The organism is Thalassospira mesophila (assembly GCF_002115755.1).
Taxonomy (GTDB): Bacteria; Pseudomonadota; Alphaproteobacteria; order Rhodospirillales; family Thalassospiraceae; genus Thalassospira; species Thalassospira mesophila.
This window is the reverse complement of record NZ_JFKA01000008.1, coordinates 1-57,671: the sequence shown is the minus strand read 5'-3', so window position 1 is coordinate 57,671 and position 57,671 is coordinate 1. Positions and strand designations below refer to the sequence as shown.

Here is a 57,671-nt window from a genome sequence, read left to right as displayed (position 1 = left end):
GCCCGGTGTTAAGGCCGCAGCGGCCTTTTCATTGGCCAAAAGTGCGCCGACCGGAAAGCCCCCGCCAAGCCCCTTGGCCGAAGAAATAATGTCGGGCAGCATATTGGACCATTCATAGGCAAACAGCTTGCCAGTCCGGCCAATGCCGGTTTGCACTTCGTCAAACATCACCAGCAGGCCATATTCGTCAGCCGCCTTGCGCAACCCTTCCAGATACCCTTCCGGGGCAGGCATAATGCCGCCTTCACCCTGAATGGGTTCCACCAGGATACCGGCGGTTTTTTCGGTAATGGCATTGCGCAATTCATTTAAATTGCCAAACGCCACCCGGTCAAACCCTTCGGGCATCGGCCCAAAACCTTCGCGGTATTTGTCACTGGCCCCGGCGGTTAATGTGCCAATGGTCCGGCCATGAAAAGCATTGCTGGCAACCAGAATGCGATTCTTTTCAGAATGACCGTTCACATACTGATAGCGGCGCAGCATTTTCAAGCCCGCTTCGTTGGCTTCAGCCCCGGAATTGCAGAAAAACACGGTATCGGCAAATGTATGCTCGACAAAGCGCTGCGCCAGTTTTTCCTGGCCCGGTACGCGGTACAGGTTCGAGGTATGCCAAACCTTTTTGGCCTGTTCGGTAATCGCTTCCACCAGATGCGGATGCGCATGGCCCAAACAGTTTACGGCCACACCCGACCCGAAATCGAGGAATCGTCGCCCATCCTGCGCATAGAGATAAGGTCCTTCACCTTTCTCAAAGGCCAAATCGGCCCGCGCATAGGTCGGCATGACGGGTGTAATCACGGTTTATTTCCTCGATTAGGGTAAAATTCCATTCCTGACCAGATGGTCAGCACCGGCAGAATACCGGAAAGCTGCGGAGTATCAAGAGATTCCCGGCCTCTGTCAATGCGGCAAAATACGCTTTTCGATGCGGCGCACAAATAAGTTGGGCAGCATCCGATGCCGAATGCTGCCCAAAAACGGAATTTAATGCTGAAAAAGGCGCTATCCCGCCCGCGTCAGGCCTTCAGTTTGTAGCCTGTTTTGATCATGCGATAACACAGGATCGACAGAAAGATATTTACGCACAAAAGCACGATGACGCCGGTTGTGATCGATCCGTCCGACACGCCGATAAAGCCATAGCGAAAACCATCGATCATGTAGAAAAACGGATTAAAATGGGCCAGCATCCGGCCCGCTTCGGGCAAATGTTCGGCACTGTAAAAAGTACCGGACAAAAACGACAGCGGCGTAATGACAAAGTTGGTGACAACGGCGATGTGGTCAAACTTTTCCGACCACACACCCCCGGCAATCCCCAAAAGCGACAGCATCAGCGATGCCGAAATGCCAAAATACAGGATCGCCCAGATATTATGAATTTGCAGATCAACAAAAAATGCCATGGCAATAATCGTGACCGTACCCACGATAATACCACGGGTGACAGCGCCAAGGGCAAAACCGGCAACCAGTTCAAATGCCGACAATGGCGGCATCAAAACATCGACAATATTGCCCTGTACCTTTGAAATCAGGATAGAACTTGAGGTATTGGCAAACGAGTTTTGCGCCATGGTCATCATCACCAGACCCGGGGCAAGAAAGGTCGCAAACGGAACGCCATTAACGGTTTCAACCGCCCGGCCAAGGGCCAGAAGGAAGACCGCCAGAAACAGAAGACTGGTGACCACAGGCGCGCCAACGGTTTGAAGATGCACGTTCAAAAAACGGCGCACTTCCTTCGCATACAGCGTCCACAGGCCGAGCCAGTTAATCGCGCCCAATTGACGCGGTGCAAGCTCTTGCATTGGTTTTCCTCGAAATTCACAGACAATTGCCGGTAAAATAGGGATAGTTGCACCCCAAACGCAAGGGCAGCCCGCAAAGAGTTATGTCAGAACGCAAAATTTCATCATTCCGTACCCCCGGCCAAGCGGACCTTGACGCCCACGGCGACAGCCCCGATGACCGGCACAACACCACGCGACCCACCGCGCGCCGCGACCGGCAAACCCCGGCCGAGAAAAAGCCGCGCCGGGTGACCCGTGACTATTTAATGAATTATGCCACCTGGTATCTCGAACGCTTTACCGCATCGCGGGCGCGGCTGGAAAAACTGATGCGCGGCAAAATCCGCCTGTCGATTGCCCAATACGACACCGACCCCCAAGAAGCCGAAGACTGGATGAAAAGCGTTTTAAATACCTGCGAAACAGCGGGCTTCCTCGACGATCAGGCCTATGCGCTGGGCCGGGCGCGATCCATGTTGCGCAAGGGCAAGGCGATTCGCGTGATCGGGGCTGATTTGAACGCACGCGGCATTGCATCCACCCTGGTCGATCAAACCATCACCGATTTGCGCGACGAGGCCGATGATGCCGCCCACACCGACATGCGCGGTACCGACCCCAACCTGGCCGCCGCAGCCGCCTATGCGCGTCGCCGCCGCCTTGGCCCGTTTCGCCGCCCCGACCAGCGCGAAGAAAAACACGACAAGGATCTGGCCGCCCTGGCCCGGCAGGGGTTTTCCTATGATATCGCCACCCGCATCATTAATAGCGACACCGGGGACCTTGAAAACCTTTTGCAAATTATTGATGGCCTTTAAGCGGGCATGATATTTTATACATCCCCTCACTTCATCACCCTTTGATGACAGGAACCAAACATGACCGTCACCATTTACCATAACCCGCGCTGTACCAAATCGCGCCAGGCACTGGCCCTGATCGAGGAACACGGCATTACGCCCACCGTGGTGGATTATTTAACCACCCCGCCCAGTGTCGCCGAGCTGAGCGCCATTCTGGCAAAACTGGGCAAAGGCCCGGAACAGATTATGCGCAAAAAAGAAGCCCGCGAAGAAGGCATTGCCGATTTAACCGGTGATGAACTGATTGCCGCCCTGGTGACCCATCCGCGCGCGATTGAACGCCCGATTGTTGTGAACGGCGACAAGGCCGCCCTTGGCCGCCCGCTCGAAAATGTGCTGGCAATTTTATAAGCGGCGCTTCACACGCAAACAGATTTCGCCTGTTACCAACGCCTGTGCCAAAAATGCACGGGCGTTTTTCGTTATTAATAAAAGTTATCGGCAGCAAAGCAGGTTATGTCACAGTGAGTGATGTAAAAACGTGACCGCGATTACAATAAACGCACCATCGGGAGGCCAAAGATGATTGCCGCATTTGCCCTGATCCTTGTTTGCCAGCTTTTTGGCGAAGTCTTGTCCGAACTTTTCAGCCTGCCGGTGCCCGGCCCGGTGATTGGCTTGGGGCTGTTGTTTATTGGCCTGCTGATCAAACGCAAACCGCCCAAGGAACTGACCGATGCGGCCGATAATTTGCTGATGCATTTTTCGTTGCTGTTTGTGCCTGCCGGTGTGGGCGTTATCACCCAGATTGACCGGTTAAAAAGCGACTGGTTGCCGATTGCGGCATCGCTGGTGATTTCCACCTTGCTGACCATCGCGGCCACCGCGTTTTTAATGTCAAAATTACTGCCCAAGGCACCCGCCACGCCAGACGCCGCCATCCCCGCCACCAGCGATAAAGGGGCCAAATGATGGAACCGGCTGATCTGACACAATTATGGGTCTATCTTTCGACCAAACCGCTGACCGGGCTGACGATTACGCTGGTCGCCTATGCCATCGGTTTCTGGCTGTATCAAAAAAGCAACCGTAATCCGGTTTGCAACCCGGTGGTCATCGCCATTGCCATCATTGCCGCCATATTGCATTTCACCGGCACCCCTTATTCGGTGTATTTTGACGGCGCACAGTTTGTTCACTTCCTGCTTGGCCCCGCCACAGTGGCGCTTGCCGTGCCGCTGTTTCGCCAGATGGAAACGTTAAAACGGGCCTTGCCTGTTATTATCTTTGGCGTGCTGTTCGGGTCCTTAATGGCAACGGCCAGCACCGTTGCCATCGCCCATTTACTGGGTGCCAGCATGGAAACACTGGCGTCCCTTGCCCCCAAATCGGTTACCACCCCGGTTGCCATGGGCATTGCCAAGGAAATTGGCGGGGTGCCCGCGCTGACCGCTGTGTGTGTGATTGTTACCGGCATTGTCGGGGCCACATTGGGCCCGGCGGTGATGAATATGATTGGCCTGACCGACTGGCGCGCCCGTGGTTTTGCCATGGGGGTGGCGGCACACGGCATTGGCACCGCGCGCGCCTTTCAGGTTAACCAGACCGCCGGGGCATTTTCGGGGCTGTCGATGGGGTTAAACACCATCGCCACCGCCCTGACCGTTCCGTTTTTATGGCATTGGCTGTTTGGGTAAGGCGGCGGGGGATGCAGCGATTGCAGGGGTCTCAGCGGTTACTTTGAAACCGCTTCACCCTGCAAAACCGTCCCCTTAATTCCGGTTATCCGTACCTGATCGCCTGTTTTTAACAATTGGCCGACATATAACCGCCAGGTGGTACCATCCAGCACGACGCGGGTTTCGCCGTCGATCATGTCGTGGGGCAGGGTAATGACCCGGCCGCGAAATTGCAGTTCGCGCTGGTTCAACCCCGGCGCGTTGGCATTGTCATCGTCACCTTTGGCATTGATACGGCGCATCACCCAGCGCCGCCCGGCAAACGTCGCCACCACACCGCACAGGGCAAACACCAGCAACTGGATTTCAAGGCCCATACCGCCAAACAAAAGTTTGGCAATACCGGTTACGACAGCGGCAAAAGCCACCCATAAAAAGAAGACCCCCGGTGCCAGCATTTCGAACACCAGCAAAATGGCGGCCAGACTCCACCAGTGCCAATAGGTCACCCCCACCGAAATCAGAAAATCCACCTTGGTTGACCTTTCATGGTTAACGCAATGACGGGGCATCAGGCCGCGCCAAAAGCCGCCTGATGCCCGCATCATCAATCCGTGGCTGTGTGCCTTCGCACATCACAGTCCGAACGTGACGAGCCGAGCCGAGCCGAAAACAAAACCGTGCCGGGTGGTTATTTACCACCCCACGGGCCGGGATGGGCGTTTGCGGCACCGCCAGCACCAGCAGCACCACCACTGTCACTGCCCAGGTTGCGGATCAGTTCGGTCACGCCGCCAATGGACCCGACAACGCCGGACGCATCAAGTGGCATAAACACCAGTTTGCTGTTGGGGCTGGACGCAATTTGCGACAGGGATTCAACATATTTCTGGGCAACGAAATAATTGATCGCATTAAGATCGCCCTCGGCAATGGCCTTCGACACCACCAGTGTGGCTTCTGCTTCGGCCTGGGCGGCACGTTCGCGGGCTTCGGCATCGCGAAAGGCGGCTTCGCGGCGGCCTTCGGCTTCCAGAATTTTGGACTGTTTTTCACCTTCGGCCCGCAAAATTGCGGCTTCGCGTGATCCTTGCGCCTCAAGGATTTGTGCGCGTTTTTCACGTTCCGCCTTCATCTGGCGGCCCATTGCATCGACCAGGTCACGCGGCGGGGTAATGTCTTTAATTTCGACACGGGTAATTTTAAGGCCCCACGGGTCGGTCGCGCTATCAACCACGGAGAGCAGCCGTTCATTGATCTGGTCCCGCTGGGACAACAACTGGTCCAAATCCATCGAGCCCACCACGGTGCGCACATTGGTCATCGACAGGTTCAGGATCGCCACTTCCAGCCGGTTGACCTCATAGGCGGCACGGGCAGCGTCAATCACCTGATAAAACACCACGCCATCAACCGTGACCATCGCATTATCCGACGTGATCACTTCCTGGGATGGCACATCAAGCACACTTTCCATCATGTTCATTTTGCGGCCGATGCGGTCGATTAATGGCACAATGATGTGCAGGCCCGGTCTCATGCTACGGGTAAAACGGCCAAACCGTTCCAGTGTGTATTGATAGCCCTGCGGTACGATTTTGACACTTTGCAGAATAATAAAAACCGCCAGCACAGCAACGACGCCAGCAAAAATCGGAAAATCGAATGACATTTGGGTATTCCCTGAAATGTTTACGGCAAAAGCCAAAAAAAGGAATAGAACCGGCACCCGGTATCCACAACTGTTATTCGATCATATTATTGTTAGTGCGACTTTTCGTTAGACAAACAGTGAACCGGGCCACAGCAAAAAGCTGGCAACGTTTTTGCTGCCAGCTTTTCAAGATCAACAGTCCGATCATTTTATTCGGCGCGCAACCGTCCCAGAAATTCACCAACCTTGGCTTGCAGGGTTTCAATCCGTGCCGACAGGTCGGACATGGAATGTTCCAGTTCGCCTGCCGCCGTGCCGCCGTCGCTGGCGGCATGTAAAACCGCATCAATCGTATCGACCACTTCGGTCGAACCGATCGAGGCACTGTGCGCACTTGAGGCGATTTCATTAACCGCCGTATTTTGTTCGGCCACGGCCGATGAAATACCATCGGTAATCCCGCTGATCGAGGCAATGGTCCGGGTGACCTTTTCAATCGCCTCCACCGTCATGCGGGTTTCGTTCTGGATCGAGCCGATTTGCTGGGCAATTTCGTCGGTTGCCTTGGCGGTCTGATTGGCAAGGTTTTTAACCTCCTGTGCCACCACGGCAAACCCTTTGCCCGCTTCACCGGCCCGCGCAGCCTCGATTGTGGCGTTTAGCGCCAGCAAATTGGTCTGGGCCGCAATTTCGTTAATCAGGCTCACCACTTCGCCAATGCGTTCGGCGGCAACGGCAAGCCCGCTAACCATTTCATTGGCGCGCGAGGCTTCGTTAACCGCGTTTGTGGCAATCGCAGTCGATTCTTCCACCTGCCCGCCAATATTATTGATCGAGGCGGATAGTTCCTCGGTCGCGGCGGCCACCGTTTGCACATTGCGCGCGGCATCATTGGCGGCGTTGCTGACATTGTTGCTTTGCGCAATCGAATGATTGGCAGATTGGCTCATTTGCCGGGCCGAGTGCATCATACCTTCGGTTGCCTGTCGTACCGATGCAATAATTTCCCCCACCGATGCATCAAGCTCGGCTGCCAGCACATTGCGCTGGTCGCGACGTTCTCCTGTCGCTTTGCCTTCGGCAATCCGTTTGGCGTCCTCGGCCTCGCCAATGCGCTGGGCGGCTTCACGCCAGCGCAACAGGCCCTTGGCAATTACGCCAACCTCGTCATTTCTGTTGGTATGGGGCACCTCGGCCGAGAAATCACGGCCCACAAACTGTTCAATGGTTTCGCCCAATTCATGGAACGGCCCCAACTGGCGCCGCAGCAAAATTGCAAGCAGGATGGTGGCAATAATCGCAACGATAATACCGGCAATAATAATGCGCATGCCGATAGATCCCGACACCGCCGCCACCTTGGCCTTTTCAATGCCAACATACAAAATGCCCTGTACGACCCCGGCGGTATTAAAAATCGGGGTGTATTGGGTGACATATTCCTTGCCCAGAATAAGGGCTTCGCCGCGAAAGGTTTTACCAGACGTTACCGGGCCATAGGCCGCACTGCCATTGCCCAGAAAAGTGCCCACCGCACGCGTGCCATCGGGTTTGATGATGTTGGTTGAAACGCGGATGAAATCCTTTTTATCGGGAACCCATTGAAACACCGTGGCGGTTTCGCCGGTGGCGGTGCCAATTTTGTCGATCATGGCGTGGGATGATAAATCGGGAATTTCGGGCATCACCAGGCGGGTTGTTTCACCGGCCTTGTCGATGGTGACTTTTAAATCCGGGGTCTGGTCCTGAAAAATCAGGGCTGCGACACGCAAATTCAGTTTTTGGGATTGCAGGCTGGTATCGCTGACCTGTTGCGAAACACGCTGCATGATCACGCCCCCCAGCAGCATGATCCCCACAATCAGAATCACCACAGATGCCGCAGTGACTTTAAAGACAATGCTATTCTTCATCTCAGAGGTCTCTCCCGTTTACGCCCCTGACAGGAATTCGCACGGTAGGACGGCGAAACAAATTGCCGGGGTTTTCTTACCTGTTGGGAACAGGCATGAAAATCACAATACAGGAGAAAGAATTAATTTCACACACGCAAAAGACGAGACTGAAAAAAACTGCACCAATTTCAAATGATTACTATTCCAGTCTGGAAACAGACCAAGGCGCAACACCCGCAACCATGGGTGAAAATCAGTATTCGACCCGAACAAAATAAAGCCCGTCTGCCGGGGCAGTGGGGCCACCAGCGCTGCGGCGTTTTGCTTCAAGTGCCGTTTTCACGTCAAGCGGTTGCCAGCTTCCCTTGCCCACCAGCACAAGGGTGCCCACCATATTACGCACCTGATGATGCAAAAAGGACCGGCTTTCGGCATAGATGCGTATTTCATGCCCCTCGCCCGCGACCACTTCCAAACGTTCCAGCGTTTTGATCGGGCTGTTGGCTTGGCATTCGGTGGCGCGAAAACTGGTAAAATCAAACGTACCAATCAAATGTTGGGCGGCTTCGTTCATCGCGGGAATATCAAGGGATTTATAAACCCCCCATGCCAGCCCGGCTTCAAAGGTCAGCGGTTGGCGGCGGTTGATAATCCGGTACATGTAATAGCGTTTTTTCGACCCGAACCGGGCGTGAAAATCCTGATCGACCATTTCGGCACTGATCACGGCAACGGGGGCAGGTTGCAAATAATGGTTCAGGGCATTCATCACCGCCTCGGCGGGATAAACCTTTTCCAGATCAAAATGCACCACCTGGCCCAGCGCATGCACCCCGGCATCGGTCCGCCCCGAGACATGAACGCGGACAAAGGTTTTCACCAGCTTTTCAAGGGCTGCTTCAAACACCTTTTGTACGGAAATCACGTCATCCTGATACTGCCAGCCATGATAGGGGCGACCATCATATTCGACAGTGCATTTGTATCTTTGCATCGCAGTCTTGTATCTCGGGGGTTAAAACAGAACGAGGGGTGCCAAACACCCCTCGTCCCGAATAGCTGGTTCTTGTCGCAAGCCGCGTTTATTTAACGCTGTCGCGATCAAAACCAAGACGCAAACGCAGGGCGTTGAGCTTGATAAAGCCTTCGGCATCGCGCTGGTTGTAAACAGTGTCGGCTTCAAAGGTGACGTGGGCTTCGGAATAAATCGAGTTGGGCGATTTACGGCCGGTCACGGTGACATTACCCTTATACAGATCAAGGCGCACAACGCCGTTAACGGTTTTCTGGGTATCATCGATCAGGCGCTGAAGGGCCTGACGTTCCGGCGACCACCAATACCCATTATAGATCATTTCGGCGTAACGCGGCATCAGCTCGTCTTTAAGATGGCCTGCATTACGGTCCAGCGTGATCGATTCCATCGCACGGTGCGCGGTTGCCAGAATGGTGCCGCCCGGGGTTTCGTAAACGCCGCGCGACTTCATGCCAACATAGCGGTTTTCGACCAGATCCAGCCGGCCGATACCGTTTTTACCGGCAACATCGTTTAGCGCGGTCAGAAGGGTGGCCGGGCTCATGCGTTTGCCGTTAATGGCAACGGGGTCGCCCTGCTCAAATTCGATTTCGATGGTGGTGATGGCGTCAGGTGCGTTCTGCGGGGAAACGGTGCGCATGAACATGTTTTCGTCCGGCTTGCCCCACGGGTCTTCCAGCGCCTTGCCTTCATAGGAAATATGCAAAAGGTTGGCATCGGTCGAATAGGGGGGCTCATCGCCGCCAGCCTTGTCAGCCGAAATCGGAATCTGGTGCTTTTTGGCAAAATCGAGCAGCATGGTGCGCGAGTTCAGATCCCATTCACGCCACGGTGCAATCACCCGAACGTCAGGTTTCAGCGCGTAATAACCCAGTTCAAACCGAACCTGGTCATTGCCCTTGCCGGTTGCGCCGTGCGACACGGCATCAGCCCCGACCATTTCGGCGATTTCGATCTGGCGCTTGGCAATCAGGGGCCGTGCGATCGAGGTGCCAAGCAGATAAACGCCTTCGTAATGGGCATTGGCGCGGAACATCGGGAAGACATATTCACGCACGAATTCTTCGCGCAGATCCTCGATGAAAATTTCTTTCACGCCAAACATTTCGGCTTTTTTGCGGGCAGGTTCCAGTTCCTCGCCCTGGCCGAGGTCGGCGGTGAAAGTAACGACTTCGCAATTATATTCTTCGCGCAGCCATTTCAGGATAATGGAGGTATCCAGCCCGCCCGAATAGGCAAGCACCACCTTTTTAACCGGATTGCTCATGCTGTGACGCCTTTCTTCTTCCGATGTTGTGCCGGGGCAGCGTGGTTTCGCCGTCATCCCGTGTTATCACGGGGACCAAAACGAAACATTCACCAATCTGGACCCTGGACCTTGCGCGCGGAGTATAGGAAAACCCATGTGACGGGCAAGGGCCAAGATGCGCCTGCCCGTAAAAACGCGTAAATTTGACGTGCTTTTTTAACAGATTCGGCGATTATCCACACCAATATGGCAAATAACATCGAAGAAACCGAAATTGACCTGCCGCGTTTGGGCCCTGTGCCGGTGCGCCTGCGCAGCAGTGCGCGCGCGTCGCGGCTTAAATTGCGGATCGATCCGGGCTTCGATGGCGTGGAAGTCGTCGTTCCCAACGGTATATCGCGTAAAACCGCCCTGTCGATGCTGCGCCAGCATGTCGACTGGATCGAAGCGCACCTGTCACGCCTGCCCGACCGGGTCTTGTTTGTACCCGGCGCGTGGGTGCCATTTTTGGGCAATGAACATGCCATTCGCGCCGTTCCCGATGCCAAACGCGGGGTGTGGGCGGAATCCGGCGTGATCTGGGTTTCGGGCGCCATGGAACACAGCAACCGGCGAGTCGCCGACTGGCTGAAAAAACAGGCCAAACTGGAAATCGCCCCGCGCGCCCACGCCTATGCCGAGGAAATCGGCAAAAAAATCAACCGCATCTCGATCAAGGATACCCGCACGCGTTGGGGCAGTTGCTCGTCGGGCGGCAATTTATCCTTTAGCTGGCGGCTGATTTTGGCCCCCGAAGACGTGCTGGATTATGTCGTCGCCCACGAGGTTGCCCATTTGCAGGAACTTAACCACAGCTCGCGCTTCTGGAAGGTGGTTGACGACCTTTATGGATCCTCAGCCAAACAGCAACACTGGTTAAAACGCAACGGGTCCGGGCTACACCGGTTTGGCGCGGGCGAGTAATTTCTTTACCTGCGGCATTTTGAAATGCCATTACAGTTTATAAAAGCCGAGCGCCCTTTCACCCTTTTCGTCCCTGTCATGTCCAAGGTTTCTTATGCTGATCCCGCTTCAAACATTGCTGGTTTTTGTGCCCACCGCCCTTGCCCTTAATATGACGCCGGGCAACGACATGCTGTTTTGTCTGGGGCAGGGCATTAAATCCGGCCCGCGGGCGGGGCTGGCGGCCAGCTTTGGCATATCGACCGGCGCGCTTGTGCATACATTACTGGCCGGTTTGGGGCTGGCGGCTTTGTTGGCTTCCCACCCGGTTGCGTTTCAAATGCTACGCTGGGCGGGGATATCCTATCTGGTGTGGCTGGCATTCCAGGCATTTAGAAACCGCAACCAAACATTGAAGGCCGCCGAAACCCGCAAGGGATCGGCCATTCGGGCATGGCGGGACGGCATTGTGGTTAATTTGCTGAACCCGAAGATCATTGTTTTTGTGCTGGCGTTTTTACCGCAATTTGTTGACCCCAAACGCGGGTCGGTTTTGCTGCAATTCCTGCTTTTGGGGCTAATCCTGAATATCGGCGGCACCATCATTAACTGTCTGGTTGGCGGGTTCGCCGGCAAACTGGGGCAGTTTTTGGCCCGTTCCGCGCGCATCGCCCGTGCATTTCAGGTTTTTACCGGCTGCGTTTTTTTGGCCCTTGCTGCCAAGCTGGCCTTTGATCAGAAGGCATAAAACCCGAAACGGGCGATATTACAGCACACATCCGGCATCGCGCAGATGGGGCAGTTCATCGCGCAGAAACGCCAAAAAACTGCGTTGCACGTTCGATAATTCGCGGTTGGCATGAAACACCGCCACATCCCACGAAATTTCCGGGGTAAGGGGGCGCGCCACCACCCGGTCCTGATCGACCAGCAAAGCAGCAAACGGGTCACTGATCGCGATGCCAACATTGCGTTCCACCAGCCGTGAAATGGTGCGCACCGTGCGGGCCTCGACCGCGATGTGGCGCAGGCGCCCGGCAATTTGAAAAATATAGTCAACCTTGGTGCGCAGCGGGCTGCCGTTGCTTAGCTCGATAAATTTCTCGCCGCGCAGCAAATCAATATCAATGGTTTCAAACCCGGCCAGCCTGTGATCGCGCGGCATCAGGCAAACGGCACGGCATTTTGCCAGGCGCATCATCGCCACATCGCGGTCCATCAGATCAAGCGTAATGCCAATGCCCAAATCGCAATTTCTCGATGTGACCATTTCCAGTATGCCTTCCATGCCGGAATCGGTAATGCTGACCGACACATTGGGGTGTAACGCCTTGAATTTGGCGATAACATCCAAAAGATAGGTGTCGACATAAATCGGCTGGGCGGCAATGCGAATGCTGCCGAGCTGCTGGTTGGCAATGGCGCGCGCACTGCTTTCAAGGTCGCGAAAACCGTTCAGGGTCCGTAACACTGTGTGGTGGAACTGGGCGGCTTCCTCGGTCGCGACAAGCTGGTTGCGTTTACGGACAAACAACGCAAATCCCACCGATTTCTCCAGACTTGCCAACATCCGGCTGACCATCGGCTGGCTGATATTCATGGCCTCGGCCGCCTTGCTAACGGTGCCATAGGCCATGAAAGCATTAAAACTTTCCAGCTCGCGTAAATTCATGCCACCCCCTCCGCATAGGTTTCAGTATTTACATAAGTAATACTGAAATTAATTTTTTGCTTCAATAGTTATAGTTTGCCATGTTTCAGACACAAAACAAGAAGCATCAACTTGGCAATAACGCCATCACCTCCAGGGAGACATGAAAATGTTTCGTCATCTGAAGAAAGCTGCACTGGGTGTTGCAGCTCTTGCTTGCGCAACGGCATTTGCGTCGGCAGCACAGGCTGATTCCTACCCGGAAAAGGCCATTACCCTTGTTGTTCCTTACGGCGCCGGTGGCGCCTCTGATCTGGCTGGTCGTGCGCTTGCAGAAACTGCGCGCAACTACACCAACGAACAGCCGGTCATTGTTGTGAATAAAACCGGTAACGGCGGCATGAACGGCGCGCGTTTCGTAACCGAATCCGATCCCGATGGTTACACCCTGCTGCTGTCGCGTGTTGGCATGGCGCTTTATCCGGCGGTTTATTCCGACAGCCCCGTCGCATGGGATGACTACACCTTTTTGGGTATTCTCGAAGCAACCCCGATGATTTTGGCGGTTAATGCCGAGTCTGATATCAAAACCATTGATGACCTGATTGCCAAGATCAAGGAAAGCAACGGTGCCACCACCTATGCCGCATCCGGCCCCACCGCGATTGACGGCTTTTCGGTTCAGGCTTTGCTGTCTGATGCCGGTCTTGACCCGTTAAGCGCATCGACCCTGGTGCCTTACAAAGGCGGCGGCGCGTTGGCAGCAGCCCTTTTGGGTAACCATGTTGACTTCCTGGCCATTTCGGCCGGTTCGCTGATGCCCCATATCCAGGCTGGCAAAATGCGCGCCCTGATGGTGTATGCCCCCAAACGTATGGCTGATTTGCCCGACGTTCCGACCGCAAAAGAACTGGGTTATGCAACCGCAGCCCAGGTTGGCGGCTGGAGCGGCCTTTACGCCCCCAAAGGCCTGCCCGACGATGTTGTTGCCAAATGGAAAGACATCCTGGGTAAAGTTGCGACCAACGAACAGTGGCTTGATCTGGCCAAAAAACGTGGTTCCATCTCGGTTATCGGTGATGAAGATCCGTCAACCTATGTCAAATCCCAGTTCGACCTGTATCATGGTCTGGCTGTGAAATTTGGTTACATCCAGTAAGATTTTACCCCGTTTTTAGGATGCGAGGCGGAACCATGATCCCCAACCGCGATTTTTACACCGGACTGGTGGCAACGGCATTTTTTGCCCTTGTTCTGTTTGTTCTGATCCCGGTCTATGTTCGGGTTCCGTCCTTTATTCCGGGGTTTGCCCCGCCCCCTGACATGTGGCCCCGCGTTATTGGCTGGGTCGGCGTTGTCATGGGGGCGTTGGCCCTGGTTCTGGCGGTGCCTAAAATGCGCCGCCGCTCCAGCGACCAGATCACGCCGATTGGTGCCTATTTGTGTGCCAACCGCATTTTTGCCTACCGTTTTATCTGCATGATCGCGGGCTTTGCCGCCTTTGTGTATCTGATGCCGAAAATCGGCTTTCTGACCGCAACCATTGTGTTGCTGGCCTTCCTGTTCATCATGACCGGCGATTTTACCAAACGGGCATGGATGATCGGGCTCAGCATTATTTTTCCGATTTTCCTGTATGTGGTTTTCACCGAAATCACCCATACCCCTTTCCCGCACGGCAAATGGTTTTCCCTTGCCCGTCTGCTGCATTTGATCTGACGAGAAAACACCATGTGGAATGAATTGCTTGGCGCCTTTGTCGCTGTCGCGACACTGCCCAATTTTATCGTTATGGCTGCCGGGATCTGGGGTGGAGTCATTATTGGTGCTATCCCTGGCATGACCGGCACCATGGCCGTAACGCTGGCATTGCCCTTTACCTTTTATATGCCGCCCGTTACCAGCCTTTTGCTTTTGGTCGCCCTGTATAAAGGGTCAACCTATGGCGGGTCGATTTCGGCCATCCTGATCAAAACACCGGGCACTGCATCGGCGGCCTGTACGGTGCTGGACGGCTACCCGCTGGCCCGCGAAGGCAAAGGGGGCAAGGCGCTTAATATGGCGCTGGTCTCAAGCTGCATTGGCGATTTTATTTCCAACATTTCGCTGATCTTTCTGGCAGCCCCACTGGCGATTTTTGCCCTGCGTGTCGGCCCGCCGGAATATTTCATGCTGATGGCCTTTTCGTTGACGATTGTTGCCAGCATTTCCGGGCGTTCGTTGTTGCTGGGCATTGTTGCTGCCTGCCTTGGCCTGTTGCTTGCGACCGTTGGCGAGGACATGTACGGCTCGTTTCGCTTTGCCATGACCGAAGACATGAAAAGCGGCCTTGGTGTGGTGCCGGTGCTGATCGGTTTGTTTGCCCTGCCTGAAATGCTGAAACTTGCCATTTTCCGGCCCGAGGAAAACACCCAGGCCATGAAACTGGGCGATAACCGCCTGACCATGAAGGAATTTCGCGGCAGCCTGAAAACAATCATTCGGGGCAGCTTCATTGGCGTTATTTTAGGTGCTATTCCCGGTATTGGCCCGTCCACCGCGGCGTTCTTTTCCTATAGCGAAGCGCGGCGCACCTCGAAAAACGGCGACCGGTTTGGCGAAGGCGAACTTGAAGGTATTGCGGCATCTGAATCGGCCAATAACGGCTGCTGCGGTGCCACCATGATCCCGCTTTTGGCCCTTGGGGTGCCCGGTGACGTGATTACGGGTGTGATGCTCGGTGCTTTCATGATCCACGGCCTTACCCCCGGCCCGCTCTTGTTTCAAAACAATATCGGCGAAGTTTATTCGCTGTTTATCGGCATGCTGTTTAGCTCGGTCTTCCTGTTTATCGCAGGCAAACTAACCGCCAGCGGCTTTGCCAAAATCTCGCGTATTCCACAGCAATTGCTGCTGCCCTGTATCGTTATCCTGTGTGTTTTTGGCATCTATTCGGTTTCTTCAAGCCCGTTTGACGTTGCCGTGCTGCTGGTAATGGGGGTTGTCGGCTTTGCGATGATGGTGCTGAACGTTCCTGCGGCACCGTTCCTGATCGCCTTTATCCTTGGCCCGATGTTTGAAGACAATATGCGTCGTTCGCTCGCCATTTCGCGCGGTGACCTGAGCATCTTCTTCCAGTCATGGATTTCCTGGGGATTCTTTATCCTGACCATTCTGTTCGTGGCCCTGACCATTCGCCGCGAATGGCAAAAATGGCGCAGCAACGTGCGCGCCGCCAATTAATTCGAGACACAAGAAGCTGAAAAATGACCCAAACCAACATGTCCCGCCTGCACCTTGCCATCGATATTCTGGGCAAGCTGGTGGCGTTCGACACGACCAGCAAGAACTCGAATCTCGGCCTTATTCGGTATGTGCAGGATTATCTTGCCCAGTACGACATTGAAACCACGCTGTTCTATGATGAAACCGGTGAAAAGGCCAATCTGCTGGCCACCATCGGCCCCAAAGACGTGCCCGGTATTGTTCTGTCCGGCCATACCGATGTGGTGCCGGCGCTTGAAAAAGGCTGGGTAAGCCCGGCTTTTGACATGACCGAACGCGACGGCAAATTGTTTGGCCGCGGTACGGCCGATATGAAAGGCTTTGCCGCCTGCGCGCTGGCCCTGATCCCGGAACTGGTCAAACAGGACCTGGCCATTCCGTTTCATCTGTGCCTGTCTTATGATGAAGAAGTCGGCTGCCTTGGTGTTGGCAGTATGGTGGAGCATTTGGCAAAAATTGATCATCCGCCGCGCCTGGCTGTTATTGGCGAACCGACGGAAATGAAGGTAATTAACGGCCAAAAAGGCAAATATTCGATGCGCGTGACCGTGACGGGCACCGCCGGGCATTCGTCCTTTGCCCCCGATCACGTCAATGCCATTGAATATGCGTCGCGTGCCATCGCCCTTATTTCCGATGTCGCCCGCGAAATTGAAACCAACGGCCCGTTCGACCCCGATTTTACCGTGCCGCACAGCACCATGCTGACCACCACCATTTCGGGCGGCACCGCCACCAATGTGACGCCCGACAGTTGTGAATTTACCTTTGAAATTCGCCACTTGCCCGACCACGATGCCGCAGCCGTGATTGACAACATCAAAACCCGCATCACGCAAACACTGGATGCCGAAATGAAAGCCCGCGAAGCCGATACCGGCTTTGAATGGGAAGAAATCTTTCATTATCCGGGCATGGGCGATTGCACCGATGCCGAAAGCTTTGCCCTTGTTCGCAACATCATCGACGAAGTTTCGGGCAAGGTTTCATACGGTTCCGAAGGCGGAATCTTTGAAAAACAGGGCAATATTCCGTCCATCATTTGCGGCCCGGGCTCGATCACACAGGCCCACAAACGCAACGAATTTGTCGAGATATCCCAACTCGACGAATGCCTGGCTTTCCTGGAGAAGTTGGGTCATCAGGCGGTGAAAACCCCGTCCTGATCCGGCTTTGATAACGTGACACCCCCTTGATCTGCATCCACGACACCTCCCCGCGTCCACCACAGGTCAAGGCGCTTATCAAGGTCTTTCCAGCGGTTCCGGATGCTCCCTTTCGGAACTGAGAATGCCTTCCTCGGGCCGGATTGTCGCCAACCGACATCCGGCCTCTTTTTTTATGCCCGATGAAAATTGCGAAGCTTGCCACCCGGCTTACGATGCGACACGTGCGTTTCCCGGGTCAGATATGATCAGCTGCGAGCAGCAAAATGCGCGGGCCCGGAGGGTTCAATTTTGACGGCGTTTGACGGCGTTACACCGCTTGCCCGATGCGCCGCATCGCGCGGCGCGCTGTGCCTTGCCAAACGGCACGTCAAAATTAAACAAAATGGGTCTTATTAAAGGAAATATGCTCTAAAGACTATCTGCTGGTACTGCCGCTAAAACCGGAATTGAATTTTTTCCAGCTGTCATTCTCGCCCATACGAATAGAGCGCATCGAGGCGGCCTTGCCCAAAGATCGCACCGGTAAATCCTGATGGGCATGGAGCATAAAAGACTTCCACATGCTGGCGGGCAAACCGCCACCGGTGACTTTGTCCATCGGCGATCCGTTATCATTGCCCATCCACACCCCGGCGACCAGATCGGCGGTATAACCGACAAACCAGGCATCGCGATAATCCGATGTGGTGCCGGTTTTCCCCGCCGCCGGGCGGTCCAGCAGGGCATTTTTACCCGTGCCGTTGGCAATCACAGCGGCCAGCATATTGTTCATTTCGCCCGCCGTGACCGGGTTTAAAACCCGGGTCATGTAACCGCCTTCGCGTTCATACAAAATATTGCCATCCTGACCGACAATTTTGGTAATAGCGTGCGGGATAATGTTAAACCCGCCGTTCGATACAACGGCATAGGCCGATGTCATTTCCAGCAACGTAACTTCGCTTGTACCCAGTGCCAGGCTGGGTTCAGCGGGCAGGTCCGACGACACCCCCAGGGCATGGGCCATATTAATAACTTTATTCAACCCGGTTTTCATCGCCACTTCCACCGCGATGGTATTGTTCGATGTTGCCACCGCATCGCGCAACGACATGGTGCCATGGTGTTGCCGGTCAAAGTTGCGCGGGCTCCAGCCCTTCACGGTAAACGGCTCGTCGCGCATCCAGTCATCGGCGTGCATGTCATCTTCAAGGGCGGCCAGATAAACAAACAGTTTAAACACCGATCCGGGTTGGCGTTTGGCCTGTGTCACCCGGTTATACTGGCTTTGGAAAAAGTTTTTACCCCCCACCATCGCCCGAACCGATCCGTCTGGCGTCATCGCAACCAGTGCGCCCTGACTGGCGCGGCGCTTTTCGGCTTCCTTGCTGTCAAGCACCCGGCTGACTGCTTCTTCGGCGGAATCCTGCAAGTTTGAATCAAGCGTCGTATACACCACCATATCCTGGTCGTGATAGCCGACATAATCGGTCACCCGGTCCAAAATCCAGTCGGTGAAATAGCGCACATCAGGGCCACCGCGCCCGCTCGCCGACGCGGTTGTAACGGTGGTATAATGGTTTGTTCGGGCCTGCTCTTTGCTGATCGCGCCGGTATCAAGCATCGCATTGATCACTTGATTGGCCCGTTTGGCCGCCGCTTCAGGCGCCACCAGCGGGTTATAGCGGCTAGGTGCCTTGGGCAGGCCCGCCAGAACCGCCGCCTGATACAGCGACAAACGGCGCGGATCAACGCCAAAATACTGCTGCGAGGCGGCATCAATGCCATACACGCCCGAACCGAAATAAATGCGGTTTAAATACAGCGACAGGATTTGCTGTTTGGAAAACTTAACTTCCAGCCACAGCGACAACAAAACCTCTTCGACCTTGCGGCCATAACTGCGTTCGGGCGACAAAAACAGGTTTTTGGCCAACTGCTGGGTAATGGTGCTGCCGCCTTCGGCGATGTGCCCGCGCCAGATATTGGTCACAAGGGCCCGGCTTATGCCGATAAGATCGATACCGAAATGATGATAAAAGCGCCGGTCTTCAATCGATACAAACGCCTGCCCGACATAATCTGGCAGATCGCCCACCTCGACCGGGCTGCCGTAACGGTCGCCGTAATTGGCCAGATTAACGCCATCAATGCTCATGATGCGCACCAGTGGCTTGCGCTGGGTGGCAACATCAAAATCAATTTTGCTGGTCAGATCATAACCATAATAGGCCGCAAGCCCGCCGCACAACACCACGGCCCACACCGCCATCACCATCATGATCTGGGCGATCAGCATGGGGCGCGGTACCAGCGCCCCCAGCATGGATGAAAAAGACCGCTTTGCCCCCCCACGGCGACGCCCCGAGGAACGGCGAGAAGAACGACGTCTGGGTGTCGCAGATGATTTTCGAGTAGGTCGCTTCGCCACAATCGTCCTCTAAACCTGAAATAACCGGGATGGGCACGTAAAACCGCCACCCAAAACAGGCAAATCCTGTTTGAGCGGCATATGCAACAGGCAGGGACAAACACGATACCAGGCGGGCAGTGAAACATCATTTCCCTAAGAAACAGTGTTTGCATGCCGACAAAATATTCGTTTTACAACCCGCTGCCGGGCTGCGTGAAGGCCTTCCAAAACAGGATGGCTTTCATCGCATAACTGGTTTGAGATTTATTGAAGATAGTCCCGTTCGGCCCGGCATGACCCCCGCCATGCAGATCCGATACGTCGCCCCCAAAGCCCCGCAAACGCAATTGCGTGTCAGCTTAACACAAAGTGGCTGTAATATTTCCAAATTTGAATAATTACAGCCTGCTGCTTTGGTTTAACCACATTGCATCACCGCGCATCAATGCGCACCACCTCGCACCGCTGCGGCCACGCCAGCCGTCAGGCAAAAATCCCCCCGGCAATTGCAGCGCGGCCCTGCCCAGCCAAAAATCATGTTTGTCAGTTCCGGGCGTTATTGCTTAGCGGCGGGTTGGGGTCCACCCAGTGCCGTTTCCAGAAATCGGTCACACCATCTTCCTCGATCAGGCGCTGGCTGGTGCCACGCGCCACCGAGCGAATTGAAAATCCCTGCATCGCATCAAGCATGAATAACCGCCACAGCGATGCCACCTCGACATCGGGGCGAATGGCCGGTGCGCGGCTTTTATCGTCATTGCCCACCCAGACGACGGTGTATAAATCGGCGGTAAACCCGGCAAACCACGCATCGCTACCGCGCCCGGCCAAGGCCCCGAACCCGACAAAGGGCCGGTCCAGCCGCACCTGCGGGTCGGTCACACCTGCCAACATGCTGTTAACCGCCAGCATCGCCTCGTCGGTTAGCAATTTTTCGCTGCTTTGTTGCATACGCTGATACAAAACCGGCTGGCCTTCCGCCGTCGAGCTGATCGAATTAACAATGGTAATTTCGGGTGCGACCCCACCATTTAGCGACAGCACATGCAGGCGTGCAATATCGGGCAGTGTCACCGGGTCAAGGCCAACAACGGTTCGGATATCCTCGGAAAGCGGGCTTGCAATGCCAATCTTGGCGGCAAAATTGCGCACATTATCCAGCCCGAACGTATCGGTCAGTTCGACCGGCACGGTATTCACATCCCGGGCAAAGGCATCGCGCAGCGAAACCTGCCCGCGATATTTGCGGTCCGGGTTAACCGGTTTCCAGCCGCCGACTTCCTTGCGGTTATCGCGCACCCATTGAGCCGGATCCGGGTTTTCATTAAGGGCGTAATAATAGGGTAAAATTTTAATCATGCGCCCGGGATAATGGCGCACATTCCATGCCCGGTCCTGCGACATCGGGTCATATTGGGTACCGCCCACCATGGCACGCACCCGCCCATCCGGGCTGATCGACAATAACGCCGCCTGGTCGGCCCCCCGGGGTTGCAGGCGCAATTTGCTAACTTCGGTTACCGCTTGCTGCGCCATCATTTGCATCCGGGCATCAATGCTGGTGACGACCCGCAAATCCTTGCTGGTATAACCGATCCGGCGGGCAACTTCTTCCATCACCAGATCAATCACGTATTGCGAATAATCCCCTTGGTTAACTTGCGGGGACAGTTGCGGTGCCGTGCGCGACAGGGCGGCAATCTGTTCGGGGGCGATCATTTTAAGGGTCGCCATTTCCTGCAGCACAATATTGGCCGCATGCGCGGAGGCCGCCGGGAAATGCAACGGATTAAGCCCCACCGGGTCATTCATTGCCACCGCAAGGACGGCCGCCTGATGCAGGCTCATATCCTCGGCCGGCACGCCAAACAAAATGCGCGATGCTGCGGTTACGCCGAAAATACCCGATCCGGCATATCTGCGTTCAAGATAAGACCGCAAAATGGTGCTTTTATCAAACCGCGCTTCCAGCCACAAAGCGACCAGCAATTCTTCCAGATTGCGCACCGATCCGGTTTCGGGCACCTCAAAAAAACTGCGCGCCACCTTCATGGTCAGAGTTGAACCCGGCGCATCATCGCCCGATACAATGCGCGTGATGTCGCTCAGGCTCACCCCTAAATGGTGGTAAAATCCGGGATCAGAAGCCGCGACAAAAACATTCTGCAACCGTTTTGGCAGCGAATTTAACGACACATCCTGGCTGTAATGCCCCTTAACCGTTTCAAGCACAGTGCCGTCAAATCCAACAATCTGAACATCCGGGCTACGGTCCGCCTTGCGGCTGAAATCAAGCTGGCTTTTGATCGTTACGGTAACGAAAGTCGCGATCCCGCCGCTTACCAGCAATATGATCGTTGCCACCACCAGCCGCACACGCCGTTTGCGCCGCCTTATTTCACCCAGGCGGCGATCTTCGATTTCTTGCAGGGCTGCCTGTGCCGCATCTGCGCCACTTCGTTTGGTTTCGTTATTTTCAGCCACGTCCCAATCCGCTCATATCGCAGGTTTATTTTTACTTTTTGAGTAAACGCTCAATGCCTTAACAAATAGTAGCAAATGCATACCCGACCCGCCATTGCCTTGGCACGTTCTGCGTAATGAAACGGATCAGTCATCTGCGCATCCGCGCACAAAACCCCCGGTACGGCATAAATATGCGCGGTGCGATCGTGTTATACGGCTTTCAAACTTTCGATATAGGCGCACAGCATGTCCGCCAATGCATCGGAATAAGTGTCAATTTCGCTTGCTGTCCGCGGATGTTCGGAAAACCGCTTTCCCACCTCGCCCAACGTTGTCGCAATTAAATCACCTGCCAGTTTGCGCACGCTCTCATCACAATCAGGCAATACCTCTTTCATAAAATCCTGTATCGCCTGTTTCCCTGTTTCTTTGGCGGTGCGGGCTTCGGGGGCATCGCGATAAAGCGGGGCGGCATCATTTAACGCCACCCGCATAGCGGCCTCGTCACATTCCGAACGGACAAAGGCATGAACAAGGGTTCGCAACCGCTCAGGCGGCAGCAATGAAGTGTCCTTGAGGATGCCGAGCAACAAACCGTTTGTTTGCTGCCATTCATCGCTTTGCAACCGAAACAGGATCGCCGCCTTGTTGGGGAAATACTGATAGAGCGACCCCACACTGACCCCGGCCTTTTCGGCGACCCGGGCGGTGGTAAATCGTTGTGCGCCTTCTTTGGCTAAAACCTGAATAGCAGCTTGCAAAATTGCCGAAACAAGGTCGGCCGAGCGGGCCTGTTTGGGCTTTCTGCGCAAGGAAATCCGCGGCTTTTGGGGGGCTGTCATATCGGCACCTGGCAATGCGAATAGTAAACGTGAACAATTAATCGTATTTTTGCCAAGGCGCAAGACCGCGCCTGATAATCACCGGAGAATGGGATGACGCCCCTTAATACCCTGACCAGCAGCCCGCTTGCCGCGTTGCTGGACCACCTGTTTAACGAAGCGGCCAAAATGTCGCCACGCGCTGCCGTGGCCGACATTTCACCTGCCGAACAAACCCGCCTGATGCACAGCAAAACCGAGTATCAAGAATTTTATACCCGCCTGAAAGACCAGCCCCTTGCAGTATCACGCGCAACGGGCAGCTTGCTTTATATGCTGGCACGCAGTTGCAACGCCCGCACCATTGTTGAATTTGGCACCTCGTTTGGTATTTCAACCCTGCATCTTGCTGCAGCCCTGCGCGACAATGGTGGTGGCAAACTGATCACCGCCGAGTTTGAACCCTCCAAAGTCGCCCGCGCACATGAAAACCTGACCACCGCCGGCCTGATCGACCTTGTAGAAATTCGCCATGGCGATGCCTTGCAAACGCTGCGCGATGACCTGCCCGAAACAATTGATCTGGTCTTGCTCGATGGGGCCAAGGCGCTATATCCCGAAATTCTGGAGTTGGTTGAAAAACACCTGAAACCGGGCGCGTTGATCCTTGCCGATAACGCCGATTACAGCCCCTATTATCTCGAAATCGTGCGCTCACCCGCCCTGGGATATATGTCGATCCCGTTTGACGAGGATGTTGAACTTTCCATACGGCTTGGCTGAAAAGCATCATTTATCAACCAGACAACCACCTGAATAACAGGCGCAAAATGCCCGAAACGGGCCGCGCCGCGCCGTACCAAAGCCATTTATTACAAAATAATTTTCGCGGGCATCGCCGTTTTGGCCCCCGCCGTAAGCGTTAACGTCAACCAACGCACCTGCCGAACCTGTTCGGGAAGGGTGCGCTTGCCTGTCCGTTTCGCACTCCCCCGCAGACCAACCTGACCATTAACCGGAGTGTTTTACGTGATTATCACATCTTCACGTCCCGACCCTGCCTACCGTTATGTCCTTATCCTGACGGGGGCGCTTTTTTTGTCTTATCTTTCCGTTGCAATGTCCCTTCCCGCTGTGCCGATCCATGTGGTTAACGGCCTTGCCTTAAATAACAGCTTTGGCGGGCTGGCAGTTGGCATTGCCTTTTTATCCACCATTGTCACGCGCAGCCGTGCCGGTGCCAGTGCGGATCGGCTTGGTGGCAAAATTTGCATGCAACGCGGCCTTGTCATCTATGCCGTCGCCGGGGTGATCTGCCTGGTTTCCAGCCTGCCGCAATTATCGGTGGGCGGGGCCTATGCCGTGCTGCTCGTCGGCCGGTTATTGCTGGGTCTGGGCGAAAGCCTGGGCATGGTTGGCATGGTCAGCTGGGCGATTGGCCTGATGGGGCCGCAGCGGTCTGGCAAGGTCATCGCCCTTGTTGGCATGGGCATGTATGGCTCCTTTGCCGCAGGGGGGCCGCTGGGCCTTGCCTTGCTCGAACGTACCGGTTTTTCCGGGCTGATGGTTGTTTGCATCATCCTGCCCTTGATCGGGCTTTTGGCCATTCACTGGCTTCCTGCGGTTCAGCCCCATGCCGGGCAGCGCGAATCATTTTGGAAAATCATCGGCCGCATCTGGCGACCCGGCGTTGTTGTCGGCCTGCAAGGCATTGGCTTTGCCGCACTGGGGGCGTTTTTCTCGCTCTATTTCCTCAGCCGTGGCTGGGCCTATGCCGGGTTGGGGTTAACCTGTTTTGGCGCCGGTTTCGTTATAATGCGCCTGTTTTTCGGCCATCTGCCCGACCGCATTGGCGGCACCCCGGTTGCCATGGCCTCCCTTGCCATCGAGGCGGTCGGTCAATACCTGCTGTGGCTGGCCCCGACCCCGGAACTGGCCTTTTCCGGTGCCTTGCTAACCGGGATCGGCTGTTCAATGGTGTTTCCCGCCATGGGGTCCGAGGTTGTCAAACAGGTCCCACCGCATTTGCGCGGCACCGCCGTTGGTGGCTTTGCCGCCTTTCAGGACCTTGCCTATGGCGCAACGGCACCGGTGGTTGGTCTGCTTGCCGACCGGTCCGGTTATGCCTCGGTTTTCCTGATTGGCGGCCTTGCCGCCACCCTTGGCCTGTGGATGGCCTTTCAGGCCCACCGGTTTGTTCGACAAACGGCGTAGTTGCCGGTTTGCAGGCCCGGCCAAGCTCCTTGCCTGCCACTGCATAACCCGCGCGCGACAACGGCGCCCGACCTGATTATCGAGAATGAATACGCCTCAAATACATGCAGGGCCCGCCACAAAATGGCGGACCCTGCATCATATTATAATCCGGAAAACCCCGATCAAACGTCGAGATTGGCGACTTTCAAGGCGTTGGACTGGATGAACTCACGACGGGGTTCAACCACATCGCCCATCAGGGTCGAAAAGACCTCTTCGGCTTCATCGGCATGTTCGACCTTCACCTGCAACAGCGAACGGACGTTCGGGTCAAGGGTGGTTTCCCACAGCTGATCGGGGTTCATTTCGCCCAGACCTTTGTAACGCTGGAACGAAATACCGCGACGGCCAAATTCCATCACCGCATTGACCAGATCGACCGGGCCGTGAATTTTCCAGGACTTGTCCTTGGCGACGAATTCAGCACCGGCTTCAAAAATCTCGCGCAGTTCTTCAATCAGCCCTGCCAGGGCACGGCTTTCGGCCGAGCGCAAGATATTGGCATCAATCACATAGCGTTCTTCAACGCCGCGCAACATCCGCCATATCATCAACTGATCCAGCGGCGCTTCGCCCTTCCAGCCACGATCGAAATCTTCGGCCAGAACATCAAGATGGGTAGCCAGCGTTTGTGATGCTTCCAGACGTTTCTGGTCATCATCCAGCAAAGCCGGGTTAAGCGCACCGGCCAGAACCGCCTGTTCTAACACCGAAATCGGCAATTTTAGCGCCAAAGGTTCCAAAAACCCCTTGGTCTTGCGGGCCAGATCAACAATACGGATCAAATCGGCCCCGGCATATTGCATGCCACTGGGCAGTTGCAGAACCGCATCTTCGGTGCCCTGTGCGGTCAGATACTGTTCCATCTCGCGGTCACCCTTAAGATACTGAACAGAATTGCCGCGCTTGGCGCGATAAAGTGGCGGCTGGGCAATGTAAAGATACCCGCGTTCGATCATTTCAGGCATCTGACGATAGAAAAAGGTCAACAGCAACGTTCTGATATGCGCACCGTCGACGTCAGCATCGGTCATGATGATGATTTTGTGGTAGCGGATTTTTTCGATATTGAAATCATCGCGGCCAATGCCGGTTCCCAATGCCGTAATCAGGGTGCCGATTTCCTGGCTCGACAACATTTTGTCAAACCGGGCCCGTTCCACGTTAAGAATTTTACCGCGCAATGGCAAAATCGCCTGGAATCCGCGTTCGCGGCCCTGCTTGGCCGACCCGCCAGCGGAGTCCCCTTCCACGATAAACAATTCGGCTTTGCTCGCGTCGCGTTCCTGGCAATCGGCCAGTTTACCCGGCAGCGACGAAATATCGAGCGCACCTTTACGCCGGGTCAGTTCGCGTGCCTTACGCGCGGCTTCGCGCGCCGTTGCGGCTTCAACAACCTTGCCTACAATCTTGCGGGCATCCTGGGGATGTTCTTCCAGCCATTGCGACAACTTGTCATTGACCACACTTTCAACAACCGGGCGCACTTCGGACGATACCAGCTTGTCTTTGGTCTGCGACGAAAATTTCGGGTCCGGCACTTTAACCGACACCACACAGGTCAACCCTTCGCGGGCATCATCGCCCGAAAGCGAGACCTTTTCTTTTTTCGCAATGCCGCTTTCCTGGGCATAACTGTTAATTTGCCGGGTCAGGGCCGCGCGGAAACCAGCCATATGAGTGCCGCCATCGCGCTGGGGAATGTTGTTGGTAAAACACAGCGTGGTTTCGTGATAGCTGTCGTTCCACTGCAGGGCGACTTCAACGGTAATGCCGTCTTTTTCGCCCGAAATCGACACACATTCCTCGATCTGGCGCACTTTGGAACGATCAAGATATTCGACGAATGCCCGAATGCCCCCTTCGTAATGCAATTTGATTTCGGTCGGATCGCTGCTGCGTTCGTCACGCAAGGTCAGGATCACGCCGGAATTCAAAAAGGCCAGTTCGCGCAAACGATGTTCAAGCGTTGGCAGGTTAAATTCGGTCATCGTGAAAATTTCGGCGTCGGGATAGAAAGTAACTTCTGTCCCGGTCAGCGGTTTTCCGTCGTCGGTCAGCGGGGCATCGCCCACAACAGCCATCGGTTTGACGGCGTCGCCATTGGAAAATTCCATGTAATATTCCTTGCCGTTGCGCCAGACGCGCAATTTCAGCAAGGTTGACAGGGCATTCACCACCGAAATACCAACGCCGTGCAAACCACCGGAAACTTTATAGGAATTCTGGTCGAATTTACCGCCGGCGTGAAGATGGGTCATGATGACCTCGGCTGCGGAAACACCTTCTTCCTTATGGATATCGGTCGGAATACCACGGCCATTGTCACGAACGGTTGCCGATCCGTCGCCGTTCAACTGAACCCACACGGTATCGCAATGACCGGCAAGGGCTTCGTCGATGGCGTTATCGACCACTTCGTAAACCATGTGATGCAGACCGGTTCCGTCATCGGTATCCCCGATATACATGCCCGGCCGCTTGCGCACCGCTTCCAGGCCCCGAAGAACCTTGATGGATTCGGCGCCGTATTCCTGCGGATCAATCCCGTCGGCAATCGGAGCTTCTGTTTCGTTGGTCATAGCGTCACAACCTCGGCAGTCACGGATCAAATCATCTCGGGCGACACGCGGGCATCTTCCACCCGGAAGAACTGCGCGCGCCCGATCAGACCATCAAAAAGCGCCCGGTCCGTGCCTGTCATCCAGGCTTGAACTCCAAGCGCCACGATTTCGTCAAACAAGTCACCCCGCCTTTCGGCATCAAGATGGGCAACCACTTCGTCTAGCAACAAAAGCGGACCCGCACCCCGGGCCCGACTTTGCAAACGCGTATTTGCCATCACAATGGACAGCAAAAGCGCCTTTTGTTCACCCGTCGAACATTGTGCGGCGGGCTGGTTTTTGGCTTCGTGCCACACCATAAGGTCGCTTCGTTGCGGCCCGACGGCGGCACCTCCATACATCGCATCGCGTGTGCGCCCGTCGCGCAGGGCAGCACGCATGCGGTCTTCCACTTCAACAGCCGGAAGTTTTTCCAGCCAGTTTTCCAAATCCCCGGCCAGCGCCAGACGCGCTGCCGGAAAAGCCCCGATCGCCATTGTGCCGGCCCGCACCAGGCGTTCGAGCAAATCGGCCCGGGCAACAACCACGGCAATGCCATGGCGCACCATCGAATCTTCAATGGCATTAAGCCATTTATCATCGACCTTCCCGGCCTTAAGCAACTTCGCCCGGCTGCGTAATCCATGTTCAAACGCGGCAACCCGCCCGCTATGATCCGGGTCCAGCCCGTAAACCAGACGGTCTAAAAACCGCCGTCGTGCCGAAGGGCCATCGAGAAACAACCGGTCCATTTGCGGCGTTAACCACACCGCAGCACAGACCCGGCCCAGGGCCGCCTGCCCCCGCTGGGCCTCGCCATCAATTTTAACCGCCCGGCGCTCCCGTCCCTGCCGCAAGGCTTGCGGGTCCAGCCCCGATCCGACCTGATATTGCCCGTCAGGCGTATCAAGCTGCGCGCTGACCGCCCAGGCCCGTAAACTGCCATCGTCTGTCGGCGGCACATTGCGGGCCATTTCGCCCAGCTTGGCCCGGCGCAGGCCGGTTCCAGGGGTCAAAAGCGACAAGGCTTCCAGCAAATTGGTTTTCCCCGCCCCGTTCGGGCCAGTCAAAACCACAGGCCCCGCACCGATATCGAGACGCAGCCGGGCGTAACAGCGAAAATCGCCGAGATCGAGACGGGAAACTGCAAGACGGCTGGTCATCGGCTCACCGTCTTGCAAAAGATGATTATGGGCAAGAAAAGCCACAACAGGAAATCGCAGATCAGACGCGCATCGGCATCAAAACGTACAATGCCGACAAATCATCGGTATCGCGCAGGATCGTCGGCGACTGCCCGTCAGACATCAGAAGGTTCAAAGTGTCCCCCTTGACCTGCTTGGCAATGTCGAGAAGATAACGCGAGTTAAAACCGATTTCGATATCGTCGGAATCATAGTTGATTTCAAGTTCTTCGGTCGCGGTGCCATGCTCGGGGCTGGATGCCGTCAATGTCAGGGTGTTGCCCGACATCACAACCTTTACCGCGCGCGATTTTTCAATCGAGATTGCCGAAACACGGTCCACCGCATCGGCAAACGGTTTGCATTCCAGATCCAGGCTTTTGTCATTGCCCGACGGAATAACCCGTTCGTAATCGGGGAAGGTGCCGTCGATCAGCTTGGAGGTCAGAACGGCCTTGCCAAAACCAAAACGGATTTTGGTATCCGACATGGCGATATCAACCGCTTCGCCGGTTTCATCAATCAGCTTGCGCAATTCGCCCACGGTTTTACGCGGCACAATCACACCAGGCATGTTTTCCGCGCCATCAGGCAGCGGTGCCTCGACTCGTGCCAAACGGTGGCCGTCGGTGGCAACCGCACGCAAAATCTTGGTGCCTTCGGCATCGGCAGCGTGGAAATAAATCCCGTTCAGGTAATAACGGGTTTCCTCGGTCGAAATGGCAAATTCGGCCCGGTCGATCAGGCCGCGCAATTCTGCAGCAGCCAAACCGAAAGTCACCGGCAAATCGCCGCCCGACATTACCGGGAAATCATCAACCGGCAACACAGCCAGGTTAAATTTCGACCGGCCCGCCGACAGGGTCAACCGCCCGGCACCGGGTTCAAGTGCGATTTGCACCTGGGAGCCTTCGGGCAATTTGCGCACAATTTCATACAGCGTATGCGCAGGCGTTGTCGTTGCCCCCGGCTCGGAAACTTCCGCCGTGGTGGTTTCGATTACCTCAAGGTCCATATCGGTTGCGGTCAGCGACAAGGTATTTTCTTCGGCCCGCAGCAGGATATTGGACAGAATCGGAATGGTGTTGCGCCGTTCGACCACACTTTGAACATGTGTGAGAGATTTTAACAGAGCCGCGCGTTCGATGGTCAGCTTCATGCCCGTCCTATCCGTCTGTCTGCAGTTATATAACGAATTGATTTTTATACATTTTTTCGGCTTACCCCCACCCCTTTGGGCCGGGTTGCGCGCATTATAACATGGGAGGCCCAAAATCGAAGGATTTTTACGCTAAAAAGCCAAGCAAATGAACGGAGTCGTTACGCTGGCCCGGCCAAATATCACCCCGCCAGAACGAGGCCCGGTTTTCTGCGGCTTTCAGCATGGGTAACCGACACAAACCGCATCTCCACCCTGTAAAAAAGTTTCGTCCGGCCCTCGTTTTTCGGCCTTGCGCCCGACAATGGGAGCATTCCGCAAAGCGGCGCAAAACAAAAACCGGCAACAAGGTGGGTTAAGCACCGTATCGCCGGTTTATAAAATGCAGCCTTGTTATCAGACCGTCAGGCCATCAGCTTTCCAGCATCCGCCGCAGCAGATCAATATCCTCAGACAGGGACGGATCGGTGGTGTGCAGTTCTTCAACCTTGCGCACCGCGTGCATCACGGTCGTATGATCGCGCCCGCCAAATTTCCGCCCGATTTCCGGCAGGGAATGCGTTGTGAGCTGCTTTGAAAGATACATCGCCACCTGGCGGGGCCGGGCCACAGCCCGCGCCCGACGGGCGGAATGCATGTCTGAGACCTTGATATTGAAATGTTCGGCAACGCGTTTTTGAATTTCTTCAATGGTCACCCGGCGCTCGGATGCGCGCAGCACGTCGTGCAACACGTCTTGCACCATCTCCAGCCCGATCTCGCGGCCAACCAGCTGCGAATGGGCAATAACGCGGTTTAACGCCCCTTCCAGCTCGCGAACGTTGGCGGTAATTTTGTGCGCCAGAAATTCCATCACCCGCTGGGGCAATTCCACGCGCTGGCGTTCGGCTTTCGATTCGAGAATGCCCAAACGCAGCTCATAGGTGGTTGCATGAATATCGGCAACCAGACCAGACCCAAGGCGCGACCGTAACCGTTCTTCGATATCTTCAAGATCAGAGGGCGATTTATCAGCCGAGACAATAATCTGGCGGCCTTGGTCAACCAGCGCATTAAAAGTGTGGAAAAATTCTTCCTGCGTCGAGTCTTTGCCCGAAATGAACTGAACATCATCGACCATCAACACATCGACCGAGCGGAACTGGTCCTTGAAATCGACTGTGTTTTTATCGCGAAGGGCGCGGATAAACCGGTACATGAACTTTTCAGCCGACAGGTAAATCACGGTACGGTGCGGCTGGGTGCGGCGAATATGCCATGCAATGGCGTGCATCAGGTGGGTTTTACCCAAACCGACACCACCATATAAAAACAGCGGATTAAATGGCACCGATTCGGCCTCGGCCAAACGGCGCGCTGCCGCATAGGCAAATTCGTTCGGCTTGCCGATCACGAAATTATCAAAAGTGTAACGTGGATCAAGGGCCGCGCTGATACCATCATCCGCCATCGAGCCAATGGCACCACGGCCCCCGGCAGGGGCGGGAAAAGACGGATGGCCCTGTGAATGCCCAGTGCTCGAAATGCTCGAAGTACCCGCAGACTGGCCCGAGGATTTGCGCGAACCGGCAGAATCGTAATGCCCTGCCTCATAGCGCGACTGACCTGCCTGACTTGCCTGATTTGCCCTGTGGTCATCGCGACCCGGCGCAGACGACGGCTTGGCAGAACCACCGTCATTGCGCGTGTCCTTGCGACCATTACCGGTTTCAACCGGGCCTTCCGGCATGGCCACAACAACTTCGACAAAATGAACATTGGGGTCTTCAGCATGCCAGAAAGACTGAATACGATCGAGATAATGTTGCGACACCCAGTCGCGCATGGCACGGGTTGGCGTGCCAAGGCGCGCCACACCGGCTTCGACCGTAATCAGGGCGACAGGTTCCAGCCAGTAACGATAGGCCGTGGCCCCGAACTCGCCGCGCAGCTTTTCGCGCACGCTTTTCCAGGTTGCCACAATATGATCTTCAAGTGCCGCCTGCTGGTTGCCAGGAGTCTTACCCTCGGAGCTTCCGGCATTAAATTGCGCTCCCCTTACGGCATGCTGCACTTTCAAGACCTTTCCCCGCTGTTGAATAAAATCCTGACGCCAGTCTCCAGTCCCAAGACGATAAAAAGCTTCGCCGCGTTGGTCAAAAACACAACCAACACGCCCGTCTTGCTACAGGAAAATGAAAGCGTACTCGCGCCCTTGTTTTTCTTTCTTCATTACGCGCGATCTGGAATCGCGGTCGAAGTCGGAACACTGTACTGATGCGTCAGGCATCAGGCAAGGCGATCTTTAACAGAACGTTAAAAGGGTTTCGGCCCCAAAACATTCGCAGAATTGCGGGTTTTTTACACCTTCGTAACTAAAGAACGAAAGGTGAATTCCCGGAATTCCGGCAGCGAAAAGGCCGCGCACGAAACGCGGCCTTCGACTCGCCATCCCGAAGGATAAAATTAAAGCGCTTTAATGCGAGCGGTCAAACGCGATACTTTGCGAGCAACGGTGTTTTTATGAAGAACACCCAGTTGCGCGCCACGCGCCATTTCCGGCTCGGCAATTTTCAACGCAGCCAGAGCGGCATCCTTGTCGCCAACCTGCAGCGCGACTTCGACCCGCTTAACGTAGGTACGAATACGGCTGATACGCGCACCGTTAACAACAGCGCGGGCTTCGTTACGGATAATGCGCTTCTTGGCCGATTTATGATGAGCCATTGCGAACCTGTCTCTTAAAACAAAAATGTTACGTAATTCGGAGCGCGGCTTATAGCTCCGTCCCAAGGGGGCGTCAACCCCCGATACCGCCCTAACCCGCGTTTTCCGGTACTTTCTGACTCAACCGCCGGAATCACCGGTTCAACCGGGTCTAGCGATGCTTGAATTCCGGTTTGCGTTTCTCGCCAAACGCTTTCATTCCCTCGGCACGGTCTTCCAGGGCAAAGGTCGAATGAAATTCGCGACGTTCAAACATCAGGCCTTCGGCAAGGGTCATTTCAAACGCCTTATTCACGCTTTCCTTGACCTTCATTGCCACAGGAGCCGAGAAAGACGCAATTTTGTCAGCCAGTTTCATCGCCTCGTCTATCAACGAGTCGGCAGGCACAACACGGGCCACCAGCCCGGAACGTTCGGCTTCCTGCGCATCCATCATGCGCCCGGTCAGGCACATTTCCATCGCCTTGGCCTTGCCAATGGCGCGGGTCAAACGCTGGGTGCCACCGGCGCCGGGAATTGTGCCGATGGTGATTTCGGGCTGGCCAAATTTGGCGGTATCTGCCGCAATCATGATGTCACAGCTCATGGCCAGCTCGCAGCCACCGCCCAGCGCAAACCCGCCAACGGCAGCAATGGTGGGCTTGCGACACGCCGCCATCCGGGTCCATCCCTTGGTGATAAAATCGGATTTATAGACATCCATATAATCGCGATCGATCATTTCCTTGATGTCGGCACCGGCCGCAAAGGCCTTTTCCGACCCGGTAATGACAATGGCCCGAACCGATTCGTCGGATTCGAAATCATCAAGTGCTGCCGCCAAATCAGCGATCAGCGCATCACAAAGGGCGTTCAGCGCCTTGGGACGATTGAGGGTGATCAGGCCGACATTGCCTTTAACTTCGGCAATGATGTTTTCATAGGTCATGGAAAATCCTTTTCAAACTGCGATTTTCTGCCGTTCTGGCAGCTCCACCGCCTGAAACCATAATTGCATACTGTTTTACCGATTTTATCGGCAACAGGCAACAATCCTGCCCGAACCCGCGCCATCAGGCCCCCGCCAAGCTGGGCAAACACTGCGCCCGGTCAATGCTGGCATTTCTCGCAATAAAAGGTGGACCGACCGCCCTGCACCAGCCGTCCGACGGTGGCATCGCATTCCGGGGTGATGCAAGGTTCGCCTTCGCGGCCATAAATACGGAAATTATGCTGAAAATACCCCAGTTCGCCATTGGCCTGGCGATGATCACGCAAGGAAGACCCGCCCGCCTTGATCGCATCTTCCAGAACGTCACGAATTTCACGGTATAAAAGGTCTGTTTCAGCCGCGCTCAGGCTGTTGGCAGCCCGGGCCGGGGCGATTCGCGCACGGAACAAAGCCTCGCACACATATATATTGCCAAGCCCCGCCACCAGCCGCTGATCAAGCAACGTGGTTTTAATCGGGCTTTTGCGTTTTGCCAGCGCTTCGGCCAGCATTTGTGCATTAAACTGATTGCCTAGGGGTTCGGGGCCAATGCCCGCCAGCATCGGCAAGGTTGCCAGGTCATCAACATGGGACAATGCCATCAGGCCAAAACGCCTTGGGTCATTAAACCGGACCAAAACGCCGGTTTCCATAACAAAGTCGACATGGTCATGTTTGCCTGCATCGGGAAGCATGCCGTCACCGGCGGCCGGTTCAATCACCGTCATGCGCCCCGACATGCCAAGATGGATCAGCAAAACCTGCCCGTCATCAAGATAAGCGACAACATATTTGGCGCGCCGGGTAAGCTGGTTGATCCGGCGACCGGTCAAACGCGCAACAAAATCGTCGGGAAACGGGATGCGCAAATTGGGGCGACGCTGCACAACAGAGGCCAGCACATGCCCTTCCATAACCGGGGCCAGTCCCCGGCAAACTGTTTCCACTTCTGGCAATTCGGGCATTTCGACCTCGTTACAGTGATCAGGGCAATCAGTATCTAGTGTGACCGGGCATTTTTGGCAAACGATGCGGTAAAACAGCCCCCCATTGTCATGGTGACAAAGAAGGAATGGCGGAAAGCCCAGAACTGCCTATGATGCCTGCGTTTTTCAATCTATCGCACAGAATATCGGAACATTCGCATGGAATTTGGCGTCGATCTGCTTTTGATCCTGTTTGGCGTGGCACTGGTTGCCGGCTTTGTCGACTCCATCGCGGGGGGCGGCGGGCTCATATGCATTCCCGCCCTGTTATGGGCGGGTATTACCCCGACCCAGGCCCTGGCAACCAACAAACTGCAAAGCAGTTGCGGCAGTTTTTCCGCCTCGATCAATTTCATGCGGCGCGGGCTGGTTAATCCGGGTGACATGATACTGGCCATTATCCTGACCTTGCTGGGCTCGGTCCTGGGCACCACCTTGATCCAGATGATCGATCCCGGCATCCTTATGACATTGCTGCCGGGCCTGCTCATTGCCATTGCCCTTTATTTCCTGTTTTCCCCGCGTGCCAGCGACATTGATGCGCACCAGAAAATCAGCAAAATCCTGTTTGCCTTTACCGCCGGTTTTGGCATCGGCTTTTACGACGGCTTTTTTGGCCCCGGCACCGGGTCATTCTTTTCCATCGCCTTTGTCGCGCTGCTGGGCTTCAATTTGACCAAGGCCACCGCCCATACCAAGGTTTTAAACTTTGTTGCCAATGTCGCGTCCCTTGCCACCTTTATTGTCGGCGGCGAAGTGGTGTGGGAAATTGGCCTTGCCATGGCCGTGGGCCAGGTTATTGGCGCGACGCTTGGATCACACATGGTGATGAAGGTTGGCGCCAAACTGATAAGGCCGCTTCTGGTCTTTGTCTCGATCGCCATCTCGATCAAACTGATTATCGAACAATATGGCGATATGATCGGGGCCTATTGGCACAGCCTTGCAACGGCCTTTGCCTGATTATGCCCCCGCCAGCAAACAGCAAAACGGCCCGCACACATAAAGCGCGGGCCGTTTTTGGTGGTACTGATTGCCGGAAAAATACGATTAACCGGCTTACGCCCCCATCGGCGTTTCAGCCCCGATTGCGGTTTTACGTTCCAGCACATAAGACAGAACAGCAACCGCCAGCCCGGCAACCGCAATGATCGCGCCGATCCACGGGATTTGCGCATAGCTTACACCCGCAGTAATCGCCAAGCCGCCCAACCACGCCCCGGCGGCATTGCCAAGATTGAACGCCCCCTGATTAAGGGTGGATGCCAGGTTCGGTGCCCCGGTTGCCTCGTTCACCACCCGAATTTGCAACGGCGACACCAGGGCAAACATCACCACCCCCCAGATAAAGATCGACACAATCGCTGGCCAAACCTGATAAATCGTTTCGGTCAGCGTCATCAAGACCAGCACAAGGGCGATGAAAGTGACGATAATGGCGGGCATTAAACGCCAGTCGCCCAAACGGCCACCAACGAAGTTCCCCACCGTCAAACCAACGCCAAACAGCAACAGAACCAGTGTGACATTTTGCGCCGAAACGCCGGTTACCTGGGTGAGAATCGGGGTGATATAGGTAAAGACGCTAAACAGGCTGGCCGATGCCAGAACACTTAACGACATTGCCAGAATAACCTGCACCTTGCCCAGCGCACGGGCCTCGGCCAAAAGGCTGCTACCTTCAGCCTTTATGTTACGCGGGACAAAGATATAAAGAGCAGCAAAGGCAACCATGCCAATGGCCACCACCGCCCAGAAGGTGGAGCGCCAGCCAAAGGCCTGCCCCAACGCGGTGCCAAATGGCACGCCCAAAACATTGGCCAATGTCAGACCGGAAAACATCAGGGCCACGGCCTGTACCCGTTTATGGGGTGCAACCAACCCGGCAGCCACGACAGAGCCCAACCCAAAAAACGCCCCATGGCCCAACGCGGTAATTACGCGCGCGACCATCAACAAGGCATAGTTGGGCGCAATGGCACATAATGTGTTGCCGACCAGAAACAACAACACCAAAAACAGCAACACCCGCCTGCGTTCCATTTTTGCCGTGGCAATGGCCAAAAATGGCGAACCAAAGGTAACGCCCAACGCATAGCCGGTCACCAAAAGCCCGGCACTGGGGATGCTGACTCCCAGATCGGCGGCCACATCGGGCAAAAGCCCCATAATGACAAATTCGGTCGTGCCGATGCCAAACGAGGCCATCGCCAATGCCAAAATCGGCAGGCGGGCAAAAAATCCCTGGCGGAACTCAGTTGATGACATCGAACACCCAATACATTGCCGACTAAACCGGCTGAAAACCAAAAAGGCGGTGCCGCGCAAATTGCGGGCACCGCACATTCAGAAAACCTCTGAACCGATTCAAAATTGCCTGCAAAGAGTGCTGCGAACTATCGCTTTCTATGCATAGAATCTATGCGCGTTTGGCAAATATCAAAATCCGGCCGGCCGATGGATCAATTCCCGGCCCTGTTTACCTGCTTTAAGGCAACCGGCACCGCGCTTATTCAGGATACGCGCCGCAAACATACTGATCATAATCAATGATCGCCCCGGTCATCACACCCGATTCGGCAGTCAATAAATACGCCGCCAGCCCGGCCACTTCATCGGGTTTCACCAGTTTGCCAAACGGTTGGGCGGCTTCGGCCTTTGCCAGCCAGTCATCCCCCGCCCCGTGATAACGACGCTGAATGGCATCTTCGCCCGGTGTATCCATCCAGCCGCACGCAATACCGTTAAATCGCAAATGTTTGCTTCGCAACGCCTGGGCCGCATTTTTGGTCAGCGTGGCAAGGGCTGCCTTGGATGCGGCATAGGGTGCCAAAAACGACTGTCCGCAATATTGCGACATACTTAGAATATTGACACACGATGCCGCGTAGTCACCGGCAATGGCATGATTGGCAAAGGCCTGCATGGCAAAAAACGGCCCACGCGCGTTAATTGCCATCATGTCATCAAACTGGGCCGGGGTGGCGTCACACAACGATCCGCGTTCGGTTGATGCCCCGGCATTTAACAGAACATTCACCCGCCCCATGCGCTTTACTGCCCCGTCAATCAGCCCGATACAGGCGTCAGGGTTGGCAAGGTCGGTTGCGACAAAGGCCACATCGGCACCATTAAGGGCAGCAAGGTTTTGGGCGGCTTCTTCGCCGCGTTGCGGGTTGCGCCCGGCAATCACCATTTTGGTGCAGCCTTCTGCGATCAGACGTTTACCCACGGCAAAGCCCAACCCCTGTGTGCCACCAATAATAACCGCACAGCTTTGTTCATGACGTTTCATGCACATCATCCTTTTCCTGATTTAAAACCGGTCAACAGCTCCTGAAAATCAGGGATTCTGGCGCGCCTGCAGGGTCGTCAGCGCATTTTCAAACTGTGCGGCGGTCATATTTTCGGCCAGCGCACGATGAAACAGCCAGTTTTGCGTTTCGGGTGCCAGCCCGCCCACCGGCGGATCGGTATCAAGGTTGGTGGGAAACGCATAGCCTTCGGCACAGGCCGCAATGGCAGCATCAAGCATGTTTTGCGCCATGCCCACCGACTGCATATCACGCAATAAAACCGGATAAAGTGCGCGGCACATGGCGGTGCGATCAATCGCCTCCATCGCGCGGCCATAGGCCGAGGATACCTGAAGCAAATTTGCCATGCGTTGAATATCGGCACTAAAATTGGTGCCCGCCGCGTGAAACAAAGCCGGATTAAAAAACAGCGCATCGCCCTTTTTTAACGGCAACTGAATATGGCGGGCGTTAAACACATCGCGAAAATCCTGGCGTCGCCACGCCAGATACCCTTCGGGGTAGCTTTGCGAAAACGGCAACAACAATGTCGGCCCGCTTTCAACGGGCATGTCACAATGGGCCACCGCCCCCTGCAAGGTTAATACCGGCGACAAATGATGGACATGGGACGGATATTTTTCGCATTCCTCCACGGTTTGAAACCCCAGATGATAATCGCGATGCACCTGTTGCGCCTGCCCGCCCGGCCGCACCAGATTAACCTGTGCTGTCATCTGGTAATTTGGCCCCAGCCATGCTTCGCATACCATATCAATTACCGGGTTGCCAAAATAACGGGCAAAAACACCGGGCGCGCGCAAACAGAGTTTTTGTAACGAATTCCAGATCCGGTCATTGGCACCTGCCGTGGCAAAATGGTCGGCTGCAGTGCCATTTGCGGCCTTTTCATCGGCGATAATGCCCACATATTCGGCGGTTGCCGCATCAATCACGGTCCCATCGTCGTAGGCCCCGGCAATCACCAAAACCCCGGCCCCTTCCATCATCACGCGCGCCCATTCCGCCATTATCGCGTGGCGTGCTTGCGGGTCGCCTTGCACGTCGCGCAGCATATCGCCCGCATAAACCGGCACGTTTTTAACAATGTCGCTGGCATGGGGAACCTCACGGGCAACGGTTTTACGTGCCAGCAAGGCTAACAAATCGTCGGTTTTACAGTCCGTTTCACGGTAATAGCCCGCAACCGGGTGCGGGTCCGCAATTTGGCGGCGCATTTGTTCCACTTGGGTCATCGCTGTTTCCTCCAGGTCGCGGCGGGTCGTTATGCATGCCCGCCAATGACAAGGATGCTAATGCGAAAATGCTTTGCGTTGAGGTTTGGAATCTATCAAAAATACATCAATGGAGGTTCCATGACCCATCGCTTCCCGATCAAGGAAATTGCCCGCCAGTCCGGGCTTGGCACCGCAACGATCGACCGCGTGTTAAACAAGCGCGCCAATGTCAGCGCGCAATCGCAGCGCCGGGTTCGCGATGCGATTGATGAACTGACATCGCAGGAAGGCCAGTTGGCCGCGCGGGGACGGCGGCTGTTTATTGATGTGGTGGTCGAAGCGCCAACGCGCTTTAGCCGCGAAATTCGCCACGCGCTGGAGGCCGAGCTTCCCAGCCTGCACCCCGCCATTATCCGCCCGCGTTACATGATGCAGGAACGCATGCGACCGGGCGATATTGTTGCCATTCTGGACCGTATCGGCAAACGCGGCAGTCAAGGTGTGTTGCTAAAGGCGCAGGACCAGCCCGATATTCGCGCCGCCATGGCCGAGCTGAGTGCGCGCAACATTCCCGTTATCACCATTTTCACCGACATTCCCGACGCCGCGCATGTGGCCTATGCCGGGGCCAATAACCGGGCGGCGGGCGAAACGGCGGCCTATCTGATCCATCATTTTTTGCCATCGGCGTTGGCATCCAATACCGAAACCGGCCCGGTTCTGATGACGATGAGCGACGCGCGTTTTCGCGGCGAAGAATCGCGCAAGGCAGGCTTTGTGACCGCAATGGCCAAACTGGCCCCCACCCGACCCATTATGGATGCCAGTGGCGGGGCCGGGCTTGATAGCGATACCGCCCGACGCATCGAAAGCATGATTGAGGATTGCCGAAATATTCAAGCCGTCTATTCAATGGGCGGCGGCAACCGGGCGATTTTGCAAACACTGGCCGATCATGGCTTATCCCCCCCGGTCTATATCGCCCATGATCTGGATTTGGAAAACATTACCCTGTTACAACAAGGTCAGCTTAGTGCCGTATTGCACCATGATTTACGACAGGACATGCGCACCGCCTGCCATCATGTCATGGCATGGCACCGCTTGTTGCCCAAAACCGCCATTGCTCCACCCAGCGACATTCACATTATTACCCCCGCCAATATTCCGGCCTTTATTACAAAACAGGCCCGCATCAACTGATGCGGGCCTGCGTTATCAGTGTCATTTCGCTGGTACCTTGGGATCAGGACAGTTCGGCAACAATGCGCTGTGCGGCAGCAACAGGGTCATCGGCCCTGGTAATCGGGCGGCCAATTACTAAAATATCCGATCCACGGGCAACGGCATCATGCGGGGTAACGATGCGTTTCTGGTCATCACTGCTGGCCCATGCCGGGCGAATACCAGGCGTGATCAGTTTAAAATCGGGGCCGCAGGCGGCACGCACCGGTTCAATTTCCTGAGCGGAGCAGACAACACCATCCAGACCGGATTTTTGGCTCAGTTCGGCCATTTTCACCACCCGTTCGCTAAGCGGGCCACGCAAACCGATCTCGTCGAGGTCGTTTTGATCCAGACTGGTTAAAATCGTTACGGCAATCACCCAGGGCGCGGCAACACCGGCTTTGTCGGCGGCTTCGCGCGCGGCTTCACCGGCGCGTTTCATCATTTCGCGCCCGCCCGCGGCATGTACATTAACCATTTTAAGGCCAAGCGGCGTAACCGCGCGAATGGCCCCGGCAACCGTGTTGGGAATGTCGTGATATTTGACATCAAGAAAAACCGGCATGCCCATGGCAGCAACGGCACGCACACCCTGTGGGCCATGGGCGGCAAAAAACTCTTTGCCCAGTTTCACCCCGCCAATAACAGCCGATAACTTTTTGGCCAGATCAATCGCATGATCCAGATCGGTGGTATCGACGGCGCAAAAAATGCGGTCCTTCGCAGCAATCTGTGAATTCTGGGCGGTCATGGCATCCTCCGGTTGGCTAACATGTTGTTTGGCCGATGGCGATGATGCCGGAAATGCGGGTGTGAACTTTTACGGTCACGGCATAAGGCAGGGCCCAATGGCGACATCCGGGCGCACAAAACGGCACATCTTTAACAAAAGATGCGCCCTGCGACCAAAAACTGACCAAACGAACCCCGACAAAGCATGAAAACCGGCCCACCGGCACGTCGCTCGCATCGGGTGACACAGGCTTTAGTCGATTCGGCACTTAAAAACCATTCCTTTTGGCCCTGCCCATGGCACAAAATCGGCCCGAACGAAAAAAGACGGTTGCCTGTGAGAGCAAACCGCCTTCGATTCGTTTTTGATCGCCCTGCGAAAACCCTGTGGTTTATCGCCCCACCCAAGGGGGCAGATCACACCCCGGCAGGTTGAACCGGGGCCATATTGGTTTTGTCTGCTGTCGATTGTGCATTTACCGCAGGCGGCAAGCCCGGTGATTTCTGGCTGGCAATGGCGGCGCGTTCTTCTTCGCGCGCAGCTTCCTGCGCACGGCGAATACGGGCCAGTTCCGAGGCCATTTTGCGATTGGCCCGGCGATGTTTGCCGGTCAGTAACCATTCAAACAACAAACCGATCAGTAACCCCAGCAACAGCGCGCCCAGAACCGGCACAAAAAGCGGCAGGTCCATTTCAAAGGGCAGCGGCCACAATGACAGGGTGGATGCCTGACGATTGGCAACCGCAAAAACAATGATCAGAATCATCAACGGAATGGCAATGATCCAGTAAAGAACGCGCAACGCAACCTCCTGCTTTCCGATGTCGGACGTCGTTCTGCCCTGTGGCAGACCAGCCCGGCATCGCAACCGGCAATCTGACCGGTTCTTTATATCATCATATCGCCCCTAAAGACGGGCGGCATGTTTGCCGACCGCCGGGGAAATTACATCCCGTGCGCAACAATGGCACAGGCCTCGGCCCCCGGTTTGGTTAATCGCTGAGGGTAAGGTAACCCGTTTCAGGCCCGTCCTCCGTCCGAACCCGGACCAGTCAGAACCAGGACGGCACAAACCCCGGAACCAGAAACAGACGAGACAAACAAAGCAAACAAGGCCTAGGCCAGACCGGCCAATATGCGCGGCAGCGGATTTTTACGGAGAATCCCCCCTTACGGTGCCGCAAACTCGCACGAGTCGTTCACACCAAAGCAAAAAGCCAACCCGCAAAGAAGCCGCCCGGCCCCCGGCCATTGCCAAACAAAAAACAAGGCAGGACGACGTTGGCACGGCCCGTTTGTTAAAAACGGGCGCGCCCCCTTTCCGGACTTTGTGCCTAAAGCCGGTTTTAGTTCAACCGTTCGCGCAGCTGTTTACCGGTTTTGAAATAGGGCACTTTTTTCTCGCTCACGGGGACGGCCTCGCCAGTGCGCGGGTTGCGCCCGACACGCGATTCACGATCCTTAACCGAAAAAGCGCCAAAACCACGCAATTCGACCCGGTCACCGCGCGCCAGCGCTTCGGTGATCTCGTCGAAAATGGTGGCGACAATCCGCTCAACGTCCCGCTGGTAAAGGTGCGGGTTCAATTCGGCCAACCGGGCGATCAGTTCTGATTTCGTCATATTCAAGCCCCATCCAGTTCGGTTACGCAGTTGTTGGGTATCAACCTTTGGTTCACGCTTGGAAAGTCGGCGCTTTCTTTAAGGGTGCCAGACAGTTAGCAACCCGTCAAGTTTAAGCCCCTCAGATGACAGCATATTTCCGATACTGCCCTTAAACAGATCCATGATGATCGAGCTGTCAGGATCTTCAACCTCCATGGGCACAACCGGCGTATCCGCTGCGATGCCTTTTTTCTGTTCCAACCAGTGCAGAGCCTCGCGTCGTCCGCCGATCTCGTCAATCAAACCGTTTTCAACAGCCTGCCGCCCGGTATAAACCCGGCCATCGGCCAGCGTCGTTACCTGCTCGACAGTCATATCGCGACGTTCTGCAACCATGCTGACAAACACGTTAAACATGTCAGAAATCAGGCCTTTCATAACGTTACGGGCTTCTTCTGTTGTCGGTTCGAACGGATTTGGCGATGCCTTGAGCGGCGCACTTTTAATTGTAACGGGTTCGACACCCAGCTTTTCAAGGGCCGCTGTCACATTCATCGACTGAAAAATAACCCCGATCGATCCGGTCACCGTGCCGCGATGGGCAATAATGTGATCCGCCGCGATCGCAGTCATATATCCGCCCGATGCGGCAACCGTGCCCATTTCGGCAACAATTGGCCGGGTTTTACCAATCCGGCGCAAGGCTTCATAAAGTTCCTCGCCGCCGACCATGGTGCCACCGGGGCTGTCGATATGGACAATCACGCCCACGGCGTCCTTGTCATGCTCCAGCTTGTCCAGGGCAGCCAGCATCAACGGGTCGGAGGCAATAACGCCCTCTACCGTGACTTCGGCGATATAGGGCCCAAAACCCCCGGCAAACACGCCGCTTCGCGCAAGCCCCGCCACAATCGCGATCAGGATTGCCACAACGGCCAGAACGCGCCACCGCAAGATCGATTTTTTCAGACGGCGACGGTCAAGAATGAAATCGGCATCAAGGGCCATTGAAGTTTACTTACCTGACTGAAAGAAAAACAAAAACTGTGCCTTTTCAAATGGTTTCTCTGCACCCGCTTGGCAAGCAGAAAAAGCAGCCTGCGCATAATTTTCGCCGATAACCACATATAAGGGCGCGATAACCACAGCAGTTAACGCCGCCATGCCCCGGTTTGATCCATAAACCCGGCAACAATTCGCGCGATGACGACGCAAACATACAGCTCAGCACAATACGTTACGTCACATCGTATCATATTGCGCACAAACAAAAACGGGCCGTGCAAAGCACGACCCGTTCTGCGCCCCGAAGGGCAAGTTATTCAGCGTTGGATGCTTATTCAGCGTCCTGCTGTTTTTTACGCAGGGCTTCACCGAGGATATCCCCAAGCGATGCGCCGCTGTCAGCCGAACCGTAATCCGCCATTGCTTTCTTCTCGTCAGCGACTTCAAGAGCCTTGACCGAGAGAGAAACCTTACGCGAGTTACGATCAACCGAGATGACACGTGCGTCGATCTTTTCGCCAACAGCGAAACGTTCCGGACGCTGGTCCGAACGATCACGTGCGAGTTCAGCCTTGCGGATGAAGCCCTTGAGATCGCCGTCGCCAACGGAAACTTCGATGCCGCCGTCATTGGTTTCGGTGATTTCGCAGGTAACAGTTTCGCCGCGCTTGAGGCCCGAAGCTGCTTCTTTGAACGGATCTTCGTTGAGCTGTTTGATGCCCAGCGAGATACGTTCTTTTTCAACATCAACGTCAAGAACCTTGGCTTTGACGACGTCGGCCTTCTTGTATTCCTTGATGACTTCTTCGCCCGGACGATCCCACGAGAGATCGGACAGGTGAGCCATACCGTCGATACCGCCGAGCAAGCCAATGAACAGACCGAATTCGGTGATGTTCTTGACTTCGCCTTCGATTTCCGAGCCAACCGGATGAGCGGCAAGGAAAGCATCCCACGGATTGGACGTGCACTGCTTGAGACCAAGCGAAATGCGGCGTTTCTGGCTGTCAACATCCAGGACCATAACTTCGACTTCCTGCGAGGTCGAAACGATCTTGCCCGGGTGGATATTTTTCTTGGTCCAGGACATTTCAGAAACGTGGACCAGGCCTTCAACACCGGCTTCGAGCTCAACGAATGCGCCGTAATCGGTGATGTTGGTAACGCGGCCTTCAAACTTGGAACCGACCGGGTATTTGGCTTCGACACCTTCCCACGGATCAGCTTCAAGCTGTTTCATACCAAGCGAAATACGCTGGGTTTCGCTGTTGAAGCGGATAACCTGAACCTTGACGGTCTGGCCGATCTGAAGAGCTTCAGACGGATGGTTGATACGCTTCCAGGCGATGTCGGTAACGTGCAGCAGGCCGTCAACGCCGCCGAGATCGACGAATGCGCCGTAATCGGTGATGTTTTTAACCACGCCATCAAGAACCTGACCTTCCTGGAGGTTCTGGATCAGCTCGGCACGCTGTTCTGCACGGGTTTCTTCAAGAACCGCACGACGCGACACCACGATGTTACCGCGCGAACGATCCATTTTCAGGATCTGGAACGGCTGCGGGTTGTTCATCAAGGGGGTAACGTCACGGACCGGACGGATGTCAACCTGGCTGCCCGGCAGGAATGCCACGGCGCCTGACAGATCAACAGTGAAACCACCCTTGACGCGACCGAAAATGGTACCATCGACGCGCTTGCCTTCGTTGAACTGTTTTTCCAGCTCGACCCAGGCTTCTTCACGACGGGCTTTTTCACGCGACAGGACGATCAGGCCGTCCTTGTTTTCGTAACGGTCAACGTAAACGTCAACGGTGTCACCGATGCTGACTTCACCAGCACCAAATTCTTTCAGCGGTACGCGGCCTTCAGATTTCAAACCAACGTCAACGATGGCATCATCGTCGGTTTTCTTGACGACCGTACCGGTCATCACGCGGCCAACAAATCCCTCGTCTTCAGAACCAAGGGTTTCGGCCAGCAGATCGGCGAAGCTTTCGCCGGTGGTAAATTGTGCTTCTTCAGCGGTTGCCATTAAGCAGACTTCCTTTCGAGTATCGACACTATTCCGGCCAATCGGTTGTATCCGATGGTCTTGCCGTAAAATCACGGCGGGTTTTGCCAAGCGGTGTAACAGGCTGGCACATGCCAAATCCAATGGATTTCACATGCACGAAAAGGCGAACGACAGGGTCGTTCACCTTATAGCCTTGTTCTATCGCCTGACGGTTTGAAACAGCCCCCGATCAGTCATCCGTTCCCATATGGGTGCGGATATGCGCCATAACGGCGTTGTACACTGCGTCGGCATTCAAACGGTCCGTATCAATATGGATCGCGTGGTCTGCCATCTTCAGCGGTGCAACATCGCGGGCACTGTCGCGAGCGTCCCGTTCTTCAAGCTCGTTGAGAACGCGCTCGTATATAGCAGCGGGATTTTTTTCCTGCAACTGTTTGAACCGTCGGTTTGCCCGTTCGGTCACGCTGGCGGTCAAATAAAACTTTATCGGGGCCTCGGGGCACACCACCGTACCAATGTCGCGCCCGTCCAAAACCGCCCCGTGCTTATTCTCGGGCGGGGTCTTTGCAAGCTGGCGTTGAAAGTCCAGCAACACCGCACGAACCTGCGGGATTGCCGCGACCCGTGATGCCGCATTGCCAACTTCTTCGCCGCGCAAATTTTCGTTTTCAAGGTCTTTGGGCTGCAGTTTTTCCGCCGCGTCAACCGCCACGGCGGCGTCATCGGGATCGCCCCCCATTGCCAGCACCTTTGCCCCGGTTGCCCGGTATAAAAGGCCGGTATCAAGATAGGCATAGTCCATAGCGGCAGCGACTCGGCGGGCCAAAGTTCCCTTGCCGGATGCTGCCGGCCCATCAATAGCAATGATCATGCGTGTTTCCGATCCCGATTTTTATAATGACAAAAACAAAGCCGACCCTGCCAAAAAACACCGGCAAAACCGCCCTCAACCGTCACAGCCCGATGGTCAGGATTTTACCGGGGCAAAATTTGTCCCCAAATCCGCCATCAGTTGTTCAAAGATCGGAAAGCTTGTCGCAATCGGGGCCGCATCGTCAACCATTACCGGTTGCTCCGCACCAAGCCCCAAGACCAGAAACGCCATGGCGATGCGGTGATCCAGATGGGTTTCCACCATACCGCCGCCCCGCACAACCCCGCCCGTCACAATCAAATCGTCACCTTCGATGCGGTGAATAATGCCGTTTGCCGCCAAACCAGCCGCCACCGCCGCCAACCGGTCCGATTCCTTGACGCGCAATTCTTCAAGGTCACACATCCGGGTTTCGCCCTCGGCATAGGCCGCCGCCACCGCCAAAACCGGGTATTCATCGATCATGGAGGGCGCACGTTCGCCCGGAACCACAATGCCCTTCAGGCGGTTTTTACCGGTAACAACCAGATCGCCAATGGTTTCCCCGGCTTCTTCGCGTTCATTGGTAATCGTAATATCGCCGCCCATCTCGATCAGGGTGGTGATCAGGCCAATGCGCAGCGGGTTCAGGCACACATCGCGAATCGTGACGTTCGATTCGGGATGGATCAACGCCGCCACCAGCGGAAACGCCGCCGAAGACGGGTCTGTCGGCACCACAATATCGGCCGCTGTCATCTGGCACGGGCCAGTCAGGCTCACGGTGCGGCCGCCATCATCATTGATCTGTACATCCACATCGACGCCAAAATGGCGCAACATGCGTTCGGTATGATCGCGGGACGGTTTAGGCTCGATCACGGTGGTGGTGCCCGCCGTGTTTAACCCGGCCAGCAAAACAGCCGATTTTACCTGGGCCGATGCCATCGGCAGGGTGTAGGTCACCGGAAGGGCTTCATCGGTGCCAATCACCGCCATTGGCGGGCGGCCGCGGTCACGGGTAATGAACTTTGCGCCAAATTCGGCCAGCGGGTCGGCAACGCGGCCCATCGGGCGTTTGCATAAAGACGCATCGCCGGTAAAAAACGTGGTGATCGGGTGGGTCGCCACAATCCCGGCCAACAAACGAATCCCCGTTCCGGCATTACCCATATCAATCACGGAATCGGGTTCGCGCAGCGCACCAACACCCACACCGCGCACATGCCATGTGCCGTCCTCGTCGCGGGTGACGGTCGCGCCCAGCTTGCGCATGGCATCAGCCGTTGCCAGCACGTCTTCGCCTTCAAGCAGGCCGTTAATGCGGGTTTCGCCTTCGGCCAGGCCACCAAACATCAGGGACCGATGCGAAATCGATTTATCACCCGGCACGCGCACATCGCCCGCAAGGGCACCGCATCTGGCTGATTGCAAGGGACGTTTGATTTGCGCTGAACTCATCTGAACTGCCTGTATTTTGCTGCGAACCGGACCGCCGGGGCGAGACCTTGATCGATACCGGAACCGGACCTTATTGATAAAAATTGATAAAAGAAACTTCCAAAATGGCAATTTGCACGAAAATGACCCGGTGAAAACCGGGTAAAAATACGCAAAATCGCCTGTGGTCGTTTTCTAGCATACAGAATGCATAACAGGCCAGCACCCTTGGGATTTAACCGCGTACAAATCGCCCCATAACAGCCTGTGGATAATCACGATGGCCCGCATTGTTAAAACAGGTGCAATTTCCTTTTGACAAGGCTGTAACAAGATGGCAATTGGGCCGTTCAGATTGAAGGGCGTAGTCCTTCGTCCCACTTTTGTAAAAAATTGGTATTAAAGAGGGTCTACCGTAATGTCAGCCCGCGGTAAGAAACGTCACTGCCTTGCATGTGGCACCAAATATTATGACCTGAACCGGACACCGGTTGTCTGCCCGAAATGTGGCACGGCAGACGGGATCGTCAAACCCAAACGGGTGGCCGCGGCAAAACCGAAAAAGCAGGACGACGACATCGAAGATGTTTCGGATCTCGACGATGATGTCGATACCGATATCGACGACGATCTTCTCGAAGACGCCTCTGATCTGGGCGAGGACGATGACGATCTCGGCGAGGTACTAGAACATGTCGAAAATAACGACGAAGACCGCTAATTTTTTTTGAAATTAGGTCTTGCCAACCGTCACCTAACCTTCTAAATATCCCCGCGCTGCAACGGACAAACACTTGGAAATTGCAGCGCGGACTATCCCGAACGATTGTGGGGCCGTAGCTCAGTTGGGAGAGCGCTACAATGGCATTGTAGAGGTCGTCAGTTCGATCCTGATCGGCTCCACCATTCAAAACCCGTTGCCTAAAGCGACGGGTTTTGTTGTATCCGGGGTCTGGAAAAACGAACACACATACGGTCTTCGCCGCGCCCACAAAACTATTCCCACATCCTCACTGCAATCAGTCTTGGGATTAAACCACCTTGCGCTTGTCTGGCCTAAAGCTGGCTTTCACGCTGCAATAGCGACACCATCCGGCGCGACAGTTTGCTAAACTGGCTTTCGGGGCGGGCGGTAATAATCACTTTGCCGCGCACGGCACTGGGCACACTGGCACCGGTGGTGTTTTTCAGGATCACGCGATAAATCGCGCGCCCTGGTACAAAACTTTTATCAGGCTGTTCCACGGTTTCAATCGGCCCGCCATTTTGTGAGCGCATATAAGGTTCGGTTAAATTAGTCACGCCGGTGGCATCAATGCGTGAAACGCTTGCCTGTATCGACTGCATAACGCCATCTTCGGAATAAAAGGTCGCGCTGGCACCCGGTTCGATTCGGGGCAGGGAAAGCTCATCAAGATAGGCAATAACTTCGGCGCCGTCCTCGACCACCGATAAAACCGGTTCATCCGCGCCAATCCAGGCCCCCTGATTGATCGTGTCGTTCATATCAACGACTTTGCCCGACACAGGCGCACGCAGCACCAGGCGCTGTTGTTGCGCCTGCTGGCCGCGCAAAACCCGTTCCTGGGTGGCAAACTGGCTGGCAAGCACCAATGCCCGGTTCTGGCGCAAGGCATCAACGCCAATACTGGCATTTTCCCATGCCAGTTCGGCGCGTTTCAGTTCGGCGACTTCGATCCGTTCGTCCAGTTCGGGCGATTGCAGGTGCGCAATAACATCGCCTTTTTTCACCATCTGCCCGGTTTTTACCGTTACATTTTCCACCCGCGCCGCCATTGGCGCGTAAACGGTATTGTAAGTCAGGGTTAAAACCGCCGGCGCGCTGACTTCCCCCTGCCACGGGACCAAAAGCCAGACCAGAAACAAGCCCAGCACAAGAAGGGATCGCATCAGCGCAAAATTGAATTTCAGCAATTTGCCAAATGAAAACCACACAACGATTTCCTTTATGATCGGGCGGGCGATGAAAAAATAGATCTCCACCAGAAACAGGGCGATCCCCAGTGTTTTGAAAAACAGATGGTAAACCGCCAGTGCGATCCCGAAAAACAACAGCAAGCGGTATACCCAGATGGAAAACCCGAACACCATCAACAAAAGGGTTGGTTTTTCGGGGGGAACCGCGCCAAGCCCCAGAACCACTTCGCGCAATTTCCAGCGGCATACCGCATGAGCGCGCGATTCGAGGTTTCGTTCGCGCACCAGATCGGAAAACAGATAATAGCCGTCATAGCGCATCAGCGGATTGAGATTAACAAACAGACTCAGCACCCAGGTGCTGGTGCCAAACAAAAACAGGATCGACCCGATCGGCCCGTCGGGAAACAGGTTCCACAACAGCATCGACCAGGCGGCAATCACCAGTTCGCACAGCACCCCGGCGGCCCCGATTTCCAGCCGGTCACGTCGGCTGGGCAGTCGCCAGGCATCGGTGGTGTCGGTATATAAAACCGGCCAGAATACGATAAAGGCCACGCCAATCACCGGCACGCGCAGGCCGTGCGCCTTGGCCGTATAGGCGTGTGAAAGCTCGTGTACGGATTTAACCGCCGTAACGGCAAGGCCATAGGCAACAATGCCTTCAAACGATAAAAAACCGCGCAGGGTATGCAAGAACACATCGGGCTGACGCGACACCAGATAGATACCTGCCAGGGCCGCACAGACATGTAAAAACACCATTGGCGAGGATGCCAGCCAGCGGACATAACCAATGGTGCGATTTAAAAACAGGTCAGGCGTTAACAGTGGCAAACGAAATGAAATATAGGATTTGACCAGCTTGGCGGCAAAACCCGGCTTCATTTTAAGCTGAGCTTTGTGGCGGCCATGCTGCACATCATCACACAGCACCAGATTATGGGCACGTAAAAAGCCAAACAAGCGGGTTATTTCCTCAACCGATACGGTATGGCCCAGAAACTTTTCTGCCAGTTGGGAAATTTTGTCCGCCGGGCGACCATCGATAAGTGGCAACAAATCTACCGTGACCGGATCAAGTTGAAAATGCCGCCCCGCAGCCGCATCATGCAGAATATAGACCGGACGCCCATTCCGTTCGGGTTCGCCCGGAACAATATCAAGGTCGCGGCGCAAAACCGGGGGAGGGTCTTGTTGGGGGCCAGGTTGGCCAAAGGACACAGCAGGCGCGGCCATAATTTGCCCCTACAGTTCCAGCCAGGGCCGGATCGCCGACCAGGGACGGCGAAACAGCATGACATAGAGCGGCACGTCGTCACCATATATCTTGGCAACACCGCGCAATCCCACACGCGGGCGTTCCTTGCCCACAAACCCTGATCGCGCCCGAAACGACAAAACCCCCGCCGGCGAGTTTTTGGCCTGAAAATCAATCAGCCGCATCGTCGCCTCATAGGGATGGTCGGGTTCGACATTCAAAAACAGAACCACCCGGTTGGCATCATGCAGCGGGATCCGGTCTTTGACCGGTAACCACAGCTCCATTTCCACCGATTTCGGGTCTGCCAGCACCATCAGGCGTTCGCCTTGCGACACAGGCAACCCGGCCATTTCGGTCCGCCCGGGCAAAATTACAATGCCATCTCGCGGGGCCTTGATGTCCGCGCGCTCCAACTGGCCGGTGATATATTCCAGCTCGGCATTTTTCTGATGCACGCGTGACAGCAAAACCTGCATCTGACTTGATGATTCACGGTCCGAACTGGCGGCTTGCTGGCTGCGGCGATATTCGGCAATGGCGATTTCATATTCCTGGCGTGCCACTGCAAGATCCGTCTTAAGCTGGGTCGCATCCATATGCACCAGACTGTCACCTGCCGTGACCATCTGGTTGGCATCAACATCCATTGTTTCGACAACACCGCGCAACGGTGCGCGCACAATATAGGGGTTCAGCGGCACGACCTCGGCCGGGACCAGAACCGTCAGAGGCACCTTGATAAACATGGCTGCCGCAATTGCGGCTATTGCCACACCCGCAAGCAAAAAACGTTTACGGCTGCGAAACAGATTGCGCTTGCGGCGACGACGCATCAAAAATTCCAGCGAAAAAGCCATGCTTTTTGCCAAACGTTCCAGCACGCGCAATTCTTCATCCTGCCACGGTTTGGGCCGCGACAACAACATCCCGCCAAGTTCGTGCCCACCCGGTGCCATTAATGGCAACCATAATGAATGGGCGGGCAGATAATGCGGCCAATCGACCTGAAGACTTTTATCGATATCCTCAACCGTGATGCGGGCTGGCATGGCATGGCGCGCGCGCGACAGATATGCACACAGCTTTTTGCTCCACAATGTGAAGGCCGATTGCCGTTCAGGTTCCGGCAAGTTCGATACCGCCAGAATATCACCGCGCCCACGCTCCCCCTGCCAGCATACCGCAATGTCATAGGGCACAATGATCCGGCTATCATTAACCACTATGGCCCCCAGTGCGGCCCGGCTATCGGCATCACGGATGCGATCTTGCAACAATAAAAGATTGGCAAGCCCGCGCGCGCCCGCAGCATTATCCTGTAGTGTCATTCCGGGGTAACCGGCATGGCTGGGACAGGCGGTTGCTGATCAAAATCAAAACTGACATTACCGCTCATGCCTGGCAGCAAATCTTCATCGGGTTTAACCGGCGTGCCAATCACGCGCACCGTCTGGCTTACCGGGTCCACTTCGCGCACCACATATTTTATGGTCGATGCAATGTTACGGTTCAGTTCATCAACATGCAGATCAAAATGATCCCCCTTATGCAGCCGTATCAGCAGGCTGGAAGGCACCACCATTTCGATTTCCAGGTCATCGATATTGACCAGCCGCATCACAGGGTCACCCGCACGAACAAATTCCCGTGCCTGTACCAGTTGCTGGGTGACCACGCCGGAAAATGGCGCATCAACCGAACATTGTGCCAATTGCGCACGAATGCCCTTGATGTCGGCTTCTGTCAGTTCAACTTCAGACCGGCTTAACGACAGCTCCAGCTTGCTGACATTGTGGATCTTTTCCAGCCGTTCATTGACATCAAGTTTGGTCAAAGCGGCTTTTTTGCGTGTTTGCGATACAATCAACTGCGCCTCCAGCGGGGTGCAGTCAAATTTCATCAGCTTGTCACCCTTTTTAACCCGGCTGCCTTCCCGCGCCCCCAGCGTCATCAGCGTCGCAGACAATGGCGCAGACAAAACCGCATGTTGCACGGGCCGGATCTTGGCCCGAACCGACGCCTGAAAACCGTCCCGGGATGTATCAGGGAAATTCCCAGCCGAATCAGGCATGAGCACATGCATCATGGACGGCAGATCCATGTTGCCATTTCCTGCCCCTTGCGACCATACCGGTTGCGACAACACCATCGATGCTGCCAGAATCACGCCGAAAATTCCCGTCTTCACACTAATCACTTTACAAATCCTGGCCGATCCTTGCGAGGCTTCTACAGCAAGGCCGGACATTCAACATGTTATTTCTCATCGATGAAATCAGGAACGGTGCCGATATTTTCAATCACCGGCAAATCGCCCCCTTCCCATTTATCAAGCGATTTCTTGATTACCGCCGCAAGGACATCTTCAGGCGCATTCAAAGACGATGTCACATCAGGTACCAACCCCAGACTGAACAGGAAACGACCATAGGCATCCTGTGCATCGGAATAGGCCAGCACACGGGCAACCGCCGAGCGCAACGCCCGGATTTCACTTCTGACCCGTTCCATGCCCGTGGCCGCATCCGTTGCCACCGACTCATCTGTCAGATGTGAAATTTCCTTGTCAATTTCATCAATTTTTTTGGCCTGGCTAAGGCGAGCATTGGCATTAACATATTCCTGCCACGATACGTGTACCGTGGTGATTACCGCCATATTTGCCGCCATCCGCCGCGCCACTGTCATGTTGCGACGGGCATCGTTGGTTTCGTTAATATCACCAACCCGCAACAGGTTAAACAGGTTCCACGACACACGCGCACCGGCTTCGTACCAGGACCGGTTGGCAAGGAAATGGTTGGTGTCGGCATTGAACGACCCAAACCCTTCAAGCGAGGGGAACAACCGGGCAATAGCCTTGCGCGATTCATTCCTGGCAATCCGCAGATTATAAATTTCGTCGGTATAGTCGGACGAATGAACGAGCGCATACAGCTCCAGCTGGTCGAAATCGGGCTGAGTTTGCGGCAATGGCGGAAAATCGCTGGATACTTTTAACTGCAATTTTTCTTCTGATGGCGCATTGATCAATGACGCCAGATCAATGCGGGCAGCACCGATGGATTGTTGCATAGTTTCAAGCTGTTGAATGATTTCAATCAAAGCACGCTTGTCTTCCAGAACAGCCAGGGGGGGACGCAAGCCCTCGGTACGGGCCGTTTCCAGATCGCTCATCGACTGGTCAGCCCGCGCCAGCAATTCATCAACCGCCGGAGATACACGCTCAAGCAAAACCACCCGCCAGAACGATGTTCGCACTTCCTGAATCAGCCGCGCCATCGATTTGGTGCGCGCATGCATGGCAATCACGGCCCGGTCAGCTTCCTGCTTTGCCTGCAAATAGCTGACGCCAAAATCCAGAACATTAAAGCTGAACCGCAGATTGCCATCCCAATGCTGTGGATCATCGGAATAGGAATAGGAATTTGATTCAATATCGGTTCTATAGTCACGGCTGTTGGTCGCATTTTTGCTGGTGCGTGCGCTATAACCACCATCAGCCTTAAAAAGCGGCATCATGTCGAGCTTGGCCAAATCGAAGTTTTTTGTCGCCAGCGCGGATTCCATAATTTTGACCCGGTTAGCCAAATTGTATTTCAGCGCACGGGCAATCGCTTCAGACAAAGTCAGCGGACCCATGACCGGCGGCACAGATGACTTGATTAAAGCCATATCATTTTTTGCCGCTGCGGCCAGATCAGCATCGCCGATCGGCTCCATATTCACAGCACAGCCACTCAGAAACAGAATTGCTGCCAGAACCGGCAAGGTGTTATTGGCAAATTTTACGCCCATTGTCTTTTTTGTAATTCTCATACCCGTAACCATTTACTTCTTTCCCCCTTAAAAGAAGCTCGCCTTCCAACACACCCATCAGCCATCCGGAAGTGGCCAATACCACCTGTGTCAAAAGATCCCCCTTCTAAGGTCGCCATTTACGGCCCCTGGTTTTCCACTCTCGCCCCGCCAAAAGCCGCCGCACGGCTTCTGGACAAAATCTTCTCTTTCTGTGCCCCGGCCTATCCTCTGAACAGGGCTGCAAAATCTGCCAGCAAGGCTTCACGTTCCGCCAGAATGGCGTGTCGTCCGTAATTCATGGCCTGCGCATTTACGGCAATGCGGCTTAACATGCCTTCTTTCGCTGCAAGACCAGCCTGCTCGTCACGCGCATCTGTCGGGCCCGCGGCACGACCATCGCTTTGTGCTGCACCTTCGCCCTGGTCATTACTATTATCCTTGCCGTCGCCCTTTCCTCCGGCTCCATCGGTTCTGGCCGGTGCCCCGTCCTTTTCGCCGTCACCATTCTGGTTTTTCCCGTCACCGTCACCCTCACCATCACCGCCACCCTCGTCAGGTGCGGCTGCATTGCGATCCGAAAACAAAATGGTGAAGGTTGTTGTTGCTTCATTACCGTGGGTGTCACGGCCTGACACACGAATATCCAGGCTTTTCACCCCGGCCAGCCGTGCAGCATCGCCATCAACGATAAACACCATGTTTTGCGAATTAAAATTCACAAATGAAGGCAGCGGTGAACCGTCCGGCTGAGACGCGTCAATATCGAGTGTTTCCGTCGGATCTGTATGCTGGAACGCGGTTGCCGGTAACGGGAACAGCTGAATACCTGTGGCCGTTGCCACGCGGTCCTGCAACTCCAGCGTCAGGCGTACCGGATTGGTCAAAGGCGAATGGAAATCAACGCCAGACCCAAACGTGTTCACAATCTGGGTATAGCTGTCGTTTGACGGCCCCGGATACCCCCCCGGCCCCGGATCGGGGGTTCCCGGTGTCTCACCCGGCCCCGGATCTGTCGGGGTCGGAAGGGGCGGTGACGGCGGGGTTGGCGGATGCGATGCATTTGGCCCGTTGATCGTAATTTTTACCGTCGCAACATCGGTGTCGATGCCATCGGACAATGTATAGGTAAAGGTCTCGATCAGGGTCTGCCCAACCGGCAGGTTCCGGACCGCACTGTTCGACGTATTCAAAACGTAGCTATAAGTGCCATCCGCATTCACGCGGATCGTGCCATAGGTACCGGCAATGGATGTCCCGATATTACCGGTCGCTCCGTTAATGCCCACTACCGACAGGGTTTGGCTGGTATTTTCGGCATTCCTGTCAACACCGTTGCCATTATTGTCCGTAATCACATTGCCAGTTGCCGTTTCAGTGGTCCCGACCTTGACAGCATTGCTGTTATCCGTGGCTTCTGGCGGAAGGTTATCGCCCACAATCTTGATATGAACTGTGGCACTATCCGTCTGACCATCATTATCGGTAATCTGATAGGTGAAGCTTTCCGTCAGATCAGCATCACCGGGCAATTGCTGAACCACAGCAGAATTGGTCGTATCAAGCTGATAGCTATAGCTGCCATCGGCATTAATAGTGATCGTGCCATAGGTCCCGGTAAGGGTCTTGCCGACATTACCGCTATCGCCGTTCACCTGTGACAGGCTGAAATCATCTTCGTGGGTCGGATCTGCAGTATGTTCCGGGTCATTGTCATTGGTTTTGACATTGCCTGTGCCGGTCGTGGTTTGCTTGGACACCGTGACCGTATCGTCAGTCGCGGTTGGCGGATAGCGAAAGGAAATGGTGCCGGTCAATGCCGCGGAATTCAGGCTGGCAGGTCCACCGGCATCATTCGTGCCATCAATTGTTCCGCCATCGGCGTTATTGTCACCATCATTCAAAACAATCGAATAAGCCCGGGTAGAGTCGGTTTTGCCCGCCGTCGGATCTGCATCAACGCTGCCATAGCGAATAGCTTCGATAATTGCCTTCACCTGGGACGACGTCGCATCATCTGCCAGCGCAATCACCAGCGACGATCCGTTGCCGCCAGTTACCCCTGTCATGCCGGCAAGCGTGCCGCCATTAATGCTCAAGCGGTCACCGGCCTGGTAGCCATCGGTAAAGCTGACCGTGATCGATCCGCCACCATAGCTGCTGACATCCCCATCGCTGGTAATATCGACGTCCGAAACGCTCACACCACTGGCAAGGGCTGCCGTTCCGGTGGTGCCAGATCCGTCATCATTGATTACCATTGCCGGTGTCTCACCGGTCCCTGACAAAACCGGTGCATCATTCACCGGTGTCACATTAACGGTGATCTTGTTCGGCGTCGTATCAAACCCGTCACGGCTATCCTGAACCGAGAAAGTAAAGCTGGCGGTATTATCGCCATTCACATTCTCCGCCGGGGTATAAACCAGCTTGCCATCGGTGATGTCGCCAAGCGCAACCACCTGACCGGCGGTAACCACCGTCCCGTTCAGGGTCAGCGTGCCACTGGCGGGCAATGTATCAATCCGTACCGCCTTGAAGGTATCGGTTTCCCCACCGGGCTGGCTGTAATG

The 57,671-nt window shown here is 55.2% G+C and carries 49 protein-coding genes and 1 tRNA gene (1 of these 50 running past the window's edge); 16 read left to right on the top strand and 34 right to left on the bottom strand.

What is annotated here, in order from left to right:
* Positions 1–801 carry the 5' portion of an aspartate aminotransferase family protein gene (locus TMES_RS16125; protein ID WP_342746319.1) on the bottom strand. It extends 372 nt beyond the left edge of the window, so 801 of the gene's 1,173 nt are visible here — the first part of the coding sequence; its start codon is at positions 799–801; its stop codon lies beyond the left edge, outside the window.
* Between the two features lie 218 nt (positions 802–1,019).
* A complete protein-coding gene (locus tag TMES_RS16120; protein ID WP_085584403.1) occupies positions 1,020–1,814 on the bottom strand; it encodes an ABC transporter permease in 795 nt (264 codons plus the stop codon).
* Positions 1,815–1,897: 83 nt separating this feature from the next.
* On the opposite strand from TMES_RS16120, the gene TMES_RS16115 reads away from it, so the two are divergent.
* The 4 genes from TMES_RS16115 (at position 1,898) to TMES_RS16100 (ending at position 4,296) form a co-directional block, all read left to right on the top strand.
* On the top strand, positions 1,898–2,614 hold the full coding sequence (locus tag TMES_RS16115) for a regulatory protein RecX (RefSeq protein WP_085584401.1): 717 nt from the start codon (positions 1,898–1,900) through the stop codon (positions 2,612–2,614).
* A gap of 60 nt (positions 2,615–2,674) precedes the next feature.
* Complete coding sequence (gene arsC / locus TMES_RS16110) at positions 2,675–3,010, top strand: arsenate reductase (glutaredoxin) (RefSeq protein ID WP_085584398.1); 336 nt, start codon at positions 2,675–2,677, stop codon at positions 3,008–3,010.
* A 171-nt stretch (positions 3,011–3,181) separates the two neighbouring features.
* Positions 3,182–3,571: a CidA/LrgA family protein gene (locus tag TMES_RS16105; RefSeq protein WP_085584396.1), complete on the top strand. Its 390-nt coding sequence runs from the start codon at positions 3,182–3,184 to the stop codon at positions 3,569–3,571.
* Complete coding sequence (locus TMES_RS16100; protein ID WP_085584394.1) at positions 3,571–4,296, top strand: LrgB family protein; 726 nt, start codon at positions 3,571–3,573, stop codon at positions 4,294–4,296. Before TMES_RS16105 ends, TMES_RS16100 begins: the two co-directional genes overlap by 1 nt.
* Positions 4,297–4,334: 38 nt before the next feature.
* Here the strand turns inward: TMES_RS16100 and TMES_RS16095 are convergent, their stop codons facing one another.
* The 5 genes from TMES_RS16095 to TMES_RS16075 form a co-directional block, all read right to left on the bottom strand.
* On the bottom strand, positions 4,335–4,811 hold the full coding sequence (locus tag TMES_RS16095; protein ID WP_158091252.1) for an NfeD family protein: 477 nt from the start codon (positions 4,809–4,811) through the stop codon (positions 4,335–4,337).
* A gap of 158 nt (positions 4,812–4,969) precedes the next feature.
* Complete coding sequence (locus TMES_RS16090) at positions 4,970–5,950, bottom strand: SPFH domain-containing protein (RefSeq protein WP_085584389.1); 981 nt, start codon at positions 5,948–5,950, stop codon at positions 4,970–4,972.
* 191 nt (positions 5,951–6,141) lie between these two features.
* Positions 6,142–7,845: a methyl-accepting chemotaxis protein gene (locus TMES_RS16085; protein WP_085584387.1), complete on the bottom strand. Its 1,704-nt coding sequence runs from the start codon at positions 7,843–7,845 to the stop codon at positions 6,142–6,144.
* Positions 7,846–8,080: 235 nt separating this feature from the next.
* The gene (truA, locus tag TMES_RS16080; protein ID WP_085584385.1) at positions 8,081–8,821 is read right to left on the bottom strand and encodes a tRNA pseudouridine(38-40) synthase TruA; all 741 of its coding nucleotides are present in this window, start codon (positions 8,819–8,821) and stop codon (positions 8,081–8,083) included.
* Positions 8,822–8,909: 88 nt separating this feature from the next.
* Positions 8,910–10,130: an argininosuccinate synthase gene (locus tag TMES_RS16075; protein ID WP_085584384.1), complete on the bottom strand. Its 1,221-nt coding sequence runs from the start codon at positions 10,128–10,130 to the stop codon at positions 8,910–8,912.
* A 228-nt stretch (positions 10,131–10,358) separates the two neighbouring features.
* On the opposite strand from TMES_RS16075, the gene TMES_RS16070 reads away from it, so the two are divergent.
* Positions 10,359–11,075, top strand: coding sequence for a M48 family metallopeptidase (locus TMES_RS16070; RefSeq protein WP_085584382.1), 717 nt, complete (start codon positions 10,359–10,361; stop codon positions 11,073–11,075).
* Positions 11,076–11,169: 94 nt separating this feature from the next.
* The gene (locus TMES_RS16065; protein WP_085584380.1) at positions 11,170–11,802 is read left to right on the top strand and encodes a LysE family translocator; all 633 of its coding nucleotides are present in this window, start codon (positions 11,170–11,172) and stop codon (positions 11,800–11,802) included.
* Positions 11,803–11,820: 18 nt separating this feature from the next.
* Here the strand turns inward: TMES_RS16065 and TMES_RS16060 are convergent, their stop codons facing one another.
* Positions 11,821–12,726, bottom strand: a complete 906-nt coding sequence (locus TMES_RS16060; protein WP_085584378.1) for a LysR family transcriptional regulator — start codon at positions 12,724–12,726, stop codon at positions 11,821–11,823.
* A gap of 148 nt (positions 12,727–12,874) precedes the next feature.
* Here TMES_RS16060 and TMES_RS16055 point away from each other — a divergent pair, with 148 nt between their 5' ends.
* The 4 genes from TMES_RS16055 to argE are packed head-to-tail and all read left to right on the top strand — an operon-like array spanning position 12,875 to position 17,135.
* Positions 12,875–13,864, top strand: coding sequence for a Bug family tripartite tricarboxylate transporter substrate binding protein (locus TMES_RS16055; protein ID WP_085584576.1), 990 nt, complete (start codon positions 12,875–12,877; stop codon positions 13,862–13,864).
* Positions 13,865–13,899: 35 nt separating this feature from the next.
* Positions 13,900–14,424 carry a tripartite tricarboxylate transporter TctB family protein gene (locus TMES_RS16050; RefSeq protein ID WP_085584376.1) on the top strand — a complete coding sequence of 175 codons (525 nt, stop codon included), beginning with the start codon at positions 13,900–13,902 and terminating at the stop codon, positions 14,422–14,424.
* Between the two features lie 12 nt (positions 14,425–14,436).
* Positions 14,437–15,927 (top strand): tripartite tricarboxylate transporter permease, encoded by a 1,491-nt coding sequence (locus tag TMES_RS16045; protein ID WP_085584374.1) that lies wholly within the window; start codon positions 14,437–14,439, stop codon positions 15,925–15,927.
* Positions 15,928–15,950: 23 nt separating this feature from the next.
* Positions 15,951–17,135 (top strand): acetylornithine deacetylase, encoded by a 1,185-nt coding sequence (gene argE, locus TMES_RS16040; protein ID WP_085584372.1) that lies wholly within the window; start codon positions 15,951–15,953, stop codon positions 17,133–17,135.
* Between the two features lie 418 nt (positions 17,136–17,553).
* Here the strand turns inward: argE and TMES_RS16035 are convergent, their stop codons facing one another.
* The 3 genes from TMES_RS16035 to TMES_RS16020 all read right to left on the bottom strand — a co-directional run bounded on the left by TMES_RS16035 (position 17,554) and on the right by TMES_RS16020 (position 22,838).
* Entirely contained in the window at positions 17,554–19,416 is a 1,863-nt protein-coding gene (locus TMES_RS16035; protein ID WP_245835484.1) for a transglycosylase domain-containing protein, read from the bottom strand.
* Positions 19,417–20,073: 657 nt separating this feature from the next.
* Positions 20,074–22,014: a transglycosylase domain-containing protein gene (locus TMES_RS16025; RefSeq protein ID WP_085584365.1), complete on the bottom strand. Its 1,941-nt coding sequence runs from the start codon at positions 22,012–22,014 to the stop codon at positions 20,074–20,076.
* 191 nt (positions 22,015–22,205) lie between these two features.
* Positions 22,206–22,838, bottom strand: coding sequence for a TetR/AcrR family transcriptional regulator (locus TMES_RS16020; protein WP_085584363.1), 633 nt, complete (start codon positions 22,836–22,838; stop codon positions 22,206–22,208).
* A 93-nt stretch (positions 22,839–22,931) separates the two neighbouring features.
* Between TMES_RS16020 and TMES_RS16015 the strand changes: the two genes are divergently transcribed.
* Positions 22,932–23,600, top strand: a complete 669-nt coding sequence (locus tag TMES_RS16015) for an O-methyltransferase (RefSeq protein WP_085584361.1) — start codon at positions 22,932–22,934, stop codon at positions 23,598–23,600.
* A gap of 237 nt (positions 23,601–23,837) precedes the next feature.
* The gene (locus TMES_RS16010) at positions 23,838–25,031 is read left to right on the top strand and encodes an arabinose transporter (protein ID WP_342746318.1); all 1,194 of its coding nucleotides are present in this window, start codon (positions 23,838–23,840) and stop codon (positions 25,029–25,031) included.
* A gap of 164 nt (positions 25,032–25,195) precedes the next feature.
* Here the strand turns inward: TMES_RS16010 and gyrB are convergent, their stop codons facing one another.
* From gyrB to mutM, 7 genes are all read right to left on the bottom strand, one after another.
* Complete coding sequence (gene gyrB / locus TMES_RS16005) at positions 25,196–27,655, bottom strand: DNA topoisomerase (ATP-hydrolyzing) subunit B (protein WP_085584359.1); 2,460 nt, start codon at positions 27,653–27,655, stop codon at positions 25,196–25,198.
* A gap of 26 nt (positions 27,656–27,681) precedes the next feature.
* On the bottom strand, positions 27,682–28,839 hold the full coding sequence (gene recF / locus TMES_RS16000) for a DNA replication/repair protein RecF (protein ID WP_085584357.1): 1,158 nt from the start codon (positions 28,837–28,839) through the stop codon (positions 27,682–27,684).
* Between the two features lie 61 nt (positions 28,840–28,900).
* Positions 28,901–30,019 (bottom strand): DNA polymerase III subunit beta, encoded by a 1,119-nt coding sequence (gene dnaN, locus TMES_RS15995; protein ID WP_085584355.1) that lies wholly within the window; start codon positions 30,017–30,019, stop codon positions 28,901–28,903.
* A gap of 412 nt (positions 30,020–30,431) precedes the next feature.
* Entirely contained in the window at positions 30,432–32,072 is a 1,641-nt protein-coding gene (gene dnaA, locus TMES_RS15990) for a chromosomal replication initiator protein DnaA (RefSeq protein WP_085584353.1), read from the bottom strand.
* Positions 32,073–32,464: 392 nt separating this feature from the next.
* The gene (gene rpsT / locus TMES_RS15980) at positions 32,465–32,725 is read right to left on the bottom strand and encodes a 30S ribosomal protein S20 (RefSeq protein WP_085584349.1); all 261 of its coding nucleotides are present in this window, start codon (positions 32,723–32,725) and stop codon (positions 32,465–32,467) included.
* Between the two features lie 151 nt (positions 32,726–32,876).
* Positions 32,877–33,653 (bottom strand): enoyl-CoA hydratase, encoded by a 777-nt coding sequence (locus TMES_RS15975; RefSeq protein ID WP_085584347.1) that lies wholly within the window; start codon positions 33,651–33,653, stop codon positions 32,877–32,879.
* 161 nt (positions 33,654–33,814) lie between these two features.
* The gene (gene mutM / locus TMES_RS15970; RefSeq protein ID WP_085584345.1) at positions 33,815–34,660 is read right to left on the bottom strand and encodes a bifunctional DNA-formamidopyrimidine glycosylase/DNA-(apurinic or apyrimidinic site) lyase; all 846 of its coding nucleotides are present in this window, start codon (positions 34,658–34,660) and stop codon (positions 33,815–33,817) included.
* A 180-nt stretch (positions 34,661–34,840) separates the two neighbouring features.
* On the opposite strand from mutM, the gene TMES_RS15965 reads away from it, so the two are divergent.
* Complete coding sequence (locus TMES_RS15965; protein ID WP_085584343.1) at positions 34,841–35,644, top strand: TSUP family transporter; 804 nt, start codon at positions 34,841–34,843, stop codon at positions 35,642–35,644.
* A gap of 96 nt (positions 35,645–35,740) precedes the next feature.
* On the opposite strand, the gene TMES_RS15960 is transcribed toward TMES_RS15965, so the two are convergent.
* The 3 genes from TMES_RS15960 to TMES_RS15950 all read right to left on the bottom strand — a co-directional run bounded on the left by TMES_RS15960 (position 35,741) and on the right by TMES_RS15950 (position 39,233).
* A complete protein-coding gene (locus tag TMES_RS15960) occupies positions 35,741–36,949 on the bottom strand; it encodes an MFS transporter (protein ID WP_085584572.1) in 1,209 nt (402 codons plus the stop codon).
* A 241-nt stretch (positions 36,950–37,190) separates the two neighbouring features.
* Positions 37,191–37,976 (bottom strand): SDR family oxidoreductase, encoded by a 786-nt coding sequence (locus tag TMES_RS15955; RefSeq protein ID WP_085584341.1) that lies wholly within the window; start codon positions 37,974–37,976, stop codon positions 37,191–37,193.
* A gap of 48 nt (positions 37,977–38,024) precedes the next feature.
* Positions 38,025–39,233, bottom strand: coding sequence for a phytanoyl-CoA dioxygenase family protein (locus TMES_RS15950; RefSeq protein WP_211275936.1), 1,209 nt, complete (start codon positions 39,231–39,233; stop codon positions 38,025–38,027).
* Between the two features lie 120 nt (positions 39,234–39,353).
* Here TMES_RS15950 and TMES_RS15945 point away from each other — a divergent pair, with 120 nt between their 5' ends.
* Positions 39,354–40,418, top strand: a complete 1,065-nt coding sequence (locus TMES_RS15945; protein WP_085584339.1) for a LacI family DNA-binding transcriptional regulator — start codon at positions 39,354–39,356, stop codon at positions 40,416–40,418.
* 43 nt (positions 40,419–40,461) lie between these two features.
* Here TMES_RS15945 and pyrF read toward each other — a convergent pair whose 3' ends face one another.
* The 8 genes from pyrF to aroA form a co-directional block, all read right to left on the bottom strand.
* On the bottom strand, positions 40,462–41,193 hold the full coding sequence (pyrF, locus tag TMES_RS15940) for an orotidine-5'-phosphate decarboxylase (protein ID WP_085584337.1): 732 nt from the start codon (positions 41,191–41,193) through the stop codon (positions 40,462–40,464).
* A 398-nt stretch (positions 41,194–41,591) separates the two neighbouring features.
* On the bottom strand, positions 41,592–41,978 hold the full coding sequence (locus TMES_RS15930; protein ID WP_085584334.1) for a lipopolysaccharide assembly protein LapA domain-containing protein: 387 nt from the start codon (positions 41,976–41,978) through the stop codon (positions 41,592–41,594).
* 544 nt (positions 41,979–42,522) lie between these two features.
* On the bottom strand, positions 42,523–42,828 hold the full coding sequence (gene ihfB / locus TMES_RS15925; RefSeq protein WP_256376729.1) for an integration host factor subunit beta: 306 nt from the start codon (positions 42,826–42,828) through the stop codon (positions 42,523–42,525).
* Between the two features lie 48 nt (positions 42,829–42,876).
* The gene (sppA, locus tag TMES_RS15920; RefSeq protein WP_085584330.1) at positions 42,877–43,788 is read right to left on the bottom strand and encodes a signal peptide peptidase SppA; all 912 of its coding nucleotides are present in this window, start codon (positions 43,786–43,788) and stop codon (positions 42,877–42,879) included.
* Between the two features lie 6 nt (positions 43,789–43,794).
* Positions 43,795–43,944 (bottom strand): hypothetical protein, encoded by a 150-nt coding sequence (locus TMES_RS22810; RefSeq protein WP_158091251.1) that lies wholly within the window; start codon positions 43,942–43,944, stop codon positions 43,795–43,797.
* A 172-nt stretch (positions 43,945–44,116) separates the two neighbouring features.
* The gene (rpsA, locus tag TMES_RS15915) at positions 44,117–45,820 is read right to left on the bottom strand and encodes a 30S ribosomal protein S1 (protein WP_085584328.1); all 1,704 of its coding nucleotides are present in this window, start codon (positions 45,818–45,820) and stop codon (positions 44,117–44,119) included.
* A 211-nt stretch (positions 45,821–46,031) separates the two neighbouring features.
* Entirely contained in the window at positions 46,032–46,676 is a 645-nt protein-coding gene (gene cmk / locus TMES_RS15910) for a (d)CMP kinase (RefSeq protein ID WP_085584326.1), read from the bottom strand.
* Between the two features lie 96 nt (positions 46,677–46,772).
* A complete protein-coding gene (gene aroA, locus TMES_RS15905) occupies positions 46,773–48,119 on the bottom strand; it encodes a 3-phosphoshikimate 1-carboxyvinyltransferase (protein WP_085584324.1) in 1,347 nt (448 codons plus the stop codon).
* 397 nt (positions 48,120–48,516) lie between these two features.
* Between aroA and TMES_RS15900 the strand changes: the two genes are divergently transcribed.
* Positions 48,517–48,819 (top strand): FYDLN acid domain-containing protein, encoded by a 303-nt coding sequence (locus TMES_RS15900; RefSeq protein ID WP_085584322.1) that lies wholly within the window; start codon positions 48,517–48,519, stop codon positions 48,817–48,819.
* 109 nt (positions 48,820–48,928) lie between these two features.
* Positions 48,929–49,004 (top strand) — tRNA-Ala (locus tag TMES_RS15895).
* 150 nt (positions 49,005–49,154) lie between these two features.
* On the opposite strand, the gene TMES_RS15890 is transcribed toward TMES_RS15895, so the two are convergent.
* From TMES_RS15890 to TMES_RS23415, 5 genes are all read right to left on the bottom strand, one after another.
* Complete coding sequence (locus TMES_RS15890) at positions 49,155–51,275, bottom strand: site-2 protease family protein (protein ID WP_085584320.1); 2,121 nt, start codon at positions 51,273–51,275, stop codon at positions 49,155–49,157.
* A gap of 9 nt (positions 51,276–51,284) precedes the next feature.
* Positions 51,285–52,628 (bottom strand): efflux RND transporter periplasmic adaptor subunit, encoded by a 1,344-nt coding sequence (locus tag TMES_RS15885; protein WP_085584318.1) that lies wholly within the window; start codon positions 52,626–52,628, stop codon positions 51,285–51,287.
* Positions 52,625–53,497 (bottom strand): efflux RND transporter periplasmic adaptor subunit, encoded by an 873-nt coding sequence (locus TMES_RS15880; protein WP_158091250.1) that lies wholly within the window; start codon positions 53,495–53,497, stop codon positions 52,625–52,627. The genes TMES_RS15885 and TMES_RS15880 overlap by 4 nt, the downstream gene beginning before the upstream one ends.
* A 59-nt stretch (positions 53,498–53,556) precedes the next feature.
* Positions 53,557–55,119 carry a TolC family protein gene (locus TMES_RS15875; protein WP_158091249.1) on the bottom strand — a complete coding sequence of 521 codons (1,563 nt, stop codon included), beginning with the start codon at positions 55,117–55,119 and terminating at the stop codon, positions 53,557–53,559.
* A gap of 203 nt (positions 55,120–55,322) precedes the next feature.
* The coding region (locus tag TMES_RS23415; RefSeq protein ID WP_211275935.1) for a beta strand repeat-containing protein at positions 55,323–57,671 on the bottom strand (2,349 nt) is incomplete at its 5' end.

What these genes read in the sequence shown, in the direction of transcription:
- TMES_RS16120 (WP_085584403.1), bottom strand. Translation starts at nt 1,814, where the DNA reads ATGCAAGAGCTTGCACCGCGTCAATTGGGCGCGATTAACTGGCTCGGC.
- TMES_RS16115 (WP_085584401.1), top strand. Translation starts at nt 1,898, where the DNA reads ATGTCAGAACGCAAAATTTCATCATTCCGTACCCCCGGCCAAGCGGAC.
- arsC (WP_085584398.1), top strand. Translation starts at nt 2,675, where the DNA reads ATGACCGTCACCATTTACCATAACCCGCGCTGTACCAAATCGCGCCAG.
- TMES_RS16105 (WP_085584396.1), top strand. Translation starts at nt 3,182, where the DNA reads ATGATTGCCGCATTTGCCCTGATCCTTGTTTGCCAGCTTTTTGGCGAA.
- TMES_RS16100 (WP_085584394.1), top strand. Translation starts at nt 3,571, where the DNA reads ATGGAACCGGCTGATCTGACACAATTATGGGTCTATCTTTCGACCAAA.
- TMES_RS16090 (WP_085584389.1), bottom strand. Translation starts at nt 5,950, where the DNA reads ATGTCATTCGATTTTCCGATTTTTGCTGGCGTCGTTGCTGTGCTGGCG.
- TMES_RS16085 (WP_085584387.1), bottom strand. Translation starts at nt 7,845, where the DNA reads ATGAAGAATAGCATTGTCTTTAAAGTCACTGCGGCATCTGTGGTGATT.
- truA (WP_085584385.1), bottom strand. Translation starts at nt 8,821, where the DNA reads ATGCAAAGATACAAATGCACTGTCGAATATGATGGTCGCCCCTATCAT.
- TMES_RS16075 (WP_085584384.1), bottom strand. Translation starts at nt 10,130, where the DNA reads ATGAGCAATCCGGTTAAAAAGGTGGTGCTTGCCTATTCGGGCGGGCTG.
- TMES_RS16070 (WP_085584382.1), top strand. Translation starts at nt 10,359, where the DNA reads ATGGCAAATAACATCGAAGAAACCGAAATTGACCTGCCGCGTTTGGGC.
- TMES_RS16065 (WP_085584380.1), top strand. Translation starts at nt 11,170, where the DNA reads ATGCTGATCCCGCTTCAAACATTGCTGGTTTTTGTGCCCACCGCCCTT.
- TMES_RS16060 (WP_085584378.1), bottom strand. Translation starts at nt 12,726, where the DNA reads ATGAATTTACGCGAGCTGGAAAGTTTTAATGCTTTCATGGCCTATGGC.
- TMES_RS16055 (WP_085584576.1), top strand. Translation starts at nt 12,875, where the DNA reads ATGTTTCGTCATCTGAAGAAAGCTGCACTGGGTGTTGCAGCTCTTGCT.
- TMES_RS16050 (WP_085584376.1), top strand. Translation starts at nt 13,900, where the DNA reads ATGATCCCCAACCGCGATTTTTACACCGGACTGGTGGCAACGGCATTT.
- TMES_RS16045 (WP_085584374.1), top strand. Translation starts at nt 14,437, where the DNA reads ATGTGGAATGAATTGCTTGGCGCCTTTGTCGCTGTCGCGACACTGCCC.
- argE (WP_085584372.1), top strand. Translation starts at nt 15,951, where the DNA reads ATGACCCAAACCAACATGTCCCGCCTGCACCTTGCCATCGATATTCTG.
- TMES_RS16035 (WP_245835484.1), bottom strand. Translation starts at nt 19,416, where the DNA reads ATGCTGATCGCCCAGATCATGATGGTGATGGCGGTGTGGGCCGTGGTG.
- TMES_RS16020 (WP_085584363.1), bottom strand. Translation starts at nt 22,838, where the DNA reads ATGACAGCCCCCCAAAAGCCGCGGATTTCCTTGCGCAGAAAGCCCAAA.
- TMES_RS16015 (WP_085584361.1), top strand. Translation starts at nt 22,932, where the DNA reads ATGACGCCCCTTAATACCCTGACCAGCAGCCCGCTTGCCGCGTTGCTG.
- gyrB (WP_085584359.1), bottom strand. Translation starts at nt 27,655, where the DNA reads ATGACCAACGAAACAGAAGCTCCGATTGCCGACGGGATTGATCCGCAG.
- recF (WP_085584357.1), bottom strand. Translation starts at nt 28,839, where the DNA reads ATGACCAGCCGTCTTGCAGTTTCCCGTCTCGATCTCGGCGATTTTCGC.
- dnaN (WP_085584355.1), bottom strand. Translation starts at nt 30,019, where the DNA reads ATGAAGCTGACCATCGAACGCGCGGCTCTGTTAAAATCTCTCACACAT.
- rpsT (WP_085584349.1), bottom strand. Translation starts at nt 32,725, where the DNA reads ATGGCTCATCATAAATCGGCCAAGAAGCGCATTATCCGTAACGAAGCC.
- TMES_RS15975 (WP_085584347.1), bottom strand. Translation starts at nt 33,653, where the DNA reads ATGACCTATGAAAACATCATTGCCGAAGTTAAAGGCAATGTCGGCCTG.
- mutM (WP_085584345.1), bottom strand. Translation starts at nt 34,660, where the DNA reads ATGCCCGAATTGCCAGAAGTGGAAACAGTTTGCCGGGGACTGGCCCCG.
- TMES_RS15965 (WP_085584343.1), top strand. Translation starts at nt 34,841, where the DNA reads ATGGAATTTGGCGTCGATCTGCTTTTGATCCTGTTTGGCGTGGCACTG.
- TMES_RS15960 (WP_085584572.1), bottom strand. Translation starts at nt 36,949, where the DNA reads ATGTCATCAACTGAGTTCCGCCAGGGATTTTTTGCCCGCCTGCCGATT.
- TMES_RS15955 (WP_085584341.1), bottom strand. Translation starts at nt 37,976, where the DNA reads ATGAAACGTCATGAACAAAGCTGTGCGGTTATTATTGGTGGCACACAG.
- TMES_RS15950 (WP_211275936.1), bottom strand. Translation starts at nt 39,233, where the DNA reads ATGACCCAAGTGGAACAAATGCGCCGCCAAATTGCGGACCCGCACCCG.
- TMES_RS15945 (WP_085584339.1), top strand. Translation starts at nt 39,354, where the DNA reads ATGACCCATCGCTTCCCGATCAAGGAAATTGCCCGCCAGTCCGGGCTT.
- pyrF (WP_085584337.1), bottom strand. Translation starts at nt 41,193, where the DNA reads ATGACCGCCCAGAATTCACAGATTGCTGCGAAGGACCGCATTTTTTGC.
- sppA (WP_085584330.1), bottom strand. Translation starts at nt 43,788, where the DNA reads ATGGCCCTTGATGCCGATTTCATTCTTGACCGTCGCCGTCTGAAAAAA.
- TMES_RS22810 (WP_158091251.1), bottom strand. Translation starts at nt 43,944, where the DNA reads ATGGCGGCGTTAACTGCTGTGGTTATCGCGCCCTTATATGTGGTTATC.
- rpsA (WP_085584328.1), bottom strand. Translation starts at nt 45,820, where the DNA reads ATGGCAACCGCTGAAGAAGCACAATTTACCACCGGCGAAAGCTTCGCC.
- cmk (WP_085584326.1), bottom strand. Translation starts at nt 46,676, where the DNA reads ATGATCATTGCTATTGATGGGCCGGCAGCATCCGGCAAGGGAACTTTG.
- aroA (WP_085584324.1), bottom strand. Translation starts at nt 48,119, where the DNA reads ATGAGTTCAGCGCAAATCAAACGTCCCTTGCAATCAGCCAGATGCGGT.
- TMES_RS15900 (WP_085584322.1), top strand. Translation starts at nt 48,517, where the DNA reads ATGTCAGCCCGCGGTAAGAAACGTCACTGCCTTGCATGTGGCACCAAA.
- TMES_RS15890 (WP_085584320.1), bottom strand. Translation starts at nt 51,275, where the DNA reads ATGGCCGCGCCTGCTGTGTCCTTTGGCCAACCTGGCCCCCAACAAGAC.
- TMES_RS15885 (WP_085584318.1), bottom strand. Translation starts at nt 52,628, where the DNA reads ATGACACTACAGGATAATGCTGCGGGCGCGCGCGGGCTTGCCAATCTT.
- TMES_RS15875 (WP_158091249.1), bottom strand. Translation starts at nt 55,119, where the DNA reads ATGAGAATTACAAAAAAGACAATGGGCGTAAAATTTGCCAATAACACC.